Origin of the sequence: Streptomyces sp. NPDC005408 (genome assembly GCF_040606445.1) — a bacterium.
Classification (GTDB): Bacteria; Actinomycetota; Actinomycetes; order Streptomycetales; family Streptomycetaceae; genus Streptomyces.
On the sequence record NZ_JBEXEX010000017.1, the window covers coordinates 56,269 to 111,755 of the forward strand.

Genomic DNA, 55,487 nt, shown 5'->3' on the forward strand with positions numbered 1-55,487 from the left:
CGATCGAGGGGCACTTCATTCAGCGGTGCGCGGCGGCGGGGATGAGCCAGGACGATTACTTCCGCGAGGCGATGGGGACGGTGAGCGCGCAGCCCCAGTTCCGGGAGATGCTCGAGAGCGCGACGGAACTGATCGAGGCGCGGGGCGGGGACACGGTGGAGGAAATGCGGGAGAGGGACTTCGGCTTCGCGCTGGAGATGCTGGTGGCGGGCATCGAAGCGATGGTTGCTCGCGCGTAGGGTGACGGCGCGGCGGCCGGGGCGCGGGCCTTGAGGTCCCCTGTGCGGGCCTTGAGGTCCGCTGCGCGCGGACCCGCACCGTCAGGCGTCGCTCAGCCTCGCCGGAAAGCCCCCCGTCGCCACCGGCCCCCAGCGCTCCACCGTCACCCGGATGATCGACTTGCCCTGCTTCACCATCGCCTCCCGGTACTCGTCCCAGTCCGGGTGCTCCCCCGCGATGTTCCGGTAGTACTCCACCAGCGGCTCCACCGAGTCCGGTGCGTCGAGTACCTCCGCCGTGCCGTCGATCTGGACCCACGGGCCGTCCCAGTCGTCCGACAGGACGATCACGCTGACCCGGGGGTTCCGCCGGGCGTTGCGGGTCTTCGCGCGTTCCGGGTACGTGGAGATCACCAGACGGCCCGCGTCGTCCACCCCGCACGTCAGCGGGGACCCCTGCGGGGTGCCGTCCGCGCGGGTCGTCAGAAGGATCGCCCGGTGACGTGGGCGTACGAACTCCAGCAACTCGTCCAGTTCCACCGCAGTGTTGGTGGCGATGTTGGGTGCCATGCGGCGAAGCCTATTCCTCAGGCCGCCGGAACCGACTCGCCCTGGACCGCCTGGATCGCGAGTTCCACCTTCAGCGTCGTCCCGATCGCCGAGATCCCCGCCTGCACCACCTGGTTGTAGTTCATCGCGAAGTCCTCCCGCTGCAGCTCGGCCGTCGCGCGCAAGGCCGCCCGCACCCCGCCCCACGGATCGGGCCCCGTCCCCAAGTACGCCAGGTCCAGATCGACTTCGCGGACGACGCCGTGCAGGGTGAGCGTGCCGTGGACGGTCCAGCGGTCCGTGCCCGCCGCAGTCAGGCCGTGGCTGCGGTACGTGATCTCGGGGTACCGCTCGACGTCCAGGAAGTCCGCCGAGCACAGGTGCTTGTCGCGCAGGCCGTTGCCCGTGTCGATCGACGACGCCTGGATGACCGCGTCCACGCGGGACTGCGTCAGATCGGGCGCGATCGTGACGCGGCCGCCGAAGTCCGTGAAGCGGCCGTTCACGCTGGAGATCCCCAGGTGCTGCGCCACCGCGCCGACCGACGAGTGCGCCGGGTCCACCGACCAGGTGCCCGGCGGGGGCAGTTCCACGCCGCCCTGGCGGGCGAGTATCACCGTGCCGACCTCCGCCCGGCCGCTCGCCGTCACCATCGCGGTGGATGCGGCCGGTGCGTATCCGAGCGCGGTCACGATCACCGTGTACGGGCCGGGCACCAGGGGATCGGCCGTGGTCACCGCGCCCTCCCCGTCCGCCGCAGCCCGCAGCACCTGCGCGCCCGTCATGTCGGTCACCGTGACGACCGCGTGCTGGACCGCCCAGCCGTCCCGCGTCCGTACCTGTGCGTGAAGTCCCATCCCGTTTCTCCTTGCGCAAAGAGCAGGGGGCGGCAGGCCGTCCCCTGCCTGCCGCCCCGGTCCCGGCCGCGCCTCCGCTCGGAACGCGGCCGGGAGATCAACTACTCGCCGGGGTGGGCGAGTTCGATGTCGTGACCGTCGACGCCGTGACCGGCCACGGTCAGCGCGCCGGCCACCGGCGGGTATCCGGTCGCGATGACCGTGTACTCGCCGGAGTCGAGGTCGGCGAAGGCGTACGCGCCGTCCTCCCCCGTCGTCGCGGTGGCGATCACATTCCCCGCGGCGTCGACGAGCGTGACCCGGGCGTCGGCCAGCGGACGCCGGCCGGCCCCGCCGCGTACGGCGCCCTGGACCAGCGCGCCGGCCTGGAGGGCCACCTCGACGCGGGTGACGCCCTGGCCGCCGATCTCCACCGGCAGCGCCAGCGGCCGGTAGCCGTCGGCGTTCACCGCGACGGTGACCGAACCGGGCACCAGCTCGCCGAAGGCGAACTCGCCCTGCTCCGCGCTCTTCCCGGTCGCCAGCACATCGCCGCGTACATCCGTCACGACGACCATCGCGCCCTCCACCGGCGCTCCGCCTTCGGCGGCCCGCACGGTCCCGGCGAGACCGCTGGTGCCGGAGAGGAGGATGTCGTAGGCCAGCGGCTCGCCGCCCACGACCACCGTGGACGCCTGCGGCTGGTAGCCGTCGGCGGAGGCGATCAGTACGTACGAGCCGGCGCCCGGCGCGTCCAGTGCGTAGCTGCCGTCGGCCTGGGCGACCGAGCGCCCGAGCTGCCGTCCGGCGGGGGAGATGAGGGTGATGGCCGCGTGGGCCACGGGCGCGCCCTCGTTTTCGCGCACCACACCGCGTACGGCGGTCCCGGCGACGACCGCCGCGACCGGTGCCTGGGCCTCCACAGCCGCCGGGACCTCTGCGGTCTCGACCTGCTCCGGCTTCGCGTGGCTCTTCAGCGCCACCTCCTTGATGAACAGCGTCACCAGGAAGGCCAGCAGCGCGAACGGCGCCGAGTAGAGGAAGACATCGCCGACACCGTGTCCGTACGCGCTCTCCATCACCGTGCGGATCGGCGCGGGCAGCTTGTCCAGATCGGGAATGCCGCCGCCCGCCGTGCCGCCGTGGCTCAGCGCCGCGCCCTGCGGGCCCAGTTCGGCGAGTCCGTCCTTGACGTAGTGGGTGACCCGGTTGGCCATGACCGCGCCCAGTGCCGAGACACCGACCGCACCGCCCAGCGAACGGAAGAAGGTGACGACCGAGCTGGCCGAGCCGAGGTCTTCCGGAGCGACCTGGTTCTGCGTGCAGAGCACCAGGTTCTGCATCATCATGCCGAGGCCGAGACCCATCACGGCCATGAAGACCCCGATGTGCCAGTACTCGGTGTCGTACCGCATGGTGCCGAGCAGCCCGAGGCCGGCCGTCACCAGCACGCCGCCGCTGACCAGCCAGGCCTTCCAGCGGCCCGTCTTGGTGATGATCACGCCCGAGACGGTCGACGAGATGAACAGGCCGGCGATCATCGGGATCGTCATGACGCCGGACATCGTCGGCGACTTGTCACGCGCAAGCTGGAAGTACTGGCTGAAGAAGACGGTGCCCGCGAACATCGCGACGCCGACGAAGAGCGAGGCCAGCGAGGCCAGCGTGATGGTGCGGTTGCGGAACAGCCGCAACGGGATGATCGGCTCGCTCGCCTTCGACTCCACCAGGAGGAAGATCGCGCCGAGCACGATCGCGCCGCCGACCATCGCGTACGTCTGCCACGAGATCCAGTCGTACTTGTCACCGGCGAAGGTCACCCAGAGCAGCAGCAGCGAGACCGCCGCGCTGATGAAGAAGGCGCCCGACCAGTCGACCTTGACCTGACGCTTCACGACCGGGAGCTTCAGGGTCTTCTGCAGGACGATCAGCGCGATGATCGCGAACGGCACGCCGACGTAGAAGCACCAGCGCCAGCCGAGCCAGTCGGTGTCGGTGATGACGCCGCCGAGCAGCGGGCCGCCGACGGTGGCGACGGCGAAGGTCGCGCCGAGGTAGCCGCTGTAGCGGCCGCGCTCGCGCGGGGCGATCATCGCGGCCATCACGATCTGCGCGAGGGCCGTGAGACCGCCGACGCCGATGCCCTGAACAACGCGGCAGGCGATGAGCATGCCGGTGTTCTGCGAGAGCCCGGCCACCACCGAGCCCGCCACATAGATGATCAGCGCTATCTGGACCAGCAACTTCTTGCTGAAGAGGTCCGAAAGCTTGCCCCACAGCGGGGTGGTCGCGGTCATCGACAGCAGCGCCGCCGTCACCACCCAGGTGTAGGCGCTCTGCCCTCCGTCGAGGTCGGTGATGATCTCCGGCAGGGCGTTGGAGACGATCGTGGAGGACAGGATGGCGACGAACATGCCGAGCAGCAGCCCGGACAGTGCCTCCATGATCTGTCGGTGTGTCATCGGCGCGCCGTCGGCGGAGGACTGGCCTCCGTGCTTGGCGTGGCCGCCCCGCACACCGGTCGGTGTGGTCGTAGCCATGAACTTCCTTCACTCTTCTTATGCGGGTGTACGGGTGGGGTGGTGGGCCCGGCAGTCGCCGAAGCTGTCGCGGAGCCGGGCCAGCATCACGATCAGCTGTCCGACTTCTTCGTCGGACCAGTCCTTGAGGTTCTGGGCGAACATGTCGGCCGTCCGCTGGGCGAGCTCGTCGAGCATGTCCAGCCCTGCGGGGGTGAGCCGCAGGATCCGGGAGCGTTTGTCTCCCGGGTCGGGGAGCCGTTCGATCCAGTCGCGTTCCGCGGCGTGCGCGACATGGCGGCTGGTGACCGACATGTCGACGGCGAGGAGTTCGGCCAGCCGGCTCATCCGCATCTCACCGTGCCGGTCGAGCAGGGTGAGTACGGCGGCCGAACCGGACGGGCACTCGGCGGGCAGCATCCGCGCGAGGTCGCGCTTCACGGCGCCGATGGCGCTGATCTGACGGGCCAGCTCCGCGTACTGACTCTGTGCGGCCACGGCCGTCCCTCCCAGCATCTCGTTGCTTTGGGCAACCATAGAAGCTGTTGGTTGCTGCAGGCAAACGAATTCGGGCGTCAGGTAGTAAAGGAACACCAAAGGCTTCGCATGCCGCCGGTCATGGCCCGCCGGGGGAGGTATCTGCTACCAGCCCGGGGTTGGGCGGCGAACCGTCGTTCGCTAGGGTCCTGCCCCATGGCACACAACCCCCACGCTCCCCAAGGTCAGGGCCCCGAGGGCAACTACGACCCGGCGGGCAGCACCCAGATGTTCCGCGCCTTCGTCGACGAGGGTGCGCCGCAGGGCCGCCAGGCGGCGCCTGCCGCGCAGTCCTCCTCGCGGGCCGGACTGATCGTCGGCGTCATCGCGGCCGTCGTGATCCTCGGCGCGGTGGCCTGGCTCGCCCTGGGCTGAGCCTCCACCGCGGGGTCACTTCCATACTGCGGTGACGTCCTGGGTCTCGATATGCATGCCCAGCGGCACCCGCCAGGCGTCCACGCACACGGTGTACGCCTGCTTTCTCACCGCTCCCGCGGCGATCGGCGCGGGTAGCGGCTGAGCCGACTCGATGGTCGCCCAGTCGATCCCGAGTGCGCCGATGATGTGCGTAGCGAAGGTGACGGTGCCCGCGGCCACCGGCGAGCCGCCGGTGTTGCGGAACTCAACGGTCACCTTCTCGCACCAGCGCTTGTCCAGCGCGGCATGGACCGGTTCGCCGAGTGCGAGCACGGCGGGGCCTGCGGGGGACGGGGTCGGGGTGGGGCCGGCCGGCGGGGTGGTGCCGCCGGTGCTGCCACCCGTACTGCCTGAGCCGCCCGGGCCGCCTGTGGTTTCGCCGGTACTGCCCGAGGTGCCGCCCGGGCCTGCGGAACTGCCCGTGCTTTCGCTCGTACCGCCCGATGTGCCGCCCGTGGCGCCGCTGCCCGGCACCGTGGGAAGTCCCGTCCCGGTCGTGCCCTCACCGCCGGGCTTTCCGGGCTCGCCCGGTGGCTTCCCCGCCTCGTCACCGGACGGCGTGGTGCCGTCCAGCGGCACCAGGACGACCTTGCCCTTCGGCGGCACGGCGGCGGTGGGTGCCTCATCGGGCCCCGACCCCGCGGCTCCGACCGCCACATAGCCGTCGCCGCCACCGCTCCCGCAGGCGGTCAGCGCCCCGCCGAGGCGGAGCGCGACCGCTGCGAGAGCGGCTCCATGACGTCGTCGCATCGCGCCAGTGTGTCTGACGCACCGTCAATAAGGAACCCCGTCCCCGGGCTTCGGCCGGTTCAGTCGGCGATGAGACCTTCCCGCAGCTGCGCGAGCGTACGGGTCAGCAGCCGCGAGACATGCATCTGCGAGATGCCGACCTCCTCGCCGATCTGCGACTGGGTCATGTTCGCGAAGAAGCGAAGCATGATGATCTGCCGCTCGCGGGGCGGGAGTTTGGCCAGCAGGGGCTTGAGCGACTCGCGGTACTCCACGCCCTCCAGCGCCGTGTCCTCGTACCCCAGACGGTCCGCCAGCGAGCCCTCGCCGCCGTCGTCCTCGGGCGAGGGCGAGTCCAGCGATGAGGCGGTGTAGGCGTTGCCGACGGCAAGGCCGTCGACCACGTCCTCCTCCGACACCCCCAGCACCGCGGCGAGTTCGGGAACAGTCGGGGAGCGGTCCAGCTTCTGCGCCAGCTCGTCGCTGGCCCTGGTGAGCGCGAGCCGCAGCTCCTGGAGCCGGCGCGGCACCCGCACCGACCAGGAGGTGTCGCGGAAGAAGCGCTTGATCTCGCCGACGACCGTCGGCATCGCGAACGTGGGGAATTCCACGCCGCGTTCGCAGTCGAACCGGTCGATCGCCTTGATCAGGCCGATCGTGCCGACCTGGACGATGTCCTCCATCGGTTCGTTGCGGCTGCGGAAGCGTGCCGCCGCGTACCGCACCAGAGGGAGGTTGAGCTCGATGAGAGTGTCGCGCACATAGGTGCGCTCCGGGCTGTCGGCCGTGCCCGCGGTGTTCTCGGCGTCCAGTGCGCGCAGCCGCAGGAACAGGGAGCGGGACAGTGTGCGGGTGTCGATGGCTTCCGAGCTGTCAGGTACGACAGGTGCGGGTGCGCTCTTCGTGAGCGTGAGCACCTTCGAGCTGCCCTGTTCTACGGACATGCCACCCCCTTGAGGTCGCGGACGGTCGCGGCGGCCACGACCATCGGAGGAACGCAGCCTCCACCTGAATACCGGAGGCGGAGCTGCGGCAAACGCGGTTCCCGCAGAATGTCACATGTCGGCAACACGCTGTAGTGACATGTCGACAAGTATCCGGCAAATCTGCGCAGGAAACAGGGGGTGCAGGGCTGTTGAGTCGCTGGAACCGGCGCTGAAACGGTCTACCCGTTTCAGCTATGCCTCGATCCTGTTTGCGGATCGCAGTCGGGCAAAGCTTCGGGCAAGCAGCCTTGACACATGCATCTGCGAAACGCCCAGTTCCTGGCTGATCTGGGACTGCGTCAGATTGCTGTAGTAGCGCAGCATCAGGATCCGCTGCTCGCGCTCGGGCAGTTGTACGAGCAGATGGCGGACGAGGTCGCGGTGTTCGACGCCGGCCAGTGCCGGGTCCTCGTAACCGAGCCGGTCGAGCAGCCCGGGCAGCCCGTCGCCCTCCTGGGCCGCCTCCAGCGAGGTCGCGTGGTACGAGCGCCCCGCCTCGATGCAGGCAAGCACCTCGTCCTCGCCGATCTTCAGCCGCTCGGCGATCTCGGCGGTCGTGGGCGAGCGGCCATGAGCCGTCGTCAGATCCTCGGTGGCGCCGTTGACCTGGACCCACAGCTCGTGCAGCCGGCGGGGCACATGGACCGTCCGTACGTTGTCGCGGAAGTACCGCTTGATCTCGCCGACGACCGTCGGCATCGCGAAGGTCGGGAACTGCACCCCGCGGTCCGGGTCGAAGCGGTCGATGGCATTGATGAGCCCGATGGTGCCGACCTGGACGACGTCCTCCATCGGCTCGTTGCGGCTGCGGAAGCGGGCGGCGGCGTACCGCACGAGCGGCAGATTCGCCTCGATCAGCGACCCACGGACCCGGGCGTGTTCCGGGGTGCCCGGCTCGAGCCCCTTGAGCTCGCCGAAGAGCACCTGCGTGAGCGCCCGGGTGTCCGCACCCCTGCTCTGCGGTTTCGAGGCGCCCGGGGTGTCGTCCGGCCGCTCGTTCTGGGGTAGCACCTGAGGCGCAGTACTGGCCGGCACGGTCACGCCACCCCTTTGCGGTCAACTACGGTCAACTCATCCGTCAAAAGCGGTCATAGCATCACAAGACATGTCCACTGTGTGCAAGCACCGCATAACTCCGTGTTGAAGGTAAGTTGGCCTTTAAACCTCAAAAAAGCCCCCCGCCATGGTGGCGAGGGGCTGGAAAGCCGGGGGTTCAGAACTCGTAGTCGGCGATCACCCACGTGGCGAACTCGCGCCACAGACCGGCGGCCGCCTGATGGGCCGGATGCTCGATGTACCGCTTCAGCGCATCGCGGTCGGCCACCGCGGAGTTGATCGCGAAGTCATAGGCGATCGGCCGGTCGGTGATGTTCCAGGCGCACTCCCAGAACTCCAGCTCGGGCACCTGCCCGTCGAGTTCCTGGAAGGCCTTCACACCCGCGGCGACACGCGGCTCGTCACGCTCGACACCCTCGTTGAGCTTGAAGAGGACCAGATGGCGGATCAAGGGGCACTCCTAATTCACGATCTCGGTCATGAACTCTCCGACGCCCTGCGCGGCGCTCGATATGCCCTCGAACCCTATCTGCACCAGGTCGGCTGCCTTGGCGGGAGAGGTGATGATCGTGTACAGCACGAAGACGACAACGATGTAGAGAGCGATCTTCTTCGTTTGCACCATCAGCCCTGCCTCCCCTGTGACCCCCTGGCGCTCCTGCAGCCCCCTGGTCGTGCGTCGCGTGAGTCTAACCGAGCCCTTTAATGAGCAAGGGCCCGGTCATCTGGGCCCTTTGCCGACCGTTCCGGCCGCGTTCAGGCAGCAGCATGGAGGGTGAAGCCCCGGCGGATCCGGCAGGAGTCCGACGGGGTCAGGAACCGGCCCTCACTGCCCTTCGCGCGAGCGCGTGCGGGGCACAGCGAAGGGGCCCGACGCGATGCGTCGGGCCCCTTCGAAAAGAGCGGTAGCGGAGGGATTTGAACCCTCGGTGAGTTTCCCCACACTCGCTTTCGAGGCGAGCTCCTTCGGCCGCTCGGACACGCTACCGGGAGAGAGCTTAGCCCAAGGTGGGCCGTGCTCTGAAATCCGTATCCGGACTCCGTATCCGGACTCCGTATCCGGACCCGTCGGGTCAGTGACCCCGGAAGAAGTCCGTCAGCTGCTGCGCGCACTCACGCTCGAGCACGCCGAGGATCACCTCGGGCCGGTGGTTCAGCCGCCGGTCCCGTACGACGTCCCACAGCGAGCCCGCCGCGCCCGCTTTCTCGTCGCGTGCGCCGTAGACCACCCGGCCGACCCGGGACTGCACGATCGCGCCCGCGCACATCGTGCACGGCTCCAGTGTCACTACGAGCGTGCAGCTGCTCAGCCGCCACTCCCCGAGCGCCGCGGCGGCCCTGCGGATCGCCAGCACTTCGGCGTGCGCCGTCGGATCGCCGGTCGCCTCGCGTTCGTTGTGCCCGGTGGCCAGCAGCGAGCCGTCCGGGCCCAGCACGACGGCGCCGACCGGCACATCGCCGGACAGAGCCGCGCGCTTGGCCTCCTCGATGGCGAGACGCATCGGCGCCTCCCACGGGTCGCGTACCGGATCACGTACGGGTCCGGGTGCGGGATCAGGTACGCCCCCGGCCACTAGCGGACGGTCTCCAGCACGTCGGCGGCGCCGAGCGCGTCCGCGATCTCCAGCAGTGCGTCCGTGTCGAGTGCCAGCAGCTCCTTCTCCGACAGTCCCAGGTCCAGGAGGATGTCGCGATCGCCGACCGGTCCCGCGGGCACCAGCTCGGCGGCCGAACCCGACTCGCCGACCTCGTCGTCCGCTTCGTCGTCTTCCGGCTCTCCGTCCTCCGTGCCGTCGAGATCCAGCGTGTCCAGGTCGTCGGCCGGGTCGTCATCGTCCCCGCCGAGCAGTTCGTTGGTGAGGATTTCCCCGTACGAGGAGCGTGCGGCCGCGGCCGCGTCCGAGACGAAGATACGAGGGTCCTCCTCGCCCTCCACCCGCAGAACGCCGAACCAGGCGTCCTCCTGCTCGATGTAGACGAGCACCGTGTCCTCGTCCACCGAGGCCTCACGGGCCAGGTCGGTCAGATCCGACAGGGTCTCCACATCGTCGAGCTCTGTGTCGCTCGCTTCCCACCCGTCTTGAGTGCGCGCGAGCAGTGCGGCGAAGTACACCGTGACTCTCCCACTGATCAGAGGTGTGACGACCGGCGGTGCGATGCTTCGTGCCCCGCCCACTCGGAATCGTGGCAGAAACCTGCCCGTTGCGAGAGGTCTTCCGTCGTTGCGTCGGCCATCAGTTCTGCCGGGACCGGTTACCAGCGGAACGTCCGCATGCGCATCTGCTGGCGCATCCGGGCCGCTCGGGCCCGCCGGGGCTGGACGCGGTCGCGCAGTGCTTTGGCCTCGTTGAGTTCGCGGAGGAACTGGGCGCGTCGCCGCCTGCGCGCGGCGTCCGTCTCTATTTCCTGCTGTCCGGGTTCAGGCTCCTGCATCGGCCACACCACCCCACGGCTTGGTCCGTCGTCCTTCTCGGCCCTGAGGCCTCGGGGACTCCCCCCACCTTCCCTCCGCATCCACCCTTGATGCCAGCCCGGCTACTGTTGTGCGCATGCGGATCCATGTCGTCGACCACCCGCTGGTGGCGCACAAACTCACCACGCTGCGCGACAAGCGCACCGACTCCCCGACCTTCCGGCGCCTGGCCGACGAGCTGGTCACCCTGCTCGCGTACGAGGCCACCAGGGACGTGCGCACCGAGCAGGTGGACATCGAGACCCCGGTCACCGGGACGACGGGCGTGAAGCTCTCGTACCCGCGCCCGCTGGTCGTGCCGATCCTGCGGGCCGGCCTGGGCATGCTCGAGGGCATGGTGCGGCTGCTGCCGACCGCCGAGGTGGGCTTCCTCGGGATGATCCGCAACGAGGAGACCCTGGAGGCTTCGACGTACGCGACCCGGATGCCCGAGGACCTCTCGGGCCGCCAGGTGTACGTCCTCGACCCGATGCTGGCCACGGGCGGCACGCTCGTCGCGGCGATCCGGGAACTGATCAAGCGCGGCGCGGACGATGTGACCGCGGTCGTGCTGCTGGCGGCGCCCGAGGGCGTCGAGATGATGGAACGCGAGCTGGCGGGCACGCCGGTCACCGTGGTCACCGCGTCGGTGGACGAGCGGCTCAACGACCACGGCTACATCGTGCCGGGGCTGGGCGACGCGGGCGACCGCATGTACGGCACGGCCGACTAGGTCCTGTCCGGTCGATCCAGGGACCGGATTCGGCTCAGCACTTCCCGGAGGGCGCCGGGGCGGGCCTGGCCAGGGTGGCCAGCGCCGCGTCGGCGTCCTTCTTCGTGTCCAGGGTCTTGAAGGCCGTGCCGAGGATCAGGTCGACGTCCGCCGTCCGGCGTGCGTCCGTCTTCAGCTGGCTGCCCTTCAGCTGGGTGGCCAGTACCCGGAACGCGCCCTGCTGCGCCTCGGAGCCGCCCAGCAGTATCCCGGTGCCGGCGACCTTCTTGTCGTACGCCACCGGGGCATTGCCCACCTTGCCGATCGCGAAGCCGCGTTTCTTGAGCTCGTCGGCGGCCGCCTTGGCGAGGCCGCCGCGCGGGGTCGCGTTGTAGACGTTCACCGTGATCTGGCCCGGCTTCAGCGGAAGCGCCCGCGCGGCGGAGGGCTTGGGCGCGGTCTTGCAGTCCTTCGTGCGCGCCGCCGACGCCTTCGTGCCGTCGTCGCCGGTGAAGACGTCGATGAGCTGCAGTGTTCCCCAGCCGGCGAGGCCGAGGGCGACCACCGCGGCGAGAGCTACCAAAACGATCCTGCCGCGGTTGCGAGGACGTCGCATTCGTGGGTACTTGTCGCCCGTGATGCGGTACTTTCCGCCCATGCCGGGGGGAGTGAGCATGCTCATGGGCGCAGCGTAGTGCGGCCTGGTGCCAATGCCTACTAAACGATCAACCGATTGCGTCCGTACGGTCCGTAAAAGGCCCGAAAGGCTCAGTCGCGGAGGCAGCCGGGGAGCCTGCCGGGGACCGGCGTGCGGCTCAGCCCAGTTCCAGAACGCGGGCGTGCAGCACCTGGCGCTGCTGGAGCGCGGCGCGCACGGCGCGGTGCAGACCGTCCTCCAGATAGAGGTCGCCCTGCCACTTCACGACATGGGCGAAGAGGTCGCCGTAGAACGTCGAGTCCTCCGCGAGCAGCGTTTCGAGATCAAGCTGGCCCTTGGTTGTCACGAGCTGGTCGAGGCGGACCGGGCGCGGCGCCACATCCGCCCACTGCCGGGTGCTTTCCCGGCCGTGGTCGGGATACGGCCGGCCGTTACCGATGCGCTTGAAGATCACACGGAAAGCCTACCGGTCAAGAGGCTCCGGGCGCAGCCACGGCGGCGGAGTGCGATCCTGGGCAAAATCACGCAAACCCGGAAACAGGGGTCCGTCATGAGTGAGAGCGAACAGGGCCCGGTCGCATCCGTGGCCCCCGAACAGGTGGCTCCCGAACCGGTGTCCTCCGCGTCCGCGCTGCCCCAGCCCGCGCTGGAGATCGCCTCCGGATACGCGCTGACGGGCGCCGCGCTCGACCTGGGCGCCCTGCTCTGGGACGGCCAGTGCCACGCCGACGCGCAGATCCGTATCCCCCTGTCGATGCTCAACCGGCACGGCCTGGTCGCGGGCGCGACCGGCACCGGAAAGACCAAGACGCTCCAGCTGATCGCCGAGCAGCTGTCAGCCAACGGCGTGCCCGTCTTCCTCGCCGACATCAAGGGCGATGTGTCCGGCATCTCAGCGCCCGGCGAGGCGAACGCCAGGGTCCAGGAGCGGGCGGGCCAGGTCGGCCAGGAGTGGCAGGCCCAGGGCTTCCCGTGCGAGTTCTACGGACTCGGCGGCATCGGCCCCGGCATTCCGGTGCGCGCGACGGTCACCAGCTTCGGACCCGTGCTGCTCTCCAAGGTGCTCCAGCTCAACCAGACACAGGAGCAGTCGCTCGGGCTGATCTTCCATTACGCCGACTCCAAGGGCCTGGAGCTGGTGGACCTGAAGGATCTGCGGGCCGTGGTCGCCTTTCTCGTCTCCGACACCGGGAAGGCGGAGCTGAAGAACATCGGCGGTCTTTCCACCGCCACCGCGGGGGTGATCCTGAGGTCGATCACCGCCTTCGAGCAGCAGGGCGCGGGCGGGTTCTTCGGTGAGCCGGAGTTCGACACGACCGAGCTGCTGCGTACGGCTTCGGACGGGCGCGGGCTCGTCTCCGTACTGGAGCTGGCCGCCGTGCAGGACAAGCCGCAGCTGTTCTCGACGTTCCTGATGTGGCTGCTGGCCGATCTCTTCCACGATCTGCCGGAGGTCGGCGATGTGGAGAAGCCGAAGCTGGTCTTCTTCTTCGACGAGGCGCATCTGCTCTTCAGCGGGGCGTCGAAGGCGTTCCTGGAGTCGATCACCCAGACCGTGCGGCTGATTCGCTCGAAAGGGGTCGGCGTCTTCTTCGTGACGCAGACCCCGAAGGATGTGCCGGGCGATGTGCTGGCACAGCTCGGCAACCGGGTGCAGCATGCGCTGCGCGCCTTCACGCCCGACGACGCCAAGGCGCTGAAGGCGACGGTGAAGACCTTCCCCAACTCGCCGTACGACCTGGAGGAGCTGCTCACGCAGCTCGGCACGGGCGAGGCCGTGATCACCGTGCTCAGCGACAAGGGCGCCCCGACGCCGGTCGCGGCGACGCGGCTGCGCGCCCCGCAGTCACGGATGGGTCCGATCGACGCGGCTGCCCTGGACCAGGCGGTGAAGGGGTCGGCGCTGTACGCGCGCTATGCGGAGGCGGTCGACCGCGAGTCGGCGTACGAGAAGCTGACGGCGGAGCAGAAGGCGGCGGAGACGGCGGCGGAACGGGCCGCGGAGTCCGCGGCGCCGCGGACCTCCCGGGAGGCGGAGCCGGCGCCGTCGAAGCGCGACGAGTCGCTGGTCGGGCAGGTGGTGGGGAGCGGGGTCTTCAAGTCGCTGGCGCGGTCGGTGGGGACGCAGCTGGGGCGCGAGATCTCCCGCTCGCTGTTCGGCACGGCGCGCCGGAGGCGTTAGGCGGGGCGTGTCCTCAATCGCCGGACGGGGCCGATGCAGCCCCGCCGGCGATTGAGGAGCGGGTTACTCCGTCACGTCGTGGCCGTCGTGGAGGCCGCCGCCGCTGCCCGCGTCGCCGTCCGTCGGGACGCTCACCACCGGCTTGCGCAGCGAGCTCAGGTCATGGGCGTACGTGCCCACCGCGTTGGCGATGACGCCGATGTTGACAGCGAAAGCCGTCATGTTGATGTTGCTGAGGTTGTCGCCGGCCGCGTGGTAGTTCACGTCGTACGCGACCCCCGCCGTACCGCCGAACTTCGTCGCCTGGGCCGCAGTCTTGATGCCCTCAGCGCCCGTGAACGTGCCGCCGGAGGGGATGCCGACCTCGATGAACGGGCCGTAGTCGGAGCGTCCCGTGAAGTCCGTGCCCTCGTGCGGCTCGCCCTTCTTGTCGAGGAACTCGTTGATGTCGCGCTCAAGCTGGGCCGATCCGGCCGGGCCGGGGCCCGCGCCCACATGGTCCGAGTCGTCGCCGTCGTAGACGAAGAGCCCGTAGTTCGGCGAGGCGATCATGTCGAAGTTCAGGTAGAGCTTGATTTCCTTCTTGCCCAGGGAGCTCAGCTGGGCGACGTACGCCTCCGAGCCGAGCAGGCCGTTCTCCTCCGCCGACCACCAGGCGAAGCGGACCTTGTTGGCGGGCTTCGCCTTGGACTTGGTGAGTTCCTGGGCGACTTCGAGGAGTCCGGCCGAGCCCGAGCCGTTGTCGTTGATGCCGGGGCCCGCGGTCACCGAGTCGAGGTGTGAGCCGAGCATCACGGTGTTGGCCGCGTTGCCGCCGTGGGTCTCCGCGATGACGTTGTTCGTGGAGCGCTTCTGCTGCAGCTCGCGGATCTCGAAGGAGATGTTCACCGGGCCCTTGGCGAGGTCCGCGACGAGCTTCTCGCCCTCGGCCTTGGTGACTCCGCCGGTCGGGATCTTGCCGGCGGCCGGGTCGCCGATGGTGCCGGACAGCGCGCCGTCGGTGTTGTTGTAGATGACCGCGCCGACCGCACCGGCTCCGGCAGCGGCGGCCTGCTTCGCGGCGAAGGTGCAGCCGCCGCGCTTGATGAGCGCGATCTTTCCGGTGAAGGTCCCCGACGCGTAGTCGGCGGGCTCGCAGCCGGTCGTGTCGTCCACCGGCACGGCGGCCAGATCGGCCTTGATGCCGCCCACCGGGGTGGACTTGGTGTACGTCATCGCCTTGATCACGACGTCGCGCGGCGCGGGCGAGAGGACGGCGAGCTTCTCGGCCTGCGTCTCGGTGTAGATGAAGTCGAACTGCTGGTACGAGACGTCGTAGCCGTACTTCTTCAGCTGCTGGTAGACGTACGCGGCCGAGGCGTCGTGCCCGAGCGATCCGGCGGCGCGGTGGCCGCCGGTGGTGTCGGCTATCTGCTGGAACTTCTGCAGATGCTTGTAGGCGTCCTGGGCGGACGACTTCTCGACCAGCTTCCTGGCAAGCTTCGCCGCGTCCTTGGCCGCCTGGTCGCCGGGGTTGTGGCGGGCGGCGGAAGGGGAGGCGGATGCCAGCAGGAGCGGGGTCGCGAGTGCGGCGGCGGCCATGGTGGCCACGGCTCTGCGACGGGTTGCCTTCACAGAGATCCTTCCCGGTGTTTACGAGGTTGAGGGGAAGTTAGCGATCTCTGCGAGCTCTGTGAACTGTTGTGCCCTAACTCATGGCGTATTTCACCGCGTTGACACCAGGACGTGATCCGTCCACTTCAACACACCGTTGATCAGGACTTTTTGGCTGCCTTCGCGGCTCGTTTCATCTCCTGCTTGTGCGCGCGCACCTTGGCCAGTGACTCGGGCCCGGTGATGTCGGCAGCCGAGCGGTAGGAGCCCGTCTCGCCGTACGCTCCGGCCGCCTCGCGCCAGCCCGTGGGCTGTACGCCGAACTGCTTGCCGAGGAGCGCCAGGAAGATCTTCGCCTTCTGCTCGCCGAAGCCGGGCAGCGCCTTCAGCCGCGCGAGCAGCTCGTCCCCGCTCGCCACATCGCGCCAGACGGCGCTCGCGTCGCCGTCGTACTCGTCGACGAGGTACTGGCACAGCAGCTGCACCCGCTTGGCCATATTGCCCGGATAGCGGTGGACGGCGGGCTTCTCCTTCAGCAGCTCGGCGAAGGCGTCGGGGTCGTACGCGGCGATCCCGGCTGCGTCCAGATCGTCGCCGCCGAGTCGCTGCGCGATGGTGTACGGGCCCGAGAACGCCCACTCCATGGGGACCTGCTGGTCGAGCAGCATGCCGACCAGGGCGGCGAGCGGGCTGCGACCGAGCAGTTCGTCGGCCTCGGGCTGCTGGGCGAGATGAATCGTGGGGCTCATGTCCCGATGATCACCCGGCCGAGGGGCGTACGCCAGTCGCGCCACGGGCCTTCCGGGTTCCCGGCGACCCCTCCGTTCTTCCTCACAGTTCTTGGGGGTTCGCTTCGGGCTCATACCCCCGTATGGTATGGACGCATGAGGACTTCACGGATACCCGTGCCCCCGGCCCTGGTGGGGTTCGTGCTCCTGGTGCTCGCCCTGACGGCCCTCTCGTATGTACGGGAGAGGAGTCGGATGGCGGGGCCGGTCAGTTCCCGGCCTCACGGGCTGAGGGCGGTGTGAGGCCGGTCAGGCGGCCGGGGTGCCTGCCAGCAGCCGGTAGGTGATGTCGGTCGCCGGCGGCCCTGGTAGCGGGCTGCTTCGAGACTCCTGGACCTGACCGGTCTGCTGCCGGAGGCCGGTCAGTAGAGTCGCCCGTGTGACAGACGCGGATACGGGGCCTGGCACCCCGGAGAGCCGGAGCGCCGGACGGTATCTGTGGTGGCTGATCACCAGCCAGCGGCGACGGGCCGCCGCGGGCGCTCTGCTCGGCAGTCTGTGGATGGTGTGCCTGACACTGCCGCCGTATCTCCTGTCGCGGGCGATCGACGAAGGACTCCGGCACGGCGACCTCGGCGCGCTGACCGGCTGGGTCGCGGCGCTGCTCGGCGTCGGGGTGCTCAACGCCTGGCTGGCGATCATGCGCCATCGGACCATGACCCGGATCCGGATGGACGCCGCCTTCCGTACCGTCGATGTCGTCGTGCGGCAGTCGACACGGCTCGGCGCGGCGCTGCCGCGGGTGCTCACCGCCGGCGAGGTCGTCACCATCGGCATCAGCGATGTCAGGACGATCAGCCAGACGCTCACCATCACCGGGCCCGGAGTCGGTGCGGTCTTCGCCTATCTCGTCGTGGCCGTCCTGCTGCTCACCGTGTCGCCGCTGCTCACAGCGGTGGTGCTGCTCGGCGTGCCGGTGCTCGCGCTGCTCGTCGGGCCGCTGCTCGGGCGGCTGCAGGGCGCTGAGGCGGTCTACCGCGAGCGCCAGGGGGAGCTCGCGGGGCGGATCGGGGACCTCGTCGGCGGGCTGCGCGTGCTCAACGGCCTCGGCGGCAAAGGGCTGTACGCCGACCACTACCGCCGCGGGTCCCAGTCGCTGCGCGCCGAGGGCTACCGGGTCGGCGTCGTGACCAGCTGGATCCAGGCGCTCGGAGTCGGGCTGCCCGCGGTGTTCCTCGCCGCCGTGACCTGGCTCGCGGCCCGGATGGCAGTGCAAGGGACCATCACCGTCGGGGAGTTGGTCGCGGTCTACGGCTATGTCGCAGTCCTCGTCGTACCGGTGGCCTTCTTCATCGAGGGCGGCTACGACCTGGGGCGCGGACTGGTCGCGGCCCGCCAGGTGGTGCGCTTCCTGAATCTGGAACCGGCCGATGCGGACGTCCCGGACACGGTGGACGGGCCCGTGGCGGCGGCCGTACTGCACGATCCCGAGTCCGGCGTGAAGGTGGCGCCCGGGCGGCTGACCGCGCTGGTCAGCTCCCGGCCCGCGGAGTGCGCGGCCGTGGTGGACAGGCTCGGCAGGTTCACCGGGTCGGCGGCGACCTGGGGCGGGATACGGCTCGACGAGGTGGCGTTGGCACGAATACGGGAGCGGATCCTGATCGCGGACAACGAGGCCGATCTGTTCTCGGGCACGCTGCGGGAGGTCGTCGCGGGGCGCACCGACCGGGACGAGGACGCCGTCGCGGCCGCGGTGCACGCGGCCGTCGCCCAGGACATCGTCGACGCACTGCCGGACGGACTCGACTCGGCCGTCGACTCGCAGGGCCGCAATCTCTCCGGCGGTCAGCGCCAGCGGATCCGGCTCGTACGGGCCCTGCTCGCCGAACCCGAGGTGCTGATGGCCGTCGAGCCCACATCGGCCGTCGACGCGCATACGGAGGCGGTGCTGGCGCCCCGGCTGCGTACCGCCCGCGCAGGGCGCACCACGGTGGTCACCAGCACATCGCCGCTGCTGCTTGAACATGCGGACACTGTGTACTTCCTGGTCGACGGGACCACGGTCGCCACCGGCAGCCACCGTGAACTGCTCGCGGCCGAGCCCGGATACCGCGAGCTGGTCTCCCGCAGCGCTGGCGAGGAGGACGCGTGAGAGGAGGACACATGAAGGGGGCAAGCGCGGACCGCCGGCTTCCCGTCGCCGAGACCCACCATGTACGCCGCGCCGCCCTGCGGCTCATCCGTATGGACGGGCGCGCCTTCGCTGCCGTGATCGCACTCAACGCGCTCGCCGCGGCGGCCGGGCTCGCCGGGCCCTGGCTGCTCGGCCGCGTCATCGACCGGATCAGGGACGGCGCGGGCGTCGCCACAGTAGACCGGCTGGCCGTCGCCATCCTCTGCTTCGCCCTTGCCCAGCTGCTGCTCGCGCGCTTCGCCCGGTACCTGGGACACCGCTTCGGCGAGCGGACATCCGCCCGGATCCGCGAGCAGTTCGTCGAGCGGGCACTCGCCCTGCCCGCATCCGTCGTGGAGCGCGCCGGGACCGGCGACCTCACCTCACGCGGCACCGCCGATGTCGCGACCGTGGGCACCACCCTGCGCGACGCCGGGCCCGAGGTCTTCATCGCGGTGACCCAGGCCCTGTTCGTCATCGGCGCGGTCTTCGCCCTCGATCCGCTGCTCGGCGCCTGCGGGCTGCTCGGCCTGACCGGCATCTGGTTCGCCGCCCGCTGGTATCTGCGCCGTGCGCACACCGACTACCTCGCCGAGGGCGCCGCCAACTCCGCGCTCGCCGAAGTGCTCGCCGCCACCGCCTCCGGCGCCCGCACCGTCGAAGCACTCCGCCTTGAGGAGCGGCGCATCGCGGCCTGCCGGGCCGCGGTCGAGGAGTGCAGGCGAACCCGGACGCGGACGCTGTTCCTGCGCAGTGTGCTGTTCCCGGCCGTGGATGTCTCGTACGTCCTGCCGGTCGCCGGTGTCCTGCTGCTCGGCGGCGTACTGCACGCCCATGGCACGGTCACCCTCGGTGCGGTGGTCGCATCGGCCCTGTATCTGCGGCAGTTGTCCGAACCGCTGGACACCGTCCTGTTCTGGCTCGACCAACTGCAGAGCAGCACCGCCGCGTTCGCCAGGGTCGAAGGCCTCGGCCGTGCCCCTGCGGCGCAGCCGGCCGCCTCCGACGCTCCCGCCGACGACCGGATCGAGGTGGCCGGCGCGCGGTACGCCTACGACGGCGGGCGCGACGTCCTGCACGGCGTCGACCTCACCGTCCGCCCCGGCGAACGGCTCGCCGTCGTCGGCCCGTCCGGCGCGGGCAAGTCCACGCTCGGCAGGCTGCTCGCCGGTATCGACGCCCCGCACACCGGCACGGTCACGGTCGGCGGGATACCGCTGTCCGCGCTCGACCCCGAACAGCTGCGCCGCCAGGTCGTCCTGGTCACCCAGGAACACCACGTCTTCCTCGGCACGGTCCGCGACAACCTCCTGATCGCGGCCCCCTCGGCCACCCGCACCGAACTGACCGCCGCTCTCGCGGCCGTCGGCGCCGACTGGGCGGCCGAGCTCCCCGACGGCCTGGACACCGAACTGGGCGCGGGCGGCCACCACCTCGACGGGGCTCAGGCGCAGCAACTCGCCCTGGCCCGCGTCGTCCTGGCCGATCCGCACACACTGATACTCGACGAGGCGACGGCCCTCCTCGACGCGACGACCGCCCGCCATGCGGAACGTGCGCTCGCCGCCCTCCTCCAGGGCCGCACGGTCATCGCCATCGCTCACCGCCTCCACACGGCCCACGACGCGGACCGGGTGGCTGTCCTGGCGGACGGCCGGCTGGCGGAACTGGGCACGCACGAGGAACTGGTGGCGGACGGGGGCGCGTACGCGGCGCTGTGGACGTCCTGGCACGGCGGCAGGCGCGATACGTCCGGGTAAACGGGTGGGGTTTTCCCGGGTACGGGACAAGCCCCGCGCAGCGGCCCCGCCCCGACCTAGACCTCGTCCGCGTCCACCAACCCCACCAGTACCCCCACCCCCACCGCCAGAAAGAAGTCCCCCCACACCAGCTCATGCCGCACCGCAACACCCGCACCCAGGTCGTAGCACCCCTCCCGCAACCCCCCGTCCTCCCCAAGATGGACGCGTACGAGCTCCTCCAGCACCGCGACCGCCTGCTCGCGGCGGCCGAGCTCGGGCATCGGCCGCGCCCCTGTGCGCGCGGCCGTACGACTCACTGGACCCGCACCCCCGCGTGTGCGTCCGCATTCCCGGATCCCGAGAAGGACACCAGGCAATGAACTCTGCCCTGACCTCGACCGTTCCCCGCACGTCGCGATGTACGACCGACGACGCGATCACCGCATGGGCGCTCGACGCCCGCGGCGGTGACCCCCTGGCCGTCGAACGATTCGTGCGTGCGCTGCACCGCGACGTCCGCCGGTACGTCGCCTATCTCAGTGCCGACCCGCAGGCCGCCGACGATCTGACCAGGACACCTTCCTGCGGGCGCTCGGCAGTCTGCACCGCTTCGAAGGCCGCTCCTCGGCCCGCACCTGGCTGCTCTCCATAGCCCGGCGCGCGGTGATCGACAGCCTCCGGCACACCGCGGCCCGCCCCGGCTCGCGGACACGGACGACTGGCAGTCCGCCGCCGAGCGCGCCCAGTCCCGTAACCTTCCCGGCTTCGACGACGGAATAGCCCTCGCCGAACTCCTGGCCACGCTCCCCGACGAGCGCCGGGAAGCCTTTGTCCTCACGCAGTTGCTGGGTCTGCCCTACGCCGAGGCCGCCCTCGTCAGCGGCTGCCCCGTGGGAACTGTCCGCTCCCGGGTGGCTCGCGCCCGCAGCTCGCTGGTCGGCCTGCTGCACGAGGCGGAACAGCCGGTCGCTGTTTGAATTCTCGTCCAAGTCCCCTTTGACGAGCGGCCGTTGACGAGAGGGTGTCGGACCCGGCCGGAGACCGGCCGGGTCCACTCGTCACCTCACCCGACTCACGCGACTCACGCGACTCACACGGCCGCGTCGAGCTTCGCCCGCTGCTCCGCCGTCAGTTCCAGGTCCACGGCGGCCAGACTCTCGTCCAGCTGCGCCACCGAGGACGCGCCGACCAGCGGAATCGCCGGGATCTCGCCCCCGATCAGCCAGGCCAGCACCACCTGGTTGACGGTGGCCCCGGTCTCCTTGGCCACCTCGCGCAGCGCCGCCAGCCGTACGGGCGTGCCCGCGTGGTCGAAGCCGGAGTCCAGCGGCTTGTCCTCGCGTACGTAACTCCCGGCCAGCAGTGGCGAGTAGGCGACCAGCGCCAGCTCCGGCTCGGCTCGCAGATAGCTGAGCAGATCCCCGGCGACCACGCCGAGTTCGCCGTCGGGGGAGCGCAGCGTCGGCCGGTCGGTCCGCCGTCGCAGATAGCTGTGGTGGTACTGCAGCACCTCGAAGCCGGGCAGCCCGGCCGCCGCGGCCAGCGAGCGGGCGCGCTCGACCCGCCATGCCCAGTGGTTGCTCACGCCCAGCAGACCGACCGTGCTGTCGGCGACCAGCCCGGCGAAGGACTCGACGACCTCCTCCAACGGCACGGCGTCGTCCTGGACATGGGCGTACAGCAGATCCAGCTTCTCCACGCCGAGGCGTTCGCGGCTGCGCTCGGCGGACTCGCGGATGACCTTGGCCGGCAGGCCCTCGATGTTCTTGCTGAAGCCGGTGGATGGTTCCAGCGGCCGTCCGCCGAGCTTGGTGGCGATGGTGATCTCGTCACCGATGCCCCGGCTGCTGCGCCAGCGGCCGAGCAGGGCCTCGCTCTCACCGCCTTGGGTGCCGTTGACCCAGAACGCGTAGTTGTTGGCGGTGTCGATGAAGGTCCCGCCGGCCTCGACATACCGGTCGAGGATCGCGAACGACGTCGCTTCGTCGGTGGCCGTCCCGAAGAGCATCGCGCCCAGGCTCAGCACGCTCACCTCGCGCCGGGTGCTCGGGTTCAGGCCAATGGTGCGGTATCTCATGGGCGTTCCTCTCCTGCGGCTCCGGGGGCTCCGGCGGGTCCGGGGGCTCGGTCGGCTTCAGCGGCCCATCGGGCCCGGGCGCTGAGCAGGAGTCTGGATCTTGGAGTGCTCTCTATGTCAACACTCGCCGTCGCGCGAGGATGTGCGCATGAGCGCACAGAACAACGAGGACCAGGCCGGGGACCTGCTCGCCGAAGCCGTCCGGCTGCGTGAGGAAAACCGCCTGGAAGACGCGAGAGAGCACTTGCTGGCTCTGCTCGCGAGATTCCCCGACGATGCCCGGGTGGCGTACTGCACTGCGGAGGTCCACGACATGCTGGGCCTGGAATCCGAGGCTGTCCCCTTCTACGAGCGCTGCCTCGGCGGACGCGGCCTCTCGGACGACGACCGCCGCGGCGCCCTGCTCGGTCTCGGAAGCACCTACCGGGTACTGGGCCGGTACCCGCGTGCAGTGGACACCCTCCGCCTCGGCGTGGCGCAGTACCCCGACGACGGGGGCCTGCAGACCTTCCTCGCCATGGCTCTGTTCAACACGGGGGACCATCACGAAGCCATGCAGATCTTGCTGAGACTGCTTGCCACCACCAGTCATGACCCGCAGGTGCAGCTGTACAGGCGGGCGATCGAGCAGTACTCCAAGAATCTCAACGAGACGGTGTGATCCGGGTCGTCCGGAGCCGGTCCCGGCCGAGGGACTTTGCTGGCGCGGTACGCCGGGCGCAAGCTTGTGACATGGGTGCTCACGGCAGCCCTACGCTCATCACTTCAGTGCAGCGGGCCTTCCGCTTGATGGAAGCAGCAGGGGCACACGAGGGCGGTGCTCCGGCGAAGCAGCTGGCACGTGAGGCAGGACTGCCGCTGGCCACGACCTATCACCTGCTGCGGACGCTGGTCCACGACGGCTATCTGCGCAAGCTCGACGACGGGGCGTACGTCATCGGGGAAAAGGTGCACACGCTGCACGCCGGAAGCCGTGGCCAGGGGCTGCTCACCCGGATCCGTCCCACGCTGTCCGCCCTGCGGGACGAACTGTCGGCCGCCGCCTATCTGACCTTCTACGAGGAGGGCGAGATCCGGGTCGCGGAGATCGTCGACGGCCCACGGGCGCCACGGGTCGACCTCTGGGTGGGATTCGAGGACGCCGGGCACGCGACGGCGCTGGGCAAGTGCGTGCTGCGGGAGCTGGACGACGACTCCCGCAACGAGTACCTCTCCCGGCACTCCCTCGCCGACCTCACGCCCCGCACCATCACCCACCGTTCCGAGCTGCTTCGACATCTCGACACATCACGCACTGCCCCGGCCGTCACGGACCTGGAGGAGTACTCCCTGGGCACGATCTGCGTCGCGGTGCCCGTGTACAGCGGGCACAAACTCGGCTCGCTCGGTGTCTCCCTCCGCGCGGACCGGCTCTCCCGCATCGACGAGGTCCGGGCGCGGCTGCTCCCGGCAGCGAGCCGTGTGACCAGGGGGCTTTCGCTCACTATCTGAAAATCCTGGCCTTGCGGCCCCTGCGCGGCTACCTGTTTTCTGGATGAAACGGACAGGCGTGCGCGCCGTGAGCAGGAGAGAGCTGCGACAGAGGACATGAGCCATGCCCGAAAGCATCAGCACGACCATGGGCCTACGCCACCGGAGCAGCCGTGTGGCGTCGCGCATCTCGCCGCCTGTGTGCCCGTACTGATCGTCTGTGCCGTCGCACTCCTCGCATTCGTCAGCGGAGCCGGGCCGAGCTGGCTGCCGCTGCTCGCCGTCGGGCCCGCGCTGGCCGCCGCCACCAGCAGGCCGTGGGGAGTGCTCCGTATCGGCTTCCTCGCAGTGGCGCTGGGCGCCGTGCTCGGCGCCCGTGGCGGTACGTCGGGCCGTGAGCAGGCAATCGTGCTGTCCGCACTGGCCGCCGTAACCCTGGCGAGCAGCCTGGCCAGCATGCTGCGCGGGCGGCGCGAACGCGTACTGGCAGCCGTCCGCTCGGTTGCCGAGGCCGCCCAGCACGCTCTCCTCAAGCCCGTGCCCGCCACTGTCGGCGAGTTCCAGGTGGCCGTCCACTACAGCGCCGCCGCGGCGGAGGCCCGGATCGGCGGGGACCTGTACGCGCTGGTGCCCACTCCGTACGGGGTCAGGCTGATCGTCGGCGACGTGCGCGGCAAGGGCCTGCCCGCGGTTGGCACCGCCGCTCTGGTGCTCGGCGTCTTCCGCGAGGCCGCCTACGACGAGCCGGACCTCCTCGACGCCGTCGCCAGGATCGAGCGGAGCCTGGCGCGCAACCTGGGTCCCGACGACTTCGTCACCGCCGTCGTCGCCGGATACCCCGAAGCCGGGCGCATGGAAGTGGTCAACTGCGGACACGCCCCGCCGCTGCTGGTCCGCGATTCCGAGGTCACGCCTGTCGAACCGACGCATCCGGCCCCGCCGCTCGGCCTGCGTGCCCTCACCGGCGAGACGCCGACCCTCCAGGTGCTGCCGTTCGCCGACGGCGACCAGCTGCTCCTCTACACCGACGGGGTCACCGAGGCCCGCAACCACAGCCGTGACTTCTACCCGCTCATCGAGGGGGTGGCCCGTCATGTGTCGGACGTGCCGTCCCACACCCTCGCCGCGCTCCACGCCGAACTGCTGGCGCACGTCGGCGGCCGCCTCCACGACGACGCGGCACTGCTGCTGCTCCGTAAGCCGGCCGCTGTGGGGTCGGTGCCCGCCCCCCTGAACGGGAGACACCTCAACGACGAAGGCCCCGGCCGGTTTCCCGGTCGGGGCCTTCAAGTGCCCGGTGAGGCACGGCGGAGGATACGAGATTCGAACTCGTGAGGGGTTGCCCCCAACACGCTTTCCAACTCTGCTGGTCCCCGTTCCTGGTAGTTCAGACCCGTTCACATCCTGCGTGTCGACTTCCGCTGCCATGGCCGTGAACGAGCGCGAACATCCACGGATGAGACTGCGGTTGAGACTGAGCGACAGCGTCAGGGGGCTCCCTGGGAACGTACCGGGGAGTTGTTCAAGGCGTTCGCCGACAAGGGGTCGGCTGCAGTCGCGGTGGTTGCTGTACTTCGCTGCCGTACCGCACCTCGTGCTAACCAGCGCTTCAAGAGTTCGGCTCGATGGTCGCCTGCTGCGTGCCGCGTACCGGTCAGCGACGGTCATACCGATCGCTTCACGGCCGTGGAGGGACGCTGCCAGACGGGGCGGTTGCCTGGGTTGCGGTACAGCGCTGCTGTACTTGCCTCCTGCGAGGAGGAGTGCCGCGAGCGCGGTCGAGTCGGCGTATGCGATGCCGACTTCCGCTGCGCCATTCATCACCCGCATGGCCGATCATGCCGTGCAACACGCGCCCTCCGATGGTCGACTGGCGACGCATGGTGCCGACAACGGAAGGAGCCGTTATGGCGATCATTGTAGTTCTGGACATGGTCGGGGCCACTCAGGCCCAGTACGAGCAGACCGCCAACAAGGTGACGGGTGGACGCGGTCTGGTCAAGGGCCGCTCGGACTGGCCGGTGCCAGGCATCATCTCGCACGTTGCCGGGCCCAGTCCGACGGGATGGTTCGTAGTGGACGTCTGGGAATCCCAGGAGGCGTGGGAGCGGTTCGCAGAAACCCTTGTGCCGTTCGCGAAAGAGGCCGGGATGCCGGAGTTCACGCCTAAGGTTTACCCCGTCTTCAATGTCGTGACCGAGTAGCGGACGGACTCAATGCGGCGAAGACCCTCGCGCATGAGTTGGCTGTGCGACTGCTCGGAGCGCACATTGCTCTTCGTCGTCCGGCGCGACGACGGCCACGAGTGTGAGGGCCGTGGAGCCGACCCCCAGCCACAGCGGGTTCCCCCACCACCTTGCCGGCCGTTTCTCTGACGGTTGGCGTCCGCGCCGGTGCGCCGCCGCCCGGCCGGGGGCAGCCGGGCGAAGACAAAGGACAACGACGAAGGGCCCCACCGCGAACGGTGGGGCCCTTCGACATCGTGCCCGGTGAGGCACTGGCGGAGGATACGAGATTCGAACTCGTGAGGGGTTGCCCCCAACACGCTTTCCAAGCGTGCGCCCTAGGCCACTAGGCGAATCCTCCGCCGCAAACAATACAAGACGTTGAGGAGTGCTAGCGAACTCGTTCCCACCCCCTGCCATCAGGTACCCTGTGCGGAGCCCCTCACGTGGCGCTATCTGACTGAACTCCCCCAGGGCCGGAAGGCAGCAAGGGTAGGTCGGCTCTGGCGGGTGCGTGGGGGGCGCTTGCGTTTGTGGACGGCGTACGAGTCCGTGGGCGCCGGGGGGCTGAGGGCGGCGCCGCTTGTCAGTGGGCCCCGATAACCTCGTAGGCGTGTCGTCCCTTGCGCTGTACCGCCGCTATCGCCCCGAGTCCTTCGCCGAGGTCATCGGGCAGGAGCATGTCACTGACCCGCTGCAGCAGGCCCTGCGGAACAACCGGGTCAATCACGCGTACCTGTTCAGCGGGCCGCGCGGATGCGGAAAGACGACCAGTGCGCGCATCCTCGCCCGTTGTCTGAACTGTGAGCAGGGGCCCACGCCCACGCCCTGCGGCGAGTGTCAGTCCTGCCGCGACCTCGCGAGGAACGGGCCGGGGTCGATCGATGTCATCGAGATCGACGCCGCTTCCCACGGTGGTGTGGACGATGCGCGTGATCTCCGCGAGAAGGCCTTCTTCGGTCCGGCGAGCAGCCGGTACAAGATCTACATCATCGACGAGGCGCACATGGTCACCCCGCAGGGCTTCAACGCCCTGCTGAAGGTGGTCGAGGAGCCGCCGGAGCATCTCAAGTTCATCTTCGCGACCACCGAGCCGGAGAAGGTCATCGGCACCATCCGGTCGCGTACGCACCACTACCCCTTCCGGCTGGTGCCCCCGGGGACGCTGCGCGACTACCTGGGCGAGGTGTGCGGCAAGGAGGACATCCCGGTCGCGGACGGTGTGCTGCCGCTCGTCGTACGGGCGGGCGGGGGGTCCGTGCGTGACTCCATGTCCGTCATGGACCAGCTGCTTGCGGGCGCGACCGAGGAAGGTGTGACGTACGCCATGGCCACCGCCCTCCTCGGGTACACGGACGGGTCGTTGCTCGACTCGATCGTGGACGCCTTCGCGGCGGGCGACGGGGCCGCGGCCTTCGAGGTCGTGAACACGGTCATCGAGGGCGGCAACGACCCGCGGCGCTTCGTCGCCGATCTCCTCGAGCGGCTGCGGGACCTGGTGATCCTGGCCGCCGTGCCCGACGCGGGGACGACAGGGCTCATCGACGCCCCGGCCGATGTGGTCGAGCGGATGCAGGCGCAGGCGTCCGTCTTCGGCGCGGCCGAGCTGAGCCGGGCCGCGGATCTGGTCAATACGGGGCTTACGGAGATGCGTGGCGCCACCTCGCCACGGCTGCAACTGGAGCTGATCTGCGCGCGGGTGCTGCTGCCCGCCGCCTTCGACGACGAGCGGTCGATGCAGGCGCGGCTCGACCGGCTGGAGCGGGGGGCCACGTTCTCGACCGGCGGTCCGGGGCCCGCGATGGGGTACGTCCCGGGGCCTGAGGCCCAGGCTCACGCACCGGTGCCGCACGCGCCGCCCGTCCAGCACGCGCCGCCCGCCCAGTCCGTGCCGCAGGCACAGCACGCACAGCCCTCGCCCGTCGAAGCCCCCGCCCCCGCCCCGGCTCCCGCTCCCGCGCCGGTCGCTCCTCCCGCCGAGCAGCAGCCCGCCGGGCAGCGCCCCGGGGCCTGGCCCGCCGCGGCTGGGGCGTCGGCCGCATCCCCGGCCGCGCCCGAGGCCGGGCGGCGGCCCGGCGGATGGCCCACCGCGTCGGCCCCGGGACAGGGCAGTGGGCAGGCACAGCCCGCGGCCCCCGCTCCGGCACCGGCCGCAGCTGCTCCCACCCCCGCCGCGGCGAGCCCCGGCATGGTCCAGGGCGCCGGCCAGGTACGGAACATGTGGCCGGACATCCTGGAAGCGGTGAAGAACCGCCGCCGCTTCACCTGGATCCTCCTCAGCCAGAACGCCCAGGTGGCGGGCTTCGACGGCACCACGCTCCAGCTCGGATTCATCAATGCAGGAGCCCGGGACAACTTCGCGAGCAGCGGCAGCGAGGAAGTGCTGAAGCAGGCGCTGTCCGAGCAGTTCAACGTGCAGTGGAAGGTCGAGGCGATCATCGATCCCTCGGGCGGTACCGGCGGCCCCGGCGGCGGAGCCCAGCCCCCGTCCGGCGGCGGTGGCGGTTTCGGGGGCGGCGGTTTCGGCGGCGGTGGCAGTGGCTACGGCGGCGGCCGCGGAACGTCCGCCCCCTCCCCGCAGGCCCCGGCCCCGCAGGCCGCAGCTCCCGCCCAGGCACCCGCGGCCCCGGCGCCCCGGCCCGCGCAAGCGGCTCCCCAGTCGCCCTCCCGGCAGGCGTTCGCCGCCGAGCCCCCTCGACCCGCCGCCGTGCACAGCCCGCCCCCGGTCGCCCCCGAGGACGATGTGCCGGAGGAGGACGACCCCGATCTGGTCGACTCGGCGCTCTCCGGCATCGACGTGATCGTGCGCGAGCTCGGCGCCACGGTCGTGGAGGAATACACGAACGAGTAGGGGGAGGCCGCTCGGAGGCCCGTACAAGATCGGCCACCCCGGCGGTTAGGCTGGCTGCCGTGAAGGTCCTCGTCATCGGCGGCGGCGCCCGCGAACACGCCCTGTGCCGCTCTCTCTCCCTCGATCCCGACGTCACCGCACTGCACTGCGCGCCCGGAAACGCAGGCATCGGCGAGGTCGCCGAGCTGCACCCGGTCGACGCGCTGGACGGTGCGGCCGTGGCGCGGCTCGCCACCGAGCTGGAGGCCGGACTCGTCGTCGTCGGGCCCGAGGCACCGCTCGTCGCCGGGGTCGCCGACGCCGTACGGGCCGCGGGCATCCCCTGCTTCGGCCCCTCCCGCGAGGCGGCCGAGCTCGAGGGCTCCAAGGCCTTCGCCAAGGACGTCATGGCGGCGGCCGGAGTGCCCACGGCCCGCAGCTACGTCTGTACGACCCCTGAGGAGATCGACGAGGCTCTCGACGCCTTCGGCGCTCCGTACGTCGTCAAGGACGACGGCCTCGCAGCCGGCAAGGGCGTCGTCGTGACCGGCGACCTCGAGAAGGCCCGCGAGCACGCCCTGGCCTGCGGCGGCCGCGTGGTCATCGAGGAGTTCCTCGACGGGCCCGAGGTCTCCCTCTTCGCCATCACCGACGGCGAGACGGTTCTCCCGCTCGCCCCCGCCCAGGACTTCAAGCGGGCCCTCGATGGCGACGAGGGCCCCAACACCGGCGGCATGGGTGCGTACTCCCCGCTGCCGTGGGCCGACCCCAAGCTGGTCGACGAGGTCATGGCCACCGTCCTCCAGCCGACCGTCGACGAGCTGCACCGCCGTGGCACGCCCTTCGCCGGGCTGCTGTACGCGGGCCTCGCCATCACGAGCCGCGGCGTACGGGTCATCGAGTTCAACGCCCGTTTCGGCGACCCGGAGACCCAGGTGGTCCTGGCCCGCCTCAAGACCCCGCTCGCGGGCCTGCTGCTCAACGCCGCCAACGGCACCCTCGACGACGAGCCGCCGCTGCGGTGGCGTGATGACGCCGCCGTGACCGTGGTCGTCGCCTCGCACAACTACCCGGAAACCCCGCGCACCGGCGATCCGATCGAGGGCCTGGACGAGGTCGCGGCCCAGGATGCGCCCCACGCGTACGTCCTGCACGCCGGGACGAAGCGGGACGGCGACGCGATCGTGAGCGCCGGCGGCCGCGTCCTTTCGGTCACCGCGACCGGGAAGGACCTGTCGCAGGCGCGTGAGCGCGCGTACCGGGCGGTGGCCCGGATCCGTCTCGACGGTTCGCAGCACCGTACGGACATCGCACGGAAGGCCGCCGGGGAGTGAACCTCTAGGCCCTGAGGACCGTCATCACCTTTGCCTAAAGCCATTCCATCGAGTGACGGCTGAGCCATCCGGATGACGCCCGCCGAAGGCCCAACTAGGGTGCGGCGCAGGCGTTCCGGCACATGGCCCACCGGCATTGCGATGTCAGTGGCGGGTGCCACAGTGGGGGAGTGAGCAACACCCGTCGCAGGGCAGAGGGGGTGAGGTCGGACCGTGTCCGGTACCGGTATCGGTGAGTCGCTGGGTGCGCTGACCGCGCGCTCGCGAGCCCTCGCCGTGCTGCGTGTGCGCAGCAGGGCGCTGGCCGTGGCGCTGCTGCCCGCAGCCGTCGCGGTCGTGCTGTTCGCGGGCGATGCCACGGGACATATGAACGGCGGGAGTTGGGACACGGCGCGCTGGGTCGTCTCGGTCTTCGCGGTGATCGTGCTGCTGCTCGCCGCGGCGGTCGCGGCCGTGATCGTCCGGGCCCGTCCGGCCCTCAGCCCCACCGTCGAGCTCTCGGAGCGGACGGCCCCGGATCTGTACCGGCTGGTGCGGGACCTGGCAGAGCGTCTTGAGGTGCCCGCGCCCTCCGCGCTGGCGCTCACCCCGGACTGCGACAGCTGGCTCGAGGACCGTACGCACCCGGCCCATGCGATACGGGGCGGAAGCAGGCGCCGCACCACCGAGGCGCCCGTGCTGGTGATCGGCTCGCCGTTCCTGTGGTGGATGCGCGTCGCCGAGCTGCGGGCCGTGCTGGCACCGGTCGTCGCGGGTACGTCGCCTTCCGCACACCCCGACATAGCCGCGGCCCGCCGCTTCGTACGGGGTCTGGACGCCGCGGTCGCGGTCGCGGCAGCCCCGGAGCAGGGGCCGATACGCAAGGCGGCGCTCGGCTTCGTCGGCGGGACCACCCGGCTGCTGCTCCACAGCTGTCAGGCGCCCGCCTCCGAGATGGAGCGTGGTGTCGCGGCGGCCGCGTCCGAGCGTGCACAGGCTGTGGATTACGGCCTGCGGATCGTCGCCCAGGAGCAGGTCGGCCTCGCCTATGCGGGCTGGGACCGGCTGCTGACCAGGGTCGCGCTGCCCGCCTGGCGCATGGGCCGCTGGCCGTCCCGCCTCGACGCGGGCGTCGTCTCGGCCCTGACCGAGCTCTCGCGGCGCGACCGTCTCGCCGAGGGATTCGCCTCCCGTCTTGGCGAGCGCCCCGCCTGCGACCTGCTTGAAGAGCCCGGCACGATCGACGAGGCCGCCTCCCTGCTGGCCGCGCGCCTCTTCCACGGCGGCCCGGCCGAGGCGGGACCCGACTGGTCGCCGGTGGACTGGCAGCAGTATCCGGAAGAGGTCGTCGACCGTAAGTGGCGTACGGAAGCGGCCCGCCTGCACCGGGTGCTCGACGAGCTGGGCGTACCGCCGTCGGCCGGCCCGGACGGGCCGACGCTGACCCGGGTGATGGACCATCTGTCGGGCCGGGGCGCCGAGGCCGGCGAGACTCTGGCGGCCGGGATCAGCGCGGAGGTCGCCCGCGAGGAGGCGGCGGTTCCGCCGGTACCCAAGAGCCCGGGAGACGCGAAGAGCCCGGGGGGCGCGCTGAACGGCTGGGGCGCGGACCCGCTCCCGCTCTTCCCTCTCCAGCCGCCCCGTACGGGCCGGGAGCTGCTCGCCGACCATGTGACCGCGATGGTCTGTTGCGCCGCCGTCGACACGGCGGGCGCGGCCCCGGGCCTCGACTGGCTCGACGGCCCGGCGCTCATGATCAATGGTGAACGCCGCGCGGATCTGTCCACCCCCGTCCTGAGCCTGACCGAGGACGGCGACGCGGCCCCGCTGCGCAGCTGGCTCTCCACCCTCGGCGTCCGCCCGGAAAAACCGGTCCGTCTGGTCTGACGGCGCCGGGCCGCGACGGTCCGGGACGAGCCCTTCCCTCCGCTCGCAACGGGCAATACATCCCCCTCACCCGGAACATCCCCTTCCGCTCACGTCAATTCGCGACGAACGGTGACGGAGCGCGTGCGTTATGTGATGTGCTGGAGACCGGCGCTGACAGGAGTCGGCGCATCAAGGGACCCGGGGGCATCGAGGGAGGGCGCAGCATGGGGGCGGAGCAGATCCGGCGGTGGGAATCGGGCGCCCTCGCCCACGCCGTCACGGACCCTTTCGGCCAGGGCCCTCTGCCCTGGCTCCGCGGCAGCGAGCACTACTTCGACGACACGGGCCAGGTCGTTCCCTGGTACGCGGACCCGGACCGCGGCAAGAGCGCCCGCGGCCCCCGCACCGCCGACGACGTACGCAGGCAGATCAAGGGCTTTGCGTCCACCGGCGCCGCCGCCCCCGGCGAGGCGATCGACTTCCACATCACGGTGGACCCGCCCCAGCAGTTCTCGGTCGACATCTACCGCATCGGGCACTACGCGGGCGACGGAGCAGCCAAGATCACCACCAGCCCGCGCCTGTCCGGCATCGTCCAGCCACCCCCGCTCACCGCCGACCGCACCGTCTCCTGCCACCACTGGTGGCTCTCCTGGCGGCTGCAGATCCCCTCCTACTGGGCGATCGGCGCGTACGTCGCCGTGCTCACCACCGCCGACGGCTACCGCTCCCACATCCCCTTCACCGTCCGCGACGACCACCCCGCCGACCTCCTGCTGCTCCTCCCGGACATCACCTGGCAGGCGTACAACCTCTATCCGGAGGACGGGCGCACCGGCGCCAGCCTCTACCACGCGTGGGACGAGAGGGGCCGCCTGCTCGGCGAGGAGGACGCCGCCATCACGGTCTCCTTCGACCGCCCGTACGCGGGCGCGGGCCTGCCCCTCCATGTCGGCCACGCCTATGACTTCATCCGCTGGGCGGAGCGGTACGGCTACGACCTCGCCTACGCCGACACCCGCGACCTCCACGCCGGCCGCGTCGACCCCACCCGCTACCGCGGACTGGTCTTCCCGGGCCACGACGAGTACTGGTCGGCCCCCATGCGCCGCACCGTGGAGTGCGCCCGCGACGGCGGCACCTCGCTCGTCTTCCTCTCCGCCAACACCATGTACTGGCAGGTCGAGCTCGGCCCGGCGCCCTCCGGCGTCCCCGACCGTCTGCTGACCTGCCGCAAACGCCACTCCCCCGGAAAACCGGCCCTGTGGCGCGAGATCGACCGGGCCGAGCAGCAGCTCCTCGGCATCCAGTACGCAGGACGGGTCCCCGAGCCGCACCCCTTGGTCGTACGGAACGCCGATCACTGGCTCTGGGAGGCCACCGGCGCCGACGAGGGCGACGAGCTCCCGGGCCTGGTCGCGGGCGAGGCCGACCGGTACTTCCCGCGCACCGCCCTGCCCGAGCACCAGGGCCGCATCCTGCTCGCCCACTCCCCCTACCAGGACAGTGAGGGCTCCACCCGCCACCAGGAGACCTCCCTGTACCGCGCACCCTCCGGCGCCCTCGTCTTCGCGTCCGGGACCTTCGCCTGGTCCCCGGCGCTGGACCGCCCCGGCCATGTCGACACCCGTGTTCAGCGGGCGACAGCGAACCTCCTCGACCGCATCTGCAAGCGCGACTGACCCCGTACGAGCCGGTCCATCCCGCGTACGGGACAATCGGACGCGTTGGCCCACCCGTCTCCCACCACCGCCCTACTTGTGCCCCTTCGGGGCGCCCCTCTTGTTCCACCACGGGGAGGAACCGTGTCCGGATTCGTCGAAAAGCCCGAGCCGCTTCAGGTGCCGGGCCTGGTACATCTGCACACCGGCAAGGTGCGCGACCTGTACCAGAACGAGGCGGGCGACCTCGTGATGGTCGCCAGCGACCGCATGTCCGCCTACGACTGGGTGCTGCCCACCGAGATCCCCGACAAGGGGCGGGTGCTCACCCAGCTCTCGGTGTGGTGGTTCGAGCGCCTCGAGGACCTGGTCCCGAACCACGTCCTGAGCACTGACCTCCCCGAAGGCGCCCCCGCCGACTGGGCAGGCCGCACCCTCGTCTGCAAGTCGCTGCGCATGGTCCCGGTCGAGTGCGTCGCCCGCGGCTATCTCACCGGCTCCGGCCTCGTCGAGTACCAAGCGTCCCGCACGGTCTGCGGTCTCGCGCTGCCCGAGGGCTTGAGCGACGGCTCCGAGCTCCCCGCCCCGATCTTCACGCCCGCCACCAAGGCGGCCGTCGGCGAGCACGACGAGAACGTCAGCTACGAGGAGGTCGCCCGCCAGGTCGGTGCGGAGACCGCAGCCCAGCTGCGCCAGACGACCCTCGCCGTCTACAGCCGGGCCCGTGACATCGCCCGCGACCGGGGCATCATCCTGGCGGACACCAAGTTCGAGTTCGGCTACGACGGGGACGAGCTCGTGATCGCCGACGAGGTGCTGACCCCGGACTCCTCCCGCTTCTGGCCGGCCGCCACCTGGGAGCCGGGCCGCGCCCAGCCGTCGTACGACAAGCAGTACGTCCGGGACTGGCTGACCTCGCCCGCTTCCGGCTGGGACCGCAAGAGCGAGCAGCCGCCGCCCGCGCTGCCGCAGGAGATCGTCGAGGCGACCCGCGCCAAGTACATCGAGGCGTACGAGCTCCTCACCGGTCAGACCTGGCAGTAGGCACACGAAGAAGGCCCCGGTCGTGATGACCGGGGCCTTCTTGATCTGAGCGGACGACCAGGTTCGAACTGGCGACCTCAACCTTGGCAAGGTTGCGCTCTACCAACTGAGCTACGTCCGCATGCGCCGTAGCGCGGAGACCACTATACCCAACCTCGCTCGCGGGCGAGACGCACTGCCGTATGACGGTTCTCGGCCCCCAGCTTGGAGGCGGCCGACGAGAGGTAGTTCCGCACGGTCCCCTGCGACAGCGAGGCCCGCTCCGCGATCTCCGCGACCGGCGCCCCGTCCGCCGCCAGTTCCAGCACCTCGGCCTCCCGGACGGTCAGCGGGGAGTCCCCCGCGGAGATCGCGTCGGCTGCCAACTCCGGGTCCACATAGCGGTTTCCGGCGTGGACGGTACGGATGATCTCCGCCAGCCGCCGGGCGCTGACGGTCTTCGGGACAAAGCCCCGCACGCCGGCTGCCAGCGCTCTTTTGAGGTGTCCGGGCCGTCCGTGGCTCGTCACGATCATTGTTCGGCACTCGGGCAGTTCGGCCCGTATCGATGTGGCCACACTCACACCGTCCGGGGCGGGCATATGCAGATCGAGGACCGCGACATCGGGCCGGTGTGCCCTCGCCATCGCGAGGGCCTCGGTCCCCGAGGCGGCCTCGGCGACCACCACAAGATCGTCTTCGAGGGCGAGCAGCGCGGCCAGCGCGCCACGGATCAGATGCTCGTCATCGGCGAGCAGTACCCGTACGGGTGGTGTGGTCATCGTTCCTCCCGGGGAAGCGGCACCTTCGCCGTGAGCTGCCAGCGGCCCTCGCCCGCCGGGCCCGCATCCAGCGAGCCGTCCAGCGCCATCAGCCGTTCCCGCAGCCCGGCGAGTCCGGAGCCGCCCGCGCCGGAGTGGGGCTCCGGCGCGCCGTCGTTCTCGACGACCAGGACCGCATGATCGGCCGTACCCGCCAGCCGGATCACACAGTGCGCCGCGTCCCCGTGCCGCAGCACATTCGTCGTCGCCTCCCGTACGACCCAGCCGAGCGCCGACTGGATCCGGGCCGGCAGCTCGCTTCCGTCGCCGCCCTCTGTCCGGCAGTCGATCCCGGCCGCTTCCAACACCCCCTGCGCGCCCTGAAGTTCGACGCCGAGATCGACATCGCGATAGCCCCGCACCAGCTCCCGTATCTCCTGCTGCGCTTCATGGGTCATCCGCTGCACCTCGGTCATCTGGTCCGCCGCCTCTGCCCTGCCCCGCCGGGCCAGCTGCACCGCGAGCTCGCTCTTGAGCGCGATCACTGCGAGATTCCGCCCCAAGACGTCGTGCATGTCCCGTCCGAACCGCAGCCGTTCCTCAGCGACCGCAAGCCGCGCCTGTACGTCCCGGGCCTCCCGCAGCTCCCACATCACCGCCAGCACCCACATGGACGCGCGGGCCGTGAAGACCATCCATCCGTTCACGAAGCCGACGGTCGCGACGGTGAACAGCACCTCGTCGGCGCTGCGGCCGGTCAGCGGGACCAGCCCGCAGATCACGGCCAGCACCACCAGCTGGATCAGAGCCGTGGTCCGGTTCGGTACGAGCAGACAGTGGACGGTCAGGAACGGCGCCAGCGCCGCAGCCAGCATCGTCGGCAGCTGCCCCGTCAGATCGACCATGGCCGCCAGCACCACCACGGCGGCCGTCGCCGCGGCCGTCGCCGCCGCCGCCCACGCGACCAGCCTCCGGGGCACCTGCCCCTGCCCCAGATAGGCGTCCATCGCGTGCCGTACCAGGCGTCCGCAGAGCACCCCTTCGGCGAGCGCGAGCAGCATGGCGGTCACGACCAGCGCCTGCTGCCCGTCCTCGCGAACCGGCCGGGCCAGCAGCAGCAGGGTCAGCCCGAGGACCCCCACCCACACGATCAGATGGACCGTGCCGCGCGTGTACAGATCCACCTTGGCAAGACCGCTGCGACCGCTCCAGCCCTTCACCCGCACAGACACCTCCAAGGTCGTGTCGTCAAAGTCCCGTCTGCCCGGCGGGCGGACGACGCTACTTTGACGACACTCCCTAGCGCCGCGGCTCCCAGCGGAACCACCGGACCACAGCAAACACCGCGAGCACCGTCCAGGCCAGTGCGTTCAGCGCGGCACCAAGGAGGTCGTACGTCTGCGCCCCGCCCAGCCAGCCGGCTCGCACCAGCTGCACCACCCCGGTCATCGGCAGCAGTTCGCACAGTGAAGCCATCTTCTGGGGCAGGACCTCCAGCGGGATGAAGAGGCCCGAGCCGATCATGGACACCAGGAACACCGGCAAGGTGGTGATCTGCGCGCTCTCCACGGTTCTGGTGTAGGCGGATGTCGCCGCGGCCAGCGCGCTCAGCAGGACCATCCCCACCAGCACGCCCGCGACGAGCAGTTCGGGCCGCACAGGCACCTTCAGGCGGAGCAGCACGACCCCGGCTACGACCATCACCGCGCACTGCGCGAGCGCCAGGACTGCCGCGGGCAGCGCGATCCCGGTGAGGATCTCCGGATCGGATGCCTCGCCCGTGCGCAGCCGCTTGAGCACCAGCGCCTCGCGCCGGGCCGTGTACGCCGAGACGAGGTTGGTGTAGACGACCATGATCAGCGTCATACCGATGCCGCCGGTCATCGCGGCCTCCGGGACGCTCATCCCGGCCTCTTCGGGATCGAGCGGGTCGAGCGAGGCCTTGATCGCCCCGATCATCGCCACCGGCACGAACAGCGCCACGGCGAGCGCCGAGCGATTGCGGACGAGCAGGGTCAGCTCGGCCCGCCCGAGCGCCTTCAGCCGTCCTGTCACGGCGACCACGGTCGTATTCATCGGGCGTCCACCAGCCGCTCCTGCCGCTGGGCGATGTCGAGGAAAGCTTCTTCGAGCGTGGCCGACCGGGCATCCAGCGCCTCCAGGCGTACGTCCGACTCACGTGCCCACAGCAGCAGTTCACCGAGCGCCTGCTGCAACTGGTGCGTACGGATCTCGATCCGGCGGCCGTCCGCCGCAGCCCGCAGCGAGAGCGGCAGCCGCCCCGCCGCCACCCCCTCGGGCAGCACGAACCTGATGCGGGCCGGCCGGGCAGCCGTCACCTCGGCAGGGGTCCCCGTGCTCACGATCCGCCCCCGGTGCATGATCGCCAGCCGGTCGGCCAGGGACTCGGCCTCCTCCAGATAGTGCGTGGTCAGCAGCACGGTCGTGCCGCCGTCCCGCAGTGCCCGCACCAACGCCCAGGTGTCGTACCGCCCTTCCGCGTCCAGGCCGGTCGTCGGCTCGTCGAGGAAGAGCACCTCGGGCCGCCCGAGCAGTGCGAGCGCCAGATCCAGTCGCCGCCGCTCGCCGCCCGACAGCTGCTTGACCCGTACGCCGGAGCGCCCGCCGAGCCCCACCAGCTCCAGCGCCTCACCGGTCGGCCGGGCCCCGGTCGTGCACCCTGCCCACATCCGGGCTGTCTCGGCCACGGTCAGGTCGGAGGGAAAGCCGCCCTCCTGGAGCATCACGCCGGTCCTGGGCCGGACGGCGGCGCGCTCGCGGTGCGGATCGTGGCCGAGGACCCGCACCCGTCCGCCGTCGGGCGGGGCGAGGCCCTCCAACAGCTCGACCGTGGAGGTCTTGCCCGCGCCATTGGTCCCGAGGAGGGCGAAGATCTCGCCGCGTGCCACGGAGAAGGAGATCCCGGTCACTGCCTCGAAGCCGCCGGCGTAGGTCCGCCGCAGCCCCTCGGCCTCGATGACGTACTGGTCTGTGGTCATGACTCAAGGCTTCCGCCGGGCCTGGCCGCCGGGCAGTGCGGGCTGTCACCGCTGTTCATGACAAATGTCATCGGTGCCGGTTGCATACGAAGGGCATACGAAAAAGGCCCCGGTCGCGATGACCGGGGCCTTTTCCTCTTGAGCGGACGACCAGGTTCGAACTGGCGACCTCAACCTTGGCAAGGTTGCGCTCTACCAACTGAGCTACGTCCGCATTGCTGCCGCTCAGCTCTCACTGGGCGGTGCGTCCACCACTCTACCTGATCGACTTCAGTGACCGGTAAAGCGATGCAGAGCGGGTGACAGGAATTGCACACTGCGCCTTCCCCCTGGAAGGGGGATGTTCTGCTACTGAACTACACCCGCACGCTGCGTGAGGTTCGGCCTCCTGGCCTCGCCCCTCGGCGTGCTCCAGACTCTAGCCGAACAGCGGGGGTGCAGTGCAACTCCGATCCGCGCGCGGCTCTCAACTGGCCTCGCGGAAGGCTGCGTAGACCGCCTTGGGGATCCGTCCTCGGGCCGGCACGTCCATCTTGTTGGACTGCGCCCAGGCCCGTACGGCCGCCGGGGCGGGCTCGAGCGCGGTGTGCCGGTAGGTGACGCGGGACTTGTCACGCTTCCCGGCATTTGTCTGCTTCCGGCCGGCCGCCACGTACGGGGCCAGGGCCTTGCGCAGTTTCTTTGCATTGGAGGGATTGAGGTCGATCTCGTACGACTTCCCGTCCAGGGCGAACGCGACCGTTTCCGCCGCAACTCCGCCGTCGATGTCGTCGGAGAGCGTGACCACTACTCGCTGAGCCACGGATATCGGTCCTTTCCCTGCGGTATCACCGTTCTGACATGCGTACTGACAGGCGGCGATACCGGCTTCCCGGCTGCTGAGGGGCAATGGCGCTTTCCTCTGTATTCCTTTGTACAGCGGCAGGCGTCGCATTGTGAAGCCCAGCCAATTACATGCGCGTGTCCGAGGCAATGGCGGGTGGGATTCTTTCCCGGGATTTTCCCCGGGCCTTCTCCGGATATCTACCCGCGTAGATTTTTCGGGCGGGTACGCTGAGGGAACCGCCCTCGCAACACACCACCGGGAGTGCCCGTGGCACGCGTCGTAGTCGACGTCATGCTCAAGCCCGAGATCCTCGACCCCCAGGGACAGGCAGTACAACGTGCACTGCCGCGTCTCGGATTCGACGGAATCGCGGACGTACGTCAGGGAAAGCGCTTCGAGCTGGAGGTGGAGGGGCCGGTCGACGAGGCCGCCCTCGCCCGCATCCATGAGATGGCCGAAACGTTCCTCGCCAACACCGTCATCGAGGACTTCGTCGTAAAGGTGGAATCGTGACCGCTCGTATCGGAGTCGTCACTTTCCCCGGCACGCTCGACGACAAGGACAGCCTCCGTGCCGTCCGCCTCGCCGGCGCCGAGCCCGTCTCGCTCTGGCACCGCGACAAGGACCTCAAGCAGGTCGACGCCGTGGTACTCGCCGGAGGTTTCTCCTACGGCGACTATCTGCGCGCCGGAGCCATCTCCCGGTTCTCGCCGGTGATGGAGACGATCATCGACCAGGCCAAGGCGGGTATGCCGGTTCTCGGCATCTGCAACGGCTTCCAGATCCTCACCGAGTCGCATCTGCTGCCGGGCGCCATGCTCCAGAACAACCATCTGCACTTCATCTGCCGTGAGCAGAAGCTGCGGGTGGAGACGAGCGAAACGGCCTGGACCGCGGACTACGCCGCCGGTCAGGAGATCCGGATCCCGCTCAAGAACATGGACGGGCGGTACGTCGCCGACGAGCGCGTGCTCGACGAGTTGGAGGCAGAGGGCCGGGTCGCCTTCCGCTACATCGACTTCAACCCGAACGGCTCGCTCCGCGACATCGCGGGCATCACCAACGCCGCCGGCAATGTCGTCGGTCTGATGCCGCACCCGGAGCACGCCGTCGAGCCCCTGATCGGCACGGGCCGCACCGACGGCCTCGGTTTCTTCACCTCGATCCTCAAGAAGCTGGTCAACGCATGAGCCTGGACACGGTCAAGCACGCGGCCGAGACCCCGGACGTCGAGCAGCCCTGGAAGGAACTCGGCCTCAAGCAGGACGAGTACGAGCGCATCCGCGAGATCCTCGGCCGCCGTCCCAGCGGCGCCGAGCTCGCCATGTACTCCGTCATGTGGTCCGAGCACTGCTCGTACAAGAGCAGCAAGGTCCACCTGAAGCAGTTCGGCGAGAAGGTTCCCGAGAACGACGCCATGCTCGTCGGCATCGGTGAGAACGCGGGCGTCGTCGACGTCGGCCAGGGTTACGCGGTCACCTTCAAGGTCGAGTCGCACAACCACCCGTCCTACATCGAGCCCTACCAGGGCGCGGCCACCGGCGTCGGCGGCATCGTCCGCGACATCCTCGCGATGGGCGCCCGCCCGGTCGCGGTCGTCGACCCGCTGCGCTTCGGCGCGGCCGACCACCCCGACACCAAGCGCGTCCTGCCGGGTGTCGTCGCGGGTATCGGCGGCTACGGCAATTGTCTCGGCCTGCCGAACATCGGCGGCGAGGTCGTCTTCGACGAGTGTTACCAGGGCAACCCGCTGGTCAACGCGGGCTGCATCGGCGTGATGAAGCACGAGGACATCCACCTCGCGCAGGCGTCGGGCCCCGGCAACAAGGTCATCCTGTACGGCGCCCGCACGGGCGGCGACGGCATCGGCGGCGTGTCCGTCCTGGCTTCCGAGACCTTCGAGTCGACCGGTCCCGCCAAGCGCCCCGCCGTCCAGGTCGGCGACCCCTTCCAGGAGAAGCTCCTCATCGAGTGCACGCTCGAGATCTTCAAGGAGCAGCTGGTCGCGGGCATCCAGGACCTTGGCGGCGCCGGTCTGTCGTGCGCCACCTCCGAGCTGGCGAGCGCCGGTTCGGGCGGTATGCGCGTCGAGCTCGACACCGTCCCGCTGCGTGACGCGACCCTCTCGCCCGAGGAGATCCTCATGAGCGAGTCGCAGGAGCGCATGTGCGCGATCGTCGAGCCCGACAAGGTCGACCGCTTCATGGAGATCTGCGAGAAGTGGGACGTCATCGCCACCGTCATCGGTGAGGTGACCGAGGGCGAGCGGCTGGAGATCTTCTGGCACGGCGAGCAGATCGTCGACGTACCGCCGCGGACCGTCGCCCACGAGGGCCCGGTGTACGAGCGTCCCTACGCCCGTCCGGAGTGGCAGGACGCGCTCCAGGCCGACGACGCGAACAAGCTCCCCCGGCCGGCGACCTCCGAGGAACTGCGTGAGCAGGTACTCAAGCTGGTCGCATCGCCGAACCAGGCGTCGAAGTCCTGGATCACCGACCAGTACGACCGTTTCGTGCAGGGCAACACCGTGCTCGCGATGCCCGAGGACGCGGGCATGGTCCGGATCGACGAGGAGTCGAACCTGGGTGTGGCCATGGCGACCGACGGCAACGGCCGGTACACCAAGCTCGACCCGTACACGGGCGCGCAGCTCGCGCTGGCGGAGGCGTACCGCAATGTCGCGGCGTCCGGCGCCAAGCCGCTCGCCATCTCGGACTGCCTGAACTTCGGCTCGCCCGAGGACCCGGCCGTCATGTGGCAGTTCGCGGAGGCCACGCGCGGTCTCGCGGACGGCTGCTTCCAGCTCGGCACCCCGGTCACGGGCGGCAATGTCTCGCTCTACAACCAGACCGGCGAGGTGGCGATCCACCCGACGCCCGTCGTGGCTGTCCTCGGTGTGATCGACGACGTCAACCGCCGTACGCCGATCGCCTTCAAGGAAGAGGGCCAGCTCCTCTACCTGCTCGGCGACACGCGTGAGGAGTTCGGCGGCTCGGCCTGGTCCCAGGTCATCCACGACCACCTCGGCGGACTGCCGCCGGCCGTGGACCTGGACCGCGAGAAGCTGCTCGGCGAGATCCTGATCTCGGCCTCCCGCGACGGCATGATCGACGCGGCGCACGATCTGTCGGACGGCGGTCTGATCCAGGCCGTCGTCGAGTCGTGCCTGCGCGGCGGTACGGGCGCGCGGCTGATTGTCCCCGACGGTCTGGACGCCTTCACCTTCCTGTTCAGCGAGTCGGCGGGGCGCGCGGTCGTATCGGTGCCGCGCAGCGAGGAGCTCCGCTTCAACGACATGTGCGGGGCGCGGGGTCTGCCCGTGACGCGTATCGGTGTCGTGGACGGCGACGAAGTGGATGTGCAGGGCGAGTTCAGCATCGCGCTCAACGAGCTCCGTACGGCTCACGAGGAGACCATCCCCGGTCTGCTGGTCTGACGCACAGCCCTGTGGGAGCCCCCGTCCGGATCATCCGGGCGGGGGCTTTCCCGTCACCTGCTGCTTGTCGTACCCACCGTTTACTGTCGGTCTCATGCCACCGGCCAAGAAGCGCACCCGCAGCTACGACTCCGCGAAGATCCGTACCGCCGTCCTCACCCAGTTCGAGCACGTACGCCAGGCGGTCGGCACCCTCACGCCCGAACAGCTGGCCCTGCCCACCCGGCTCGGGGACTGGACCGTGCGTGACCTGGCCGGGCACATCACCATGGCCGTCGGTGCGGTCAGCCGGTGTCTGGAGCAGCCCGCGCCCGTTGCCGTGGAAGTCGAGCTGCTGGACTGGCCGTTCGCGACCGTCAAGCACGCCGGGAGCATCTCCGAGGACAGCAAGGAGATCGCGGCGAGCGCCGAGCCCCCCGAGCTGTACGCGCGAACCGCCGCCCGGATCACCGAACTCCTGCCCGCCGCCCCCGACGACCGGCTGCTCGCCACCCGCGTCGGCGCGATGCGGCTCGGCGACTACCTGGTCACCCGTACCGTCGAACTCATCGTCCACACCGATGACTTGAGCGATGCGACCGGGCTCGACATCCCGTACGACCGGCAGGCACTCGCCGCCTGTACCCGTCTGCTCGCCGACGCGCTCGCGGTGAAGGCGCCGGGTGGCTCCACCGAGGTGCGTGTGCCGCCGTTCGCCGTCGTGCAGTGCGTCGAAGGCCCGCGGCACACCCGGGGCACCCCGCCCAATGTCGTCGAGACCGATCCACTGACCTGGATCCGCCTCGCCACCGGGCGTGCGGGATGGGCCGCGGCGCTCGATGCCGCGAAGGTCAGCGCGAGCGGGGAGCGCGCCGATCTCTCCGCGCTGCTCCCGATCCTGGGCTGAACGAGAGTGGGGGAAGGCCGGGGGAAAGCAGGGGAACCAGAGCCAGGCCAGCCCCGTCGAATCGGTATGCGCAACCAGCTGAGCATTCCTGTTACCGCCCTGGCGCTGCTCGCCCTCGCGGCCTGCGGCACGGAAACCGGTTCCGGTTCGGGATCCGGCGACGGCGGCGGCTCGGTCTCGACCGATCTGCCCCTCACCGGCGTCCACTGGTCTGTTGACAGCGTGACCGTCGGCGGCAAGAAGTCGCCGGCCCCCGAGGGCGCGCATGTCGAGATCGGCCCCAAGGGCCACGCCGGGGGCAGCTTCGGCTGCAACAGCTTCGGGGCGGACGTCACGATCGACGGCGACACGATCACCGTGGGCAATGCCGTTCAGACCGAGATGGCCTGCGACAAGAACCGCATGAGCTTCGAGGACGCACTGCGGGCCGCCTTCTCCGGCAAGCTCAAGGCGAAGATCACCGACGGGAGGCTCACGTTGACCACCGAGAAGGGCGACTCCATCGCCCTCAGCGCGCAGAAGTCGGCCCCGCTGGTCGGCACCAAGTGGACCGTGAACTCCCTCGTCACCGGCGACACCGCGTCCTCGCTGCCCGCCGGCACCGAGAAGAAGGCGTACATGACCTTCGGCAAGGACGGTTCCGTACGCGGAAGCCTCGGCTGCAACACGTTCACCAGCACCGCGAAGATCTCCGGCTCCACCATCACCTTCGACCGGCTCGCCACCACCCGGAAGATGTGCACCGGCACGGCGATGACGGTGGAGAGCCATCTGCTGAAGGTCCTGGAGGGCAAGGTGACGTACAAACTCCAGCACAACAGCCTGTCCCTCACCGCGGAGAGCGGCAAGGGACTGGCGGCGTCGTCGGAGCCCGCCTTTCTGAGGAAGTGATCAGGCGGGATACGGGAGCAGCCCGGCGTCGGTCCGCTCCCACGCCGACCCGGAACCCGCACGCTCGGGAGGCACGACAGGTGTGACATGGGCAACGCTGAGGTTGCCCCTGACGCCCGCGGGGAGGGTTCACACGCATGCGGATCCGGGCCCGTCCCGATGGGGAGGGGCCGGTTTCAAAGAGGACTTATCGCCCACTCGGCGCGCGCAGCTACAGATCGCGCCGGCGACACGGACCAGGTCAACGTGTCGGCGCTCCACCAGCGTGACCGTCCGGTCACCAAGAGGCGGCATGGTCCACGACCCTCCACGACCCCCCGCGTACCTGTCAACGAGCGTCCCGCACTGTGGTCAGCAGCGCTCCGGGCCACCCCCCGGACGAGCCACCTGAGCATCCCCAATTCGGACCAGTGGTCGATCTCGCCTACACTCGGTGCCGTGCCACGTGGTGACGGACGACTCAACCACGACCTGCTCCCCGGTGAGAAAGGCCCCCAGGACGCTTGCGGCGTCTTCGGTGTCTGGGCTCCGGGCGAAGAGGTCGCGAAGCTCACTTACTTCGGGCTCTACGCCCTCCAACATCGAGGCCAGGAATCCGCGGGAATCGCGGTGAGCAACGGCTCCCAGATCCTCGTATTCAAGGACATGGGCCTGGTCTCTCAGGTCTTCGACGAGACATCTCTCGGCTCCCTCCAGGGTCATATCGCGGTCGGTCACGCCCGCTACTCGACCACGGGTGCCTCCGTGTGGGAGAACGCTCAGCCGACCTTCCGGGCCACCGCCCACGGCTCGATCGCACTCGGCCACAACGGAAATCTCGTCAACACCGCCCACCTCGCCGAGATGGTCGCGGCTCTCCCCAAGGAGAACGGCCGGGCCACCCAGGTCGCCGCCACCAACGACACCGATCTGGTCACCGCGCTCCTCGCGGGCCAGGTCGACGACGACGGCAAGCCGCTGACCATAGAAGAGGCGGCCGCCAAGGTCCTCCCGGACGTCCTGGGCGCCTTCTCCCTCGTCTTCATGGACGAGGGCACCCTGTACGCCGCCCGTGACCCGCAGGGCATCCGCCCGCTCGTCCTCGGCCGCCTCGACCGCGGCTGGGTCGTCGCGAGCGAGTCCGCCGCCCTCGACATCTGCGGTGCCAGCTATGTCCGCGAGATCGAGCCGGGCGAGCTCATCGCCATCGACGAGAACGGTCTGCGCACCTCCCGCTTCGCGGAAGCGAAGCCCAAGGGCTGTGTCTTCGAGTACGTCTACCTGGCCCGCCCCGACACCGACATCGCCGGCCGGAACGTCTATCTCTCCCGAGTTGAGATGGGCCGCAGGCTCGCCAAGGAAGCCCCGGTGGAGGCGGATCTGGTCATAGCGACGCCGGAGTCCGGCACCCCCGCCGCCATCGGCTACGCCGAGGCCAGCGGAATCCCCTACGGCTCCGGCCTGGTGAAGAACGCCTACGTGGGCCGCACCTTCATCCAGCCGTCCCAGACCATCCGCCAGCTGGGCATCCGCCTCAAGCTGAACCCCCTCAAGGAAGTCATCCGGGGCAAGCGACTAGTCGTGGTCGACGACTCGATCGTCCGCGGCAACACCCAGCGCGCCCTGGTCAAGATGCTCCGCGAGGCCGGCGCCGCCGAGGTCCACATCCGGATCTCCTCCCCGCCGGTGAAGTGGCCCTGCTTCTTCGGTATCGACTTCGCGACCCGCGCCGAGCTCATCGCCAACGGCATGTCGATCGACGAGATCGGCAAGTCGCTGGGCGCCGACTCGCTCTCGTACATCTCCATCGACGGCATGATCGAGGCGACCACCATCGCCAAGCCGAATCTGTGCCGCGCCTGCTTCGACGGCGAGTACCCGATGGACCTTCCGGACCCCGAGCTGCTCGGCAAGCAGCTTCTGGAGACCGAGCTGGCGGGCGGCTCCGACGCCGCCGACGCGCTCCGTCGCCCGTAATCCCTGCAGTACGACACGAAAGCTCTCAACCCCATGTCTGAGACCACTGGTGCCAGCTACGCAGCCGCGGGCGTCGACATCGAAGCGGGCGACCGCGCCGTCGAGCTGATGAAGGAGTGGGTGAAGAAGACCCAGCGCCCCGAGGTCCTCGGTGGCCTCGGCGGATTCGCCGGTCTCTTCGACGCCTCCGCCCTCAAGCGGTACGAGCGTCCGCTGCTCGCCTCCGCCACCGACGGCGTCGGCACAAAGGTCGATCTCGCCCGCAAGATGGGCGTGTACGACACGATCGGCCACGACCTCGTCGGCATGGTCGTCGACGACCTGGTCGTCTGCGGTGCCGAGCCGCTCTTCATGACCGACTACATCTGCGTCGGCAAGGTCCACCCCGAGCGCGTCGCCGCCATCGTCAAGGGCATCGCCGAGGGCTGTGTGCTGGCCGGCTGCGCGCTGGTCGGCGGCGAGACCGCCGAGCACCCCGGTCTCCTGGGCGAGGACGACTTCGATGTCGCCGGCGCCGGTACGGGAGTGGTCGAGGCCGACCGTCTGCTGGGCGCGGATCGTATCCGTACGGGTGACGCGGTCATCGCGATGGCGTCCTCCGGCCTTCACTCCAACGGGTACTCGCTGGTCCGCCATGTCCTGTTCGACCGGGCGAAGATGTCTCTCGACCAGCAGGTCGAGGACTTCGGCCGGACGCTGGGCGAGGAGCTCCTCGAACCCACCAAGATCTACTCGCTGGACTGCCTGGCGCTCACCCGGACCACCGAGGTGCACGCTTTCAGCCATGTCACCGGCGGCGGTCTTGCCAACAACCTCGCCCGGGTGATCCCGGACAATCTCCACGCGATCGTCGACCGTTCGACCTGGACGCCCGGCGCGGTCTTCGATCTCGTCGGCCAGGCCGGTCAGGTCGAGCGCCTGGAGCTGGAGAAGACGCTCAACATGGGCGTGGGCATGATCGCCGTCGTCCCCGAGGAGTCGGTGGACGCGGCGCTGACCACGCTCGCGGACCGCGGCGTCGATGCCTGGGTCGCAGGTGAGATCACCGAGCGCGGCGAGCACACCACCGGTGCGACCCTGACCGGGGACTACGCGAACTGAGCCCGTAGGGGCAGCGCGAAACCCGGTCCGGGGCGAACGCCCCTGACCGGGTCACGTGGCAATGCTTTTTTGAGGTGTACGTACGTCAAGCGCCGCGGCGCTGCGACGACGGACCGGACTCGTCGTCCTCGTCATCGTCGTCGTTGTACAGATCCGCGTACTGTGCGTACGGGTCATCTTCCTCGTCGTCATCCTCGAACGGCTCAGCGTTCGGTGGTTGACTCGAAGGCGATGCGCCCAGCTCGTTGGCCAGACGCGACAGGTCAGTCCCGCCGCTGTTGTACTTCAGCTGGCGGGCGACCTTTGTCTGCTTGGCCTTGGCCCGGCCGCGCCCCATGGCTCGACCCCCTCGGTGACGGGGCTCGACGGCCCCAGAGTCTTGACACGCGTTCATGATTCGGAACGGGCTCTCCGTGGAGAGACCGGTCCGTAGGGCTTCAACGGTACCTGCTTCCGCGGCCATACGGTACGCCGCCCGCATGACGCGCCACTTCGCAGAACCCGCGAGGAGCCCCGTCCTCGCTGGTCAACTGCGATTTTAACCTCTTCTTGGCCGTCGACCCGCCGACCGGGGTGAGTCTTCTCTCCCGCGGCGGCGGGCCGGGCCCGGCGAGGATCAGCGCCGGCGGGCTTCCGCCATCCGCTGTTCGGCGATCCGGTCGGCCGCCGCGGCGGGCGGAATGCCGTCTTCCTTCGCACGTGCGAATATCGCCAGCGTGGTGTCGAAGATCTTCGCCGCCTTTGCCTTGCAGCGGTCGAAGTCGAAGCCGTGCAGCTCGTCGGCGACCTGGATCACGCCACCCGCGTTCACCACATAGTCGGGGGCGTAGAGGATCCCGCGGTCCGCGAGGTCCTTCTCCACGCCCGGGTGCGCGAGCTGGTTGTTGGCAGCGCCGCAGACGACCTTCGCGGTCAGAGCGGGCACGGAGTCGTCGTTCAGCGCGCCGCCGAGCGCACAGGGGGCGTAGACGTCCAGGCCCTCCGTACGGATCAGGGCGTCGGTGTCCGCGACCGCCGTCACCTGCGGGTGCTTGTCGAGAATCCGGCGTACGGACTCCTCGCGCACATCCGTGATCACGACCTCGGCGCCGTCCTTGAGCAGATGCTCGACCAGGTGGTGCCCGACCTTGCCGACGCCCGCGATGCCGACCTTGCGGCCGCGCAGCGTCGGGTCGCCCCACTGATGCTGGGCGGAGGCGCGCATGCCCTGGAAGACGCCGTACGCGGTCAGGACCGACGAGTCGCCGGCGCCGCCGTTCTCGGGCGAGCGGCCGGTGGCCCAGCGCGTCTCCCGGGCCACGACGTCCATGTCCGCGACATACGTGCCGACGTCGCAGGCGGTGACGTAGCGGCCACCGAGGGAGTCCACGAACCGGCCGTAGGCCAGCAGCAGCTCTTCGGTCTTGATCGTCTCGGGGTCACCGATGATCACGGCCTTGCCGCCGCCGTGGTCGAGTCCGGCCATGGCGTTCTTGTACGACATCCCCCGGGAGAGGTTCAGCGCGTCGGCGACGGCCTCTTCCTCGGTGGCGTACGGGTAGAAGCGGGTACCGCCGAGGGCAGGGCCCAGGGCGGTCGAGTGGATGGCGATGACGGCTTTGAGGCCGGAGGCGCGGTCCTGGCACAGCACGACTTGCTCGTGGCCGCCCTGGTCCGATCGGAACAGGGTGTGCAGGACGCCGTCGGTCACATCGGTCACGGTGGTGACTCCCAAGTACGAAGCGGCGGAATGAAGGGCTTCCTGTGGGTGGGGAAGGCCCAGTTGGGACAGAGGGTAAGTCCTACGCGTGCGTAGATCCGACCCAGTGCTGAGGATCACCCCCTGGCGGAGTACCGGCATGGAAGGATTTGCGGCATGCCAGCGCTGTCCTCGGTCCTCGTCCCGTACGCGGCCTACCTGCGGGTGTACGAGCCGCTGGCGGCCTTTCCCGAGCCGGAGCGGAGCCACTGGGCCCGCTACGCCCGCCGGGAGCGCACCCCCACCGCGCAGGACGAACTCCGGCGCTCGCTCGCCGACTTGCTGCCCACCCCGCCCGTCCCGGTGCCGGTCCACGAGAGCGGCGACGCCTTTGTCACGGAGGTGGACGGGGTGGTCTGCGTCTGCCCTTGGCGGACCCGGCTGCGCGGCTGGCTGGCGCTGGAGGAGCTGTCCGAGCAGCTGCCCGCGCCGCTGCTCGACGCGGTACTGCCGCCGGTGGTGCGCGGGCAGGCAGCCGCCGACTACGAGCAGTGGCGCGAGCGCAACCCCGACGCGAGGCCGTGGATCAGGACGTCGGTCTGGCAGGTGCCGGTGCGCTGGTTCGCGCTCTTCTCGGACGAAGAGCGCGAATACGAGCCCGCCGGGCCCGCGGCGGCCGTGCTGCGCTACCGGACGCCGATGGTGCAGGCGCGGCGCCGGGTGGCCCGGGCGCTGAAGGCGCTGCGGGAGACGATCGACGAGGGCTCGCTCACGGAGGGCCTGGTAGATGTGGGGCGGTGGCTGGAGGAATTCCATCCGCGTTCCCTGGTCGAGCTGGACTACGGCGGCCTGGTGCACGCTCTTGCGGGACCTCGGCTCGCGGAGGACCGTTCGGCTGCGGATCTTGCCGAGGGGATCGCGGCGCTGCAGGCCGGGGACGGCGAAGGCGCCGGCGAGGCGTACGCGCGTCTTGTCGAGCGCTGGCGGGCTGTGAGGGACCTTCAGTTCGCCAACTGAGCGTTTCTGTGGATCATTGAGCCTCATTGAGGCCATCGGTCCAGGACGTAGGTCCCGATCCGGGCCTTTGTCTCAAGCGTGACGGACGGCACTTACTGGGCTCTTGCGCCCATCGCCTACCCTCGTGTCAAAATAGGACAAGGAGTCCGGGGAGGACTCCTTCCGTCCAACTAAGGGCGGAATGCTCGGCATTGCACTCTACGGGGGGTCTGACGACTCCTGATCGCTCTGTGACTGATCGTCACTGTGACGTGACTGTCCGCTATGACATGGTCCATCGGCGTTCCGACGCTGTTGGACACCTCAGAGGGCAATTCCGTCGGTTTGGCCGACGTGGCTGGACAGATGGTGTAGTTGTAGTGCCGAGGACAAGCCGTTCGTCCTATAACCGACTCGGCCCGCGTCCGCCATTTCGGGCAACGCGGGTCAAGGTGCAGAATTTAGAGGAAAGAACCGAGAAGGTTCGGTTCTCCCGAGGAGGCCGCTCATGACCGCTCGCACCCCTGATGCCGAGCCGCTGCTGACCCCGGCTGAGGTTGCCACGATGTTCCGCGTGGACCCGAAGACGGTGACCCGCTGGGCGAAGGCCGGCAAGCTCACGTCCATCCGCACGCTCGGTGGACATCGTCGGTATCGCGAGGCTGAGGTCCGCGCACTGCTTGCGGGTATTCCGCAGCAGCGCAGCGAGGCCTGAACACCCCATTTGATCGGGCATTTCCGGGCCCCCCATCCCGGCAAGCCCACCTATAGCTCCACATGACGGGCGTCTGCCCCAACGGACACCTTTCGTCATCGATCGCGCTGGACTCCGCCGGGTCCAGCGCGATTTTTTTGTGCCCGGGGAGAGGCGGCGGCCGGTCGGCCCTGAGTCCTGGGGGAGGGGCGGCCGGAGGGGTGGCCGGAGGGGTGGGGAGGTGCTCGGAAGGTGGTGCAATTGCACATATTAAATTGGTCGGTTGTAGGGAGGGGGTAAATTCCCCCGTTCGGGAAACCTGTTCGGTGACTCCCGTCACACTGCACAACTCTTGCCAAAGTCGAGCGTGCCACGGGCGAACTCGCGTGCAGGCAGGGCCGGGTCACTCGAGTACGGGAGCCTCGGCCTCGGGGCGGGGGGCGGCTTCGGAGGGCTCCGCGGAGGGCTCCATGGCGAGCGTTAAGAGGCGGTAGCAGATCGGGCAGTGCCGTGTGAGGTGCCGATAGCCGGATGCGGCCTTCAGATGGGCGCGCAGAAGCGCTCTGGTCTCGTGCTGCCTCGCTGCGGACGCCGCCATGCACGTCACCTCCGGTGTGTGCCGTCCTCTATGCACTGGGTACCGGTGGCAGATGACGCCGTCAAGACGCCCGGCACACGCCTGCGGCGGGTGTGACGCCAGTGCCGCGTGAGTCGTCCGGCGGGCCGGTTTCCCCTACCCGCCCCTTCCCGGCTGTGACATGTGTGGCTCCGCCGCGTGGGGGCAAGCCCGCGGGGTCCGGGGCGGAGCCCCGTACACGACGAAGGCCCGCACCGAACGGTGCGGGCCTTCGTAATCACTGCGGTCCTGACGGGATTTGAACCCGCGGCCTCCACCTTGACAGGGTGGCGAGCACTCCAAGCTGCTCCACAGGACCTGGTTTCGCAGCCCTCATGTGCGTTGGCTGCGAGAGAGACTGTACAGCAGGTCAGTGGGTGCGGTCGAACTCGATTCAAGCCGCTCCGCCGCGTCAGGGCGCCGCCGCGTCGATCGCCTTCACGATGCGCTTGTCGGAGACCGGATGCGCCGTGCCCAGGGCGTGTGCGAAGTAGCTCACCCGCAGCTCCTCGACCATCCAGCGGATGTCCAGGACCTCCTGCGGGACCGGCCGGCCCTGCGGCATCTGCTCCAGCAGCCAGGCGTACTCGTCCTGCATCTCGTGGACCTTCTCCATGCGCGTCGTGTCGCGCTGGACGGCCGTCGGCATCTGCTGGAGCCGGCGGTCCACGGCCACCAGATAGCGCATCAGGTCCGGCAGCCGGCGCAGGCCGGTCTTCGTGACGAAGCCGGACGGCATCAGGGCCGCCAGCTGCTCGCGCACGTCCTGGACGTTGTTGACCAGCGTCAGGCTGTTCGTGGCCTTCAGGCGGCGCTCACAGGCCTGCCAGGCGGCCAGGATCTGCTGGACCTGGCCCACCGTCCGTACGGTCGCGTCGACGAGGTCGGCCCGCACCTTGTCGTACAGCTTGCGGTACGACTCCTCGTCCCAGGCCGGACCGCCGTGGTCGGCGATCAGCTTGTCCGCCGCGGCCATGGCGCAGTCGTCGAAGAGCGCCTGGATCGAGCCGTGCGGATTGCGCGACAGGGCCAGCTTCTGCTGGTTGGTCAGCTTGTCGGAGGCGAACTTGGCAGGGTTCACAGGGATGTTGAGCAGGATCAGCTTCCGCGTGCCCTGCCACATCGACTGCTGCTGCTCGGCCTCGGTGTCGAAGAGGCGTACGCAGACGCTGTCGCCGGAGTCGACCAGCGCCGGGTAGGCCTTGACCGGCTGGCCCGCGCGCCGGGTCTCGAAGACGCGGGTCAGCGTGCCGATCGTCCAGTCCGTGAGGCCCGAGCGCTCGATGGACTCGCCCGAGGGGCCCGCGGTCGCCGCCGCGGCCTTGGACAGGGCCTGGCGCGCCCTCGGCCTCAGCTGGAGCTTCAGCGCCTCCAGGTCCTTGTTCTCGGCCAGGTTCTTGCGGCGCTCGTCGACGATCCGGAACGTGATCTTGAGGTGGTCGGGCATCCGGGTCAGATCGAAGTCGTCGGCAGTGACCGGGACGCCGACCATGCGCTGGAGCTCACGGGCGAGCGTGGTCGGCAGCGGCTCCTGCAGGGGCACCGCCCGCTCCAGGAATGCCTTCGCGTAGTTCGGCGCCGGGACGTAGTGCCGCCGGATCGGCTTCGGCAGGGAGCGGATCAGCTCCATCACCACGTCCTCGCGCAGCCCCGGGATCTGCCAGTCGAAGCCTTCGCTCGTGACCTGGTTGAGCACCTGGAGGGGGATGTGGACGGTCACACCGTCCGCGTCCGCGCCCGGCTCGAACTGGTACGTCACCCGGAACTTCAGCGGACCCTGGCGCCAGGAGTCGGGATAGTCGTCCTTGGTGACCTGTCCGGCCTTCTCATTGATGAGCATCTCGCGCTCGAAATCGAGGAGTTCGGGCTCGTCCTGGCGCTTGTGCTTCCACCACGAGTCGAAGTGCGCGCCGGACACGACATGTTCGGGTACGCGCTGGTCGTAGAAGTCGAAGAGCGTCTCGTCGTCCACCAGAATGTCGCGGCGGCGGGCGCGGTGCTCCAACTCCTCGACCTCGGTGAGGAGTCTGCGGTTGTCCGCGAAGAACTTGTGGTGCGTACGCCAGTCGCCCTCGACCAGCGCGTTGCGGATGAAGAGATCGCGGGAGGTCTCGGGATCGATGCGCCCGTAGTTCACCTTGCGCTGGGCGACGATCGGCACGCCGTACAGGGTGACCCGCTCGTACGCCATCACGGCGGCCGCGTCCTTCTCCCAGTGCGGCTCGCTGTAGGTGCGCTTGATCAGATGCTGCGCGAGGGGCTCGATCCACTCCGGCTCGACCCTGGCGTTGACCCGCGCCCACAGCCGGGAGGTCTCGACGAGCTCCGCCGACATGATGAAGCGCGGGGGCTTCTTGAAGAGCGCAGAGCCGGGGAAGACGGCGAACTTGGCGCTGCGGGCACCCAGATACTCGTTCTTGTCGGTGTCCTTCAGGCCGATGTGCGAGAGCAGACCGGCCAGCAGCGAGGTGTGGACGGACTGCTCGGGAGCGTCCTCCTCGTTGAGATGGATGCCCATCTGCTTGGCGACCGTACGCAGCTGCGCGTAGATGTCCTGCCACTCGCGGATGCGCAGGAAGTTCAGATACTCCTGCTTGCACATCCGGCGGAAGCTGGAGGAGCCGCGCTCCTTCTGCTGCTCGCGGATGTACCGCCAGAGGTTGAGATGGGCGAGGAAGTCGGAGGTCTCGTCCTTGAAGCGGGCGTGCTGCTGGTCGGCCTGCGTCTGCTTGTCGGCGGGCCGCTCGCGCGGGTCCTGGATGGAGAGCGCGGCCGCGATCACCATGACCTCGCGTACGCAGCCGTTCTTGTCGGCCTCGATGACCATACGGGCGAGCCGCGGGTCGACCGGGAGCTGGGAGAGCTTGCGGCCGAGCTGGGTCAGCTTCTTCTTCGGGTCCTTCTGCGCCGGGTCGAACGCGCCCAGTTCCTGCAGGAGTTGGACACCGTCGCGGATATTGCGGTGGTCCGGCGGGTCGATGAAGGGGAACTTCTCGATGTCGCCGAGGCCGGCCGCGGTCATCTGGAGGATGACGGACGCCAGGTTCGTACGCAGGATCTCGGCGTCCGTGAACTCCGGGCGGGACAGGAAGTCGTCCTCGTCGTACAGCCGGATGCAGATTCCGTCCGACGTACGGCCGCAGCGGCCCTTGCGCTGGTTGGCGCTGGCCTGACTGATCCGCTCGATGGGCAGGCGCTGGACCTTGGTGCGGTGGCTGTAGCGGGAGATACGGGCGGTGCCCGGGTCGATCACGTACTTGATGCCGGGGACGGTCAGCGAGGTCTCGGCGACATTCGTCGCGAGAACGATCCTGCGGCCGGTGTGCGACTGGAAGACGCGGTGCTGCTCGGCGTGCGAGAGCCGCGCGTACAGCGGCAGCACTTCCGTGAAGCGGTACTGCTTCTTGTTGAGCGCGTCCGCGGTGTCGCGGATCTCGCGCTCCCCGGAGAGGAAGACGAGGATGTCGCCCTTGCCCTCGCCCTGGAGCTCCTCGACGGCGTCGCAGATCGCGGTGATCTGGTCGCGGTCGCTCTCTTCGCTCTCGTCTTCGAGAAGAGGGCGGTAGCGGACCTCGACGGGGTACGTACGGCCGCTGACCTCGACGATCGGGGCGTCGCCGAAGTGGCGGGAGAAGCGCTCCGGGTCGATCGTCGCGGAGGTGATGATCACCTTGAGGTCGGGGCGCTTGGGCAGCAGCTGGGCGAGATAGCCGAGCAGGAAGTCGATGTTCAGAGACCGCTCGTGGGCCTCGTCGAGGATGATCGTGTCGTACGCGCGCAGCTCGCGGTCCGTCTGGATCTCGGCGAGCAGGATGCCGTCCGTCATCAGCTTGACGAAGGTGTCGCCGCCGACCTGGTCCGTGAAGCGGACCTTCCAGCCGACCGCCTCGCCGAGAGGGGTGCGCAGCTCCTCCGCGACGCGTTCGGCGACGGTGCGGGCGGCGATCCTTCGCGGCTGCGTATGGCCGATCATGCCGCGTACGCCCCGGCCCAGCTCCAGACAGATCTTCGGGATCTGGGTCGTCTTGCCCGAGCCGGTCTCGCCCGCGACGATCACGACCTGGTGGTCCCGTATCGCCTCGAGGATCACGT

General features: G+C 69.7%; 52 protein-coding genes, 6 tRNA genes, 1 other RNA gene and 1 pseudogene (2 of these 60 only partly in view). 26 read left to right on the top strand and 34 right to left on the bottom strand.

All coding sequences use genetic code 11. The annotated features are described in order from the left end of the window. A protein-coding gene (locus ABZS64_RS18235) for a TetR/AcrR family transcriptional regulator (protein WP_355830156.1) crosses the window boundary here: on the top strand, positions 1 to 239 show its 3' portion. It extends 541 nt beyond the left edge of the window; only the last 239 of its 780 coding nucleotides appear in the window; the start codon falls outside the window, past its left edge; its stop codon occupies positions 237 to 239. Between the two features lie 81 nt (positions 240 to 320). Here ABZS64_RS18235 and ABZS64_RS18240 read toward each other — a convergent pair whose 3' ends face one another. The 4 genes from ABZS64_RS18240 to ABZS64_RS18255 form a co-directional block, all read right to left on the bottom strand. Next, complete coding sequence (locus ABZS64_RS18240) at positions 321 to 788, bottom strand: PPOX class F420-dependent oxidoreductase (protein WP_355830159.1); 468 nt, start codon at positions 786 to 788, stop codon at positions 321 to 323. Positions 789 to 805: 17 nt separating this feature from the next. Further along, positions 806 to 1,624, bottom strand: a complete 819-nt coding sequence (locus ABZS64_RS18245; RefSeq protein ID WP_355830162.1) for a YceI family protein — start codon at positions 1,622 to 1,624, stop codon at positions 806 to 808. Between the two features lie 101 nt (positions 1,625 to 1,725). Next, on the bottom strand, positions 1,726 to 4,143 hold the full coding sequence (locus ABZS64_RS18250; RefSeq protein WP_355830165.1) for an MFS transporter: 2,418 nt from the start codon (positions 4,141 to 4,143) through the stop codon (positions 1,726 to 1,728). Between the two features lie 18 nt (positions 4,144 to 4,161). Continuing rightward, positions 4,162 to 4,620, bottom strand: a complete 459-nt coding sequence (locus ABZS64_RS18255) for a MarR family transcriptional regulator (protein ID WP_355830167.1) — start codon at positions 4,618 to 4,620, stop codon at positions 4,162 to 4,164. Positions 4,621 to 4,815: 195 nt separating this feature from the next. On the opposite strand from ABZS64_RS18255, the gene ABZS64_RS18260 reads away from it, so the two are divergent. Further along, positions 4,816 to 5,034, top strand: coding sequence for a hypothetical protein (locus ABZS64_RS18260; RefSeq protein ID WP_355830168.1), 219 nt, complete (start codon positions 4,816 to 4,818; stop codon positions 5,032 to 5,034). Positions 5,035 to 5,049: 15 nt separating this feature from the next. Here ABZS64_RS18260 and ABZS64_RS18265 read toward each other — a convergent pair whose 3' ends face one another. The 9 genes from ABZS64_RS18265 to ABZS64_RS18305 form a co-directional block, all read right to left on the bottom strand. After that, entirely contained in the window at positions 5,050 to 5,826 is a 777-nt protein-coding gene (locus tag ABZS64_RS18265; protein ID WP_355830170.1) for a hypothetical protein, read from the bottom strand. A gap of 59 nt (positions 5,827 to 5,885) precedes the next feature. Continuing rightward, positions 5,886 to 6,749: an RNA polymerase sigma factor SigF gene (locus ABZS64_RS18270; protein WP_355830173.1), complete on the bottom strand. Its 864-nt coding sequence runs from the start codon at positions 6,747 to 6,749 to the stop codon at positions 5,886 to 5,888. Positions 6,750 to 6,983: 234 nt separating this feature from the next. Next, on the bottom strand, positions 6,984 to 7,826 hold the full coding sequence (locus ABZS64_RS18275; RefSeq protein ID WP_355830176.1) for an RNA polymerase sigma factor SigF: 843 nt from the start codon (positions 7,824 to 7,826) through the stop codon (positions 6,984 to 6,986). Between the two features lie 178 nt (positions 7,827 to 8,004). Continuing rightward, positions 8,005 to 8,298 carry a Dabb family protein gene (locus ABZS64_RS18280; protein WP_355830179.1) on the bottom strand — a complete coding sequence of 98 codons (294 nt, stop codon included), beginning with the start codon at positions 8,296 to 8,298 and terminating at the stop codon, positions 8,005 to 8,007. A gap of 9 nt (positions 8,299 to 8,307) precedes the next feature. After that, positions 8,308 to 8,472, bottom strand: coding sequence for a hypothetical protein (locus ABZS64_RS18285; protein ID WP_355830181.1), 165 nt, complete (start codon positions 8,470 to 8,472; stop codon positions 8,308 to 8,310). A gap of 278 nt (positions 8,473 to 8,750) precedes the next feature. Further along, positions 8,751 to 8,835: transfer RNA gene (locus ABZS64_RS18290), tRNA-Ser, on the bottom strand. A gap of 85 nt (positions 8,836 to 8,920) precedes the next feature. Then, a complete protein-coding gene (gene tadA / locus ABZS64_RS18295; RefSeq protein ID WP_355830184.1) occupies positions 8,921 to 9,349 on the bottom strand; it encodes a tRNA adenosine(34) deaminase TadA in 429 nt (142 codons plus the stop codon). Positions 9,350 to 9,420: 71 nt separating this feature from the next. After that, on the bottom strand, positions 9,421 to 9,960 hold the full coding sequence (locus tag ABZS64_RS18300) for a hypothetical protein (RefSeq protein ID WP_355830186.1): 540 nt from the start codon (positions 9,958 to 9,960) through the stop codon (positions 9,421 to 9,423). Positions 9,961 to 10,100: 140 nt separating this feature from the next. After that, the gene (locus tag ABZS64_RS18305) at positions 10,101 to 10,280 is read right to left on the bottom strand and encodes a hypothetical protein (RefSeq protein WP_355830189.1); all 180 of its coding nucleotides are present in this window, start codon (positions 10,278 to 10,280) and stop codon (positions 10,101 to 10,103) included. A gap of 116 nt (positions 10,281 to 10,396) precedes the next feature. Between ABZS64_RS18305 and upp the strand changes: the two genes are divergently transcribed. Next, a complete protein-coding gene (upp, locus tag ABZS64_RS18310; RefSeq protein ID WP_355830191.1) occupies positions 10,397 to 11,032 on the top strand; it encodes a uracil phosphoribosyltransferase in 636 nt (211 codons plus the stop codon). A 34-nt stretch (positions 11,033 to 11,066) separates the two neighbouring features. On the opposite strand, the gene ABZS64_RS18315 is transcribed toward upp, so the two are convergent. Both ABZS64_RS18315 and ABZS64_RS18320 read right to left on the bottom strand, forming a co-directional pair. Next, positions 11,067 to 11,693, bottom strand: a complete 627-nt coding sequence (locus ABZS64_RS18315; protein ID WP_355830193.1) for a LytR C-terminal domain-containing protein — start codon at positions 11,691 to 11,693, stop codon at positions 11,067 to 11,069. Between the two features lie 133 nt (positions 11,694 to 11,826). Then, complete coding sequence (locus tag ABZS64_RS18320; RefSeq protein ID WP_003955420.1) at positions 11,827 to 12,123, bottom strand: type II toxin-antitoxin system VapB family antitoxin; 297 nt, start codon at positions 12,121 to 12,123, stop codon at positions 11,827 to 11,829. Between the two features lie 96 nt (positions 12,124 to 12,219). Here ABZS64_RS18320 and ABZS64_RS18325 point away from each other — a divergent pair, with 96 nt between their 5' ends. Next, entirely contained in the window at positions 12,220 to 13,851 is a 1,632-nt protein-coding gene (locus ABZS64_RS18325) for a helicase HerA-like domain-containing protein (RefSeq protein WP_355830196.1), read from the top strand. A gap of 63 nt (positions 13,852 to 13,914) precedes the next feature. Here ABZS64_RS18325 and ABZS64_RS18330 read toward each other — a convergent pair whose 3' ends face one another. After that, positions 13,915 to 15,441: a M28 family metallopeptidase gene (locus tag ABZS64_RS18330; protein ID WP_355830373.1), complete on the bottom strand. Its 1,527-nt coding sequence runs from the start codon at positions 15,439 to 15,441 to the stop codon at positions 13,915 to 13,917. 164 nt (positions 15,442 to 15,605) lie between these two features. Beyond that, positions 15,606 to 16,193: an HhH-GPD-type base excision DNA repair protein gene (locus ABZS64_RS18335; RefSeq protein ID WP_355830199.1), complete on the bottom strand. Its 588-nt coding sequence runs from the start codon at positions 16,191 to 16,193 to the stop codon at positions 15,606 to 15,608. Between the two features lie 418 nt (positions 16,194 to 16,611). On the opposite strand from ABZS64_RS18335, the gene ABZS64_RS18340 reads away from it, so the two are divergent. Continuing rightward, a complete protein-coding gene (locus tag ABZS64_RS18340; protein WP_355830201.1) occupies positions 16,612 to 18,324 on the top strand; it encodes an ABC transporter ATP-binding protein in 1,713 nt (570 codons plus the stop codon). Between the two features lie 11 nt (positions 18,325 to 18,335). After that, positions 18,336 to 20,105 carry an ABC transporter ATP-binding protein gene (locus ABZS64_RS18345; RefSeq protein ID WP_355830204.1) on the top strand — a complete coding sequence of 590 codons (1,770 nt, stop codon included), beginning with the start codon at positions 18,336 to 18,338 and terminating at the stop codon, positions 20,103 to 20,105. Between the two features lie 56 nt (positions 20,106 to 20,161). Here the strand turns inward: ABZS64_RS18345 and ABZS64_RS18350 are convergent, their stop codons facing one another. Beyond that, the gene (locus ABZS64_RS18350; RefSeq protein WP_355830207.1) at positions 20,162 to 20,368 is read right to left on the bottom strand and encodes a hypothetical protein; all 207 of its coding nucleotides are present in this window, start codon (positions 20,366 to 20,368) and stop codon (positions 20,162 to 20,164) included. Positions 20,369 to 20,463: 95 nt separating this feature from the next. Here ABZS64_RS18350 and ABZS64_RS18355 point away from each other — a divergent pair. Further along, a pseudogene (locus tag ABZS64_RS18355) lies at positions 20,464 to 21,064 on the top strand (sigma-70 family RNA polymerase sigma factor). Between the two features lie 113 nt (positions 21,065 to 21,177). Here ABZS64_RS18355 and ABZS64_RS18360 read toward each other — a convergent pair. Further along, positions 21,178 to 22,164, bottom strand: coding sequence for an aldo/keto reductase (locus ABZS64_RS18360; RefSeq protein ID WP_355830210.1), 987 nt, complete (start codon positions 22,162 to 22,164; stop codon positions 21,178 to 21,180). Positions 22,165 to 22,312: 148 nt separating this feature from the next. Here ABZS64_RS18360 and ABZS64_RS18365 point away from each other — a divergent pair, with 148 nt between their 5' ends. The 4 genes from ABZS64_RS18365 to ABZS64_RS18380 all read left to right on the top strand — a co-directional run bounded on the left by ABZS64_RS18365 (position 22,313) and on the right by ABZS64_RS18380 (position 25,838). After that, entirely contained in the window at positions 22,313 to 22,825 is a 513-nt protein-coding gene (locus tag ABZS64_RS18365; protein ID WP_355830213.1) for a tetratricopeptide repeat protein, read from the top strand. A 71-nt stretch (positions 22,826 to 22,896) separates the two neighbouring features. Continuing rightward, a complete protein-coding gene (locus ABZS64_RS18370; protein ID WP_355830216.1) occupies positions 22,897 to 23,655 on the top strand; it encodes an IclR family transcriptional regulator in 759 nt (252 codons plus the stop codon). 96 nt (positions 23,656 to 23,751) lie between these two features. Further along, the gene (locus ABZS64_RS18375) at positions 23,752 to 24,969 is read left to right on the top strand and encodes a PP2C family protein-serine/threonine phosphatase (RefSeq protein WP_355830219.1); all 1,218 of its coding nucleotides are present in this window, start codon (positions 23,752 to 23,754) and stop codon (positions 24,967 to 24,969) included. Between the two features lie 572 nt (positions 24,970 to 25,541). Next, the gene (locus ABZS64_RS18380; RefSeq protein ID WP_355830221.1) at positions 25,542 to 25,838 is read left to right on the top strand and encodes a hypothetical protein; all 297 of its coding nucleotides are present in this window, start codon (positions 25,542 to 25,544) and stop codon (positions 25,836 to 25,838) included. A 294-nt stretch (positions 25,839 to 26,132) separates the two neighbouring features. Here the strand turns inward: ABZS64_RS18380 and ABZS64_RS18385 are convergent. Then, positions 26,133 to 26,220, bottom strand: a tRNA-Ser gene (locus ABZS64_RS18385). 72 nt (positions 26,221 to 26,292) lie between these two features. Between ABZS64_RS18385 and ffs the strand changes: the two genes are divergently transcribed. From ffs to ABZS64_RS18415, 6 genes are all read left to right on the top strand, one after another. Continuing rightward, positions 26,293 to 26,391: signal recognition particle sRNA small type (gene ffs, locus ABZS64_RS18390), an RNA gene on the top strand. 81 nt (positions 26,392 to 26,472) lie between these two features. After that, on the top strand, positions 26,473 to 28,710 hold the full coding sequence (locus ABZS64_RS18395) for a DNA polymerase III subunit gamma and tau (RefSeq protein ID WP_355830224.1): 2,238 nt from the start codon (positions 26,473 to 26,475) through the stop codon (positions 28,708 to 28,710). Positions 28,711 to 28,769: 59 nt separating this feature from the next. Continuing rightward, a complete protein-coding gene (purD, locus tag ABZS64_RS18400; protein WP_355830227.1) occupies positions 28,770 to 30,023 on the top strand; it encodes a phosphoribosylamine--glycine ligase in 1,254 nt (417 codons plus the stop codon). Between the two features lie 213 nt (positions 30,024 to 30,236). Next, the gene (locus ABZS64_RS18405; RefSeq protein ID WP_355830230.1) at positions 30,237 to 31,889 is read left to right on the top strand and encodes a hypothetical protein; all 1,653 of its coding nucleotides are present in this window, start codon (positions 30,237 to 30,239) and stop codon (positions 31,887 to 31,889) included. Between the two features lie 206 nt (positions 31,890 to 32,095). Further along, on the top strand, positions 32,096 to 33,553 hold the full coding sequence (locus ABZS64_RS18410) for a N,N-dimethylformamidase beta subunit family domain-containing protein (RefSeq protein WP_355830233.1): 1,458 nt from the start codon (positions 32,096 to 32,098) through the stop codon (positions 33,551 to 33,553). A 123-nt stretch (positions 33,554 to 33,676) separates the two neighbouring features. Next, positions 33,677 to 34,576, top strand: coding sequence for a phosphoribosylaminoimidazolesuccinocarboxamide synthase (locus ABZS64_RS18415; protein ID WP_355830236.1), 900 nt, complete (start codon positions 33,677 to 33,679; stop codon positions 34,574 to 34,576). Positions 34,577 to 34,624: 48 nt separating this feature from the next. On the opposite strand, the gene ABZS64_RS18420 is transcribed toward ABZS64_RS18415, so the two are convergent. The 8 genes from ABZS64_RS18420 to ABZS64_RS18455 form a co-directional block, all read right to left on the bottom strand. Beyond that, a tRNA-Gly gene (locus ABZS64_RS18420) sits at positions 34,625 to 34,697 on the bottom strand. A 22-nt stretch (positions 34,698 to 34,719) separates the two neighbouring features. Continuing rightward, positions 34,720 to 35,337: a response regulator transcription factor gene (locus ABZS64_RS18425; protein WP_355830238.1), complete on the bottom strand. Its 618-nt coding sequence runs from the start codon at positions 35,335 to 35,337 to the stop codon at positions 34,720 to 34,722. After that, positions 35,334 to 36,548 (bottom strand): histidine kinase, encoded by a 1,215-nt coding sequence (locus tag ABZS64_RS18430; protein ID WP_355830241.1) that lies wholly within the window; start codon positions 36,546 to 36,548, stop codon positions 35,334 to 35,336. The genes ABZS64_RS18425 and ABZS64_RS18430 overlap by 4 nt, the downstream gene beginning before the upstream one ends. Before the next feature lie 67 nt (positions 36,549 to 36,615). Continuing rightward, positions 36,616 to 37,392 carry an ABC transporter permease gene (locus ABZS64_RS18435; protein ID WP_355830243.1) on the bottom strand — a complete coding sequence of 259 codons (777 nt, stop codon included), beginning with the start codon at positions 37,390 to 37,392 and terminating at the stop codon, positions 36,616 to 36,618. Next, positions 37,389 to 38,315 carry an ABC transporter ATP-binding protein gene (locus ABZS64_RS18440; RefSeq protein WP_355830246.1) on the bottom strand — a complete coding sequence of 309 codons (927 nt, stop codon included), beginning with the start codon at positions 38,313 to 38,315 and terminating at the stop codon, positions 37,389 to 37,391. Before ABZS64_RS18440 ends, ABZS64_RS18435 begins: the two co-directional genes overlap by 4 nt. 141 nt (positions 38,316 to 38,456) lie before the next feature. Beyond that, positions 38,457 to 38,529, bottom strand: a tRNA-Gly gene (locus tag ABZS64_RS18445). 80 nt (positions 38,530 to 38,609) lie between these two features. Continuing rightward, positions 38,610 to 38,681: transfer RNA gene (locus tag ABZS64_RS18450), tRNA-Gly, on the bottom strand. Positions 38,682 to 38,781: 100 nt separating this feature from the next. Beyond that, positions 38,782 to 39,117, bottom strand: coding sequence for an Lsr2 family protein (locus tag ABZS64_RS18455; protein WP_355830248.1), 336 nt, complete (start codon positions 39,115 to 39,117; stop codon positions 38,782 to 38,784). Positions 39,118 to 39,408: 291 nt separating this feature from the next. On the opposite strand from ABZS64_RS18455, the gene purS reads away from it, so the two are divergent. The 5 genes from purS (at position 39,409) to ABZS64_RS18480 (ending at position 44,354) form a co-directional block, all read left to right on the top strand. After that, positions 39,409 to 39,654, top strand: a complete 246-nt coding sequence (purS, locus tag ABZS64_RS18460; RefSeq protein ID WP_078076409.1) for a phosphoribosylformylglycinamidine synthase subunit PurS — start codon at positions 39,409 to 39,411, stop codon at positions 39,652 to 39,654. Continuing rightward, the gene (gene purQ / locus ABZS64_RS18465) at positions 39,651 to 40,331 is read left to right on the top strand and encodes a phosphoribosylformylglycinamidine synthase subunit PurQ (RefSeq protein WP_355830253.1); all 681 of its coding nucleotides are present in this window, start codon (positions 39,651 to 39,653) and stop codon (positions 40,329 to 40,331) included. The genes purS and purQ overlap by 4 nt, the downstream gene beginning before the upstream one ends. Then, complete coding sequence (purL, locus tag ABZS64_RS18470) at positions 40,328 to 42,577, top strand: phosphoribosylformylglycinamidine synthase subunit PurL (protein WP_355830255.1); 2,250 nt, start codon at positions 40,328 to 40,330, stop codon at positions 42,575 to 42,577. Before purQ ends, purL begins: the two co-directional genes overlap by 4 nt. Positions 42,578 to 42,671: 94 nt before the next feature. Continuing rightward, a complete protein-coding gene (locus tag ABZS64_RS18475) occupies positions 42,672 to 43,463 on the top strand; it encodes a sterol carrier family protein (protein WP_355830258.1) in 792 nt (263 codons plus the stop codon). A gap of 66 nt (positions 43,464 to 43,529) precedes the next feature. After that, positions 43,530 to 44,354, top strand: a complete 825-nt coding sequence (locus tag ABZS64_RS18480) for an META domain-containing protein (RefSeq protein ID WP_355830261.1) — start codon at positions 43,530 to 43,532, stop codon at positions 44,352 to 44,354. Between the two features lie 129 nt (positions 44,355 to 44,483). On the opposite strand, the gene ABZS64_RS18485 is transcribed toward ABZS64_RS18480, so the two are convergent. Beyond that, positions 44,484 to 44,648, bottom strand: coding sequence for a putative leader peptide (locus tag ABZS64_RS18485; protein ID WP_355830263.1), 165 nt, complete (start codon positions 44,646 to 44,648; stop codon positions 44,484 to 44,486). 144 nt (positions 44,649 to 44,792) lie between these two features. On the opposite strand from ABZS64_RS18485, the gene purF reads away from it, so the two are divergent. Both purF and purM read left to right on the top strand, forming a co-directional pair. Next, a complete protein-coding gene (gene purF, locus ABZS64_RS18490) occupies positions 44,793 to 46,310 on the top strand; it encodes an amidophosphoribosyltransferase (protein ID WP_355830266.1) in 1,518 nt (505 codons plus the stop codon). A gap of 33 nt (positions 46,311 to 46,343) precedes the next feature. Then, on the top strand, positions 46,344 to 47,411 hold the full coding sequence (gene purM, locus ABZS64_RS18495) for a phosphoribosylformylglycinamidine cyclo-ligase (RefSeq protein ID WP_355830268.1): 1,068 nt from the start codon (positions 46,344 to 46,346) through the stop codon (positions 47,409 to 47,411). A gap of 85 nt (positions 47,412 to 47,496) precedes the next feature. Here purM and ABZS64_RS18500 read toward each other — a convergent pair whose 3' ends face one another. Together ABZS64_RS18500 and ABZS64_RS18505 are read right to left on the bottom strand one after the other, a co-directional pair. Further along, a complete protein-coding gene (locus ABZS64_RS18500) occupies positions 47,497 to 47,748 on the bottom strand; it encodes a DUF3073 domain-containing protein (protein ID WP_307662491.1) in 252 nt (83 codons plus the stop codon). 279 nt (positions 47,749 to 48,027) lie between these two features. After that, the gene (locus ABZS64_RS18505) at positions 48,028 to 49,110 is read right to left on the bottom strand and encodes a Glu/Leu/Phe/Val dehydrogenase (RefSeq protein WP_355830270.1); all 1,083 of its coding nucleotides are present in this window, start codon (positions 49,108 to 49,110) and stop codon (positions 48,028 to 48,030) included. A gap of 156 nt (positions 49,111 to 49,266) precedes the next feature. Here ABZS64_RS18505 and ABZS64_RS18510 point away from each other — a divergent pair, with 156 nt between their 5' ends. Then, entirely contained in the window at positions 49,267 to 50,106 is an 840-nt protein-coding gene (locus ABZS64_RS18510; protein ID WP_355830273.1) for a hypothetical protein, read from the top strand. Between the two features lie 487 nt (positions 50,107 to 50,593). Then, positions 50,594 to 50,800 carry a developmental transcriptional regulator BldC gene (bldC, locus tag ABZS64_RS18515; RefSeq protein WP_003949541.1) on the top strand — a complete coding sequence of 69 codons (207 nt, stop codon included), beginning with the start codon at positions 50,594 to 50,596 and terminating at the stop codon, positions 50,798 to 50,800. 382 nt (positions 50,801 to 51,182) lie between these two features. Here bldC and ABZS64_RS18520 read toward each other — a convergent pair whose 3' ends face one another. From ABZS64_RS18520 to hrpA, 3 genes are all read right to left on the bottom strand, one after another. Beyond that, positions 51,183 to 51,377, bottom strand: coding sequence for a DUF6274 family protein (locus tag ABZS64_RS18520; protein ID WP_355830275.1), 195 nt, complete (start codon positions 51,375 to 51,377; stop codon positions 51,183 to 51,185). Between the two features lie 262 nt (positions 51,378 to 51,639). Further along, positions 51,640 to 51,714: transfer RNA gene (locus ABZS64_RS18525), tRNA-Asp, on the bottom strand. Between the two features lie 93 nt (positions 51,715 to 51,807). Further along, positions 51,808 to 55,487 carry the 3' portion of an ATP-dependent RNA helicase HrpA gene (gene hrpA / locus ABZS64_RS18530; protein ID WP_355830278.1) on the bottom strand. 238 nt of this gene lie beyond the right edge of the window, so 3,680 of the gene's 3,918 nt are visible here — the last part of the coding sequence; its start codon lies off the right edge, out of view — the gene reads right to left on this strand; it ends in the stop codon at positions 51,808 to 51,810.

Bases quoted from the DNA above. Each gene is read 5' to 3' on its own strand.
- ABZS64_RS18375 (WP_355830219.1), top strand. From the start codon at position 23,752: ATGAGCCATGCCCGAAAGCATCAGCACGACCATGGGCCTACGCCACCG.
- ABZS64_RS18510 (WP_355830273.1), top strand. From the start codon at position 49,267: ATGCCAGCGCTGTCCTCGGTCCTCGTCCCGTACGCGGCCTACCTGCGG.
- ABZS64_RS18350 (WP_355830207.1), bottom strand. From the start codon at position 20,368: ATGCCCGAGCTCGGCCGCCGCGAGCAGGCGGTCGCGGTGCTGGAGGAG.
- ABZS64_RS18520 (WP_355830275.1), bottom strand. From the start codon at position 51,377: ATGGCGGCGTCCGCAGCGAGGCAGCACGAGACCAGAGCGCTTCTGCGC.
- ABZS64_RS18475 (WP_355830258.1), top strand. From the start codon at position 42,672: ATGCCACCGGCCAAGAAGCGCACCCGCAGCTACGACTCCGCGAAGATC.
- ABZS64_RS18270 (WP_355830173.1), bottom strand. From the start codon at position 6,749: ATGTCCGTAGAACAGGGCAGCTCGAAGGTGCTCACGCTCACGAAGAGC.
- ABZS64_RS18360 (WP_355830210.1), bottom strand. From the start codon at position 22,164: ATGAGATACCGCACCATTGGCCTGAACCCGAGCACCCGGCGCGAGGTG.
- ABZS64_RS18335 (WP_355830199.1), bottom strand. From the start codon at position 16,193: ATGAGCCCCACGATTCATCTCGCCCAGCAGCCCGAGGCCGACGAACTG.
- ABZS64_RS18435 (WP_355830243.1), bottom strand. From the start codon at position 37,392: ATGAATACGACCGTGGTCGCCGTGACAGGACGGCTGAAGGCGCTCGGG.
- upp (WP_355830191.1), top strand. From the start codon at position 10,397: ATGCGGATCCATGTCGTCGACCACCCGCTGGTGGCGCACAAACTCACC.
- bldC (WP_003949541.1), top strand. From the start codon at position 50,594: ATGACCGCTCGCACCCCTGATGCCGAGCCGCTGCTGACCCCGGCTGAG.
- ABZS64_RS18370 (WP_355830216.1), top strand. From the start codon at position 22,897: ATGGGTGCTCACGGCAGCCCTACGCTCATCACTTCAGTGCAGCGGGCC.
- ABZS64_RS18315 (WP_355830193.1), bottom strand. From the start codon at position 11,693: ATGAGCATGCTCACTCCCCCCGGCATGGGCGGAAAGTACCGCATCACG.
- ABZS64_RS18485 (WP_355830263.1), bottom strand. From the start codon at position 44,648: ATGCCGCCTCTTGGTGACCGGACGGTCACGCTGGTGGAGCGCCGACAC.
- ABZS64_RS18250 (WP_355830165.1), bottom strand. From the start codon at position 4,143: ATGGCTACGACCACACCGACCGGTGTGCGGGGCGGCCACGCCAAGCAC.
- ABZS64_RS18365 (WP_355830213.1), top strand. From the start codon at position 22,313: ATGAGCGCACAGAACAACGAGGACCAGGCCGGGGACCTGCTCGCCGAA.
- ABZS64_RS18245 (WP_355830162.1), bottom strand. From the start codon at position 1,624: ATGGGACTTCACGCACAGGTACGGACGCGGGACGGCTGGGCGGTCCAG.
- ABZS64_RS18325 (WP_355830196.1), top strand. From the start codon at position 12,220: ATGAGTGAGAGCGAACAGGGCCCGGTCGCATCCGTGGCCCCCGAACAG.
- ABZS64_RS18240 (WP_355830159.1), bottom strand. From the start codon at position 788: ATGGCACCCAACATCGCCACCAACACTGCGGTGGAACTGGACGAGTTG.
- ABZS64_RS18265 (WP_355830170.1), bottom strand. From the start codon at position 5,826: ATGCGACGACGTCATGGAGCCGCTCTCGCAGCGGTCGCGCTCCGCCTC.
- ABZS64_RS18260 (WP_355830168.1), top strand. From the start codon at position 4,816: ATGGCACACAACCCCCACGCTCCCCAAGGTCAGGGCCCCGAGGGCAAC.
- purL (WP_355830255.1), top strand. From the start codon at position 40,328: ATGAGCCTGGACACGGTCAAGCACGCGGCCGAGACCCCGGACGTCGAG.
- tadA (WP_355830184.1), bottom strand. From the start codon at position 9,349: ATGCGTCTCGCCATCGAGGAGGCCAAGCGCGCGGCTCTGTCCGGCGAT.
- purM (WP_355830268.1), top strand. From the start codon at position 46,344: ATGTCTGAGACCACTGGTGCCAGCTACGCAGCCGCGGGCGTCGACATC.
- ABZS64_RS18425 (WP_355830238.1), bottom strand. From the start codon at position 35,337: ATGACCACACCACCCGTACGGGTACTGCTCGCCGATGACGAGCATCTG.
- ABZS64_RS18500 (WP_307662491.1), bottom strand. From the start codon at position 47,748: ATGGGGCGCGGCCGGGCCAAGGCCAAGCAGACAAAGGTCGCCCGCCAG.
- ABZS64_RS18440 (WP_355830246.1), bottom strand. From the start codon at position 38,315: ATGACCACAGACCAGTACGTCATCGAGGCCGAGGGGCTGCGGCGGACC.
- ABZS64_RS18285 (WP_355830181.1), bottom strand. From the start codon at position 8,472: ATGGTGCAAACGAAGAAGATCGCTCTCTACATCGTTGTCGTCTTCGTG.
- ABZS64_RS18410 (WP_355830233.1), top strand. From the start codon at position 32,096: ATGGGGGCGGAGCAGATCCGGCGGTGGGAATCGGGCGCCCTCGCCCAC.
- ABZS64_RS18380 (WP_355830221.1), top strand. From the start codon at position 25,542: ATGGCGATCATTGTAGTTCTGGACATGGTCGGGGCCACTCAGGCCCAG.
- ABZS64_RS18345 (WP_355830204.1), top strand. From the start codon at position 18,336: ATGAAGGGGGCAAGCGCGGACCGCCGGCTTCCCGTCGCCGAGACCCAC.
- ABZS64_RS18480 (WP_355830261.1), top strand. From the start codon at position 43,530: ATGCGCAACCAGCTGAGCATTCCTGTTACCGCCCTGGCGCTGCTCGCC.
- ABZS64_RS18305 (WP_355830189.1), bottom strand. From the start codon at position 10,280: ATGCAGGAGCCTGAACCCGGACAGCAGGAAATAGAGACGGACGCCGCG.